This is a genomic window from Candidatus Rubrimentiphilum sp. (assembly GCA_035710515.1).
Classification (GTDB): Bacteria; Vulcanimicrobiota; Vulcanimicrobiia; order Vulcanimicrobiales; family Vulcanimicrobiaceae; genus Rubrimentiphilum.
The window spans coordinates 516,330-573,003 of sequence record DASTDE010000001.1 but is presented as its reverse complement, the minus strand read 5'-3'; the positions used below and the strand labels follow the sequence as shown (position 1 = coordinate 573,003).

At 60.0% G+C, this 56,674-nt stretch carries 58 protein-coding genes, 1 tRNA gene and 1 other RNA gene (2 of these 60 only partly in view); 26 read left to right on the top strand and 34 right to left on the bottom strand.

The genetic code is table 11. The annotated features are described in order from the left end of the window. The 8 genes from VFO29_02885 to VFO29_02850 all read right to left on the bottom strand — a co-directional run. Window positions 1-276, bottom strand: partial view of a cupredoxin domain-containing protein gene (locus tag VFO29_02885; protein ID HET9392460.1) — the 5' portion only. It extends 99 nt beyond the left edge of the window; 276 of the gene's 375 nt are visible here — the first part of the coding sequence; it begins with the start codon at window positions 274-276; the stop codon falls past the left edge of the window. 73 nt (window positions 277-349) lie between these two features. Further along, window positions 350-784: a pyridoxamine 5'-phosphate oxidase family protein gene (locus VFO29_02880; protein ID HET9392459.1), complete on the bottom strand. Its 435-nt coding sequence runs from the start codon at window positions 782-784 to the stop codon at window positions 350-352. A gap of 8 nt (window positions 785-792) precedes the next feature. Further along, window positions 793-1,146 carry a cupredoxin domain-containing protein gene (locus tag VFO29_02875; protein HET9392458.1) on the bottom strand — a complete coding sequence of 118 codons (354 nt, stop codon included), beginning with the start codon at window positions 1,144-1,146 and terminating at the stop codon, window positions 793-795. Window positions 1,147-1,208: 62 nt separating this feature from the next. Then, window positions 1,209-1,523 (bottom strand): hypothetical protein, encoded by a 315-nt coding sequence (locus VFO29_02870; protein ID HET9392457.1) that lies wholly within the window; start codon window positions 1,521-1,523, stop codon window positions 1,209-1,211. Continuing rightward, window positions 1,523-2,230 (bottom strand): response regulator transcription factor, encoded by a 708-nt coding sequence (locus VFO29_02865; protein ID HET9392456.1) that lies wholly within the window; start codon window positions 2,228-2,230, stop codon window positions 1,523-1,525. Before VFO29_02865 ends, VFO29_02870 begins: the two co-directional genes overlap by 1 nt. Then, window positions 2,227-3,840: a cbb3-type cytochrome c oxidase subunit I gene (locus VFO29_02860; protein HET9392455.1), complete on the bottom strand. Its 1,614-nt coding sequence runs from the start codon at window positions 3,838-3,840 to the stop codon at window positions 2,227-2,229. The genes VFO29_02865 and VFO29_02860 overlap by 4 nt, the downstream gene beginning before the upstream one ends. Next, window positions 3,837-4,304 (bottom strand): cytochrome c oxidase subunit II, encoded by a 468-nt coding sequence (locus tag VFO29_02855; protein ID HET9392454.1) that lies wholly within the window; start codon window positions 4,302-4,304, stop codon window positions 3,837-3,839. Before VFO29_02855 ends, VFO29_02860 begins: the two co-directional genes overlap by 4 nt. A gap of 1 nt (window position 4,305) precedes the next feature. Continuing rightward, window positions 4,306-4,437, bottom strand: coding sequence for a hypothetical protein (locus VFO29_02850; protein ID HET9392453.1), 132 nt, complete (start codon window positions 4,435-4,437; stop codon window positions 4,306-4,308). Between the two features lie 107 nt (window positions 4,438-4,544). On the opposite strand from VFO29_02850, the gene VFO29_02845 reads away from it, so the two are divergent. Together VFO29_02845 and VFO29_02840 are read left to right on the top strand one after the other, a co-directional pair. After that, complete coding sequence (locus VFO29_02845; GenBank protein HET9392452.1) at window positions 4,545-5,021, top strand: hypothetical protein; 477 nt, start codon at window positions 4,545-4,547, stop codon at window positions 5,019-5,021. 22 nt (window positions 5,022-5,043) lie between these two features. Then, window positions 5,044-5,463 carry a hypothetical protein gene (locus VFO29_02840; protein HET9392451.1) on the top strand — a complete coding sequence of 140 codons (420 nt, stop codon included), beginning with the start codon at window positions 5,044-5,046 and terminating at the stop codon, window positions 5,461-5,463. Here VFO29_02840 and VFO29_02835 read toward each other — a convergent pair. Both VFO29_02835 and VFO29_02830 read right to left on the bottom strand, forming a co-directional pair. Then, the gene (locus VFO29_02835) at window positions 5,460-5,927 is read right to left on the bottom strand and encodes a hypothetical protein (GenBank protein HET9392450.1); all 468 of its coding nucleotides are present in this window, start codon (window positions 5,925-5,927) and stop codon (window positions 5,460-5,462) included. The two genes, VFO29_02840 and VFO29_02835, sit on opposite strands and share 4 nt — an antisense overlap. Window positions 5,928-6,005: 78 nt before the next feature. Then, window positions 6,006-6,443 (bottom strand): Hsp20/alpha crystallin family protein, encoded by a 438-nt coding sequence (locus VFO29_02830; protein HET9392449.1) that lies wholly within the window; start codon window positions 6,441-6,443, stop codon window positions 6,006-6,008. Between the two features lie 337 nt (window positions 6,444-6,780). On the opposite strand from VFO29_02830, the gene VFO29_02825 reads away from it, so the two are divergent. From VFO29_02825 to VFO29_02815, 3 genes are read left to right on the top strand one after another with little or no spacing between them, the layout of a single operon-like run. After that, window positions 6,781-7,881 carry an ATP-binding protein gene (locus VFO29_02825; protein HET9392448.1) on the top strand — a complete coding sequence of 367 codons (1,101 nt, stop codon included), beginning with the start codon at window positions 6,781-6,783 and terminating at the stop codon, window positions 7,879-7,881. A gap of 4 nt (window positions 7,882-7,885) precedes the next feature. Next, entirely contained in the window at window positions 7,886-8,275 is a 390-nt protein-coding gene (locus VFO29_02820; protein HET9392447.1) for a response regulator, read from the top strand. Continuing rightward, on the top strand, window positions 8,268-8,636 hold the full coding sequence (locus VFO29_02815) for a response regulator (GenBank protein HET9392446.1): 369 nt from the start codon (window positions 8,268-8,270) through the stop codon (window positions 8,634-8,636). The genes VFO29_02820 and VFO29_02815 overlap by 8 nt, the downstream gene beginning before the upstream one ends. Here VFO29_02815 and VFO29_02810 read toward each other — a convergent pair. The 3 genes from VFO29_02810 to VFO29_02800 are packed head-to-tail and all read right to left on the bottom strand — an operon-like array spanning window position 8,633 to window position 11,410. Then, window positions 8,633-9,094 (bottom strand): universal stress protein, encoded by a 462-nt coding sequence (locus tag VFO29_02810; protein HET9392445.1) that lies wholly within the window; start codon window positions 9,092-9,094, stop codon window positions 8,633-8,635. The genes VFO29_02815 and VFO29_02810 overlap by 4 nt on opposite strands. Window positions 9,095-9,135: 41 nt before the next feature. After that, window positions 9,136-10,602: a hypothetical protein gene (locus VFO29_02805; GenBank protein ID HET9392444.1), complete on the bottom strand. Its 1,467-nt coding sequence runs from the start codon at window positions 10,600-10,602 to the stop codon at window positions 9,136-9,138. Continuing rightward, window positions 10,592-11,410: a helix-turn-helix transcriptional regulator gene (locus tag VFO29_02800; GenBank protein ID HET9392443.1), complete on the bottom strand. Its 819-nt coding sequence runs from the start codon at window positions 11,408-11,410 to the stop codon at window positions 10,592-10,594. Before VFO29_02800 ends, VFO29_02805 begins: the two co-directional genes overlap by 11 nt. Window positions 11,411-11,500: 90 nt before the next feature. On the opposite strand from VFO29_02800, the gene VFO29_02795 reads away from it, so the two are divergent. Then, window positions 11,501-12,043 (top strand): hypothetical protein, encoded by a 543-nt coding sequence (locus VFO29_02795; protein ID HET9392442.1) that lies wholly within the window; start codon window positions 11,501-11,503, stop codon window positions 12,041-12,043. Here VFO29_02795 and VFO29_02790 read toward each other — a convergent pair. Continuing rightward, window positions 12,006-13,307 (bottom strand): NAD(P)/FAD-dependent oxidoreductase, encoded by a 1,302-nt coding sequence (locus VFO29_02790; protein ID HET9392441.1) that lies wholly within the window; start codon window positions 13,305-13,307, stop codon window positions 12,006-12,008. The two genes, VFO29_02795 and VFO29_02790, sit on opposite strands and share 38 nt — an antisense overlap. Window positions 13,308-13,411: 104 nt before the next feature. On the opposite strand from VFO29_02790, the gene VFO29_02785 reads away from it, so the two are divergent. The 3 genes from VFO29_02785 (at window position 13,412) to VFO29_02775 (ending at window position 16,872) form a co-directional block, all read left to right on the top strand. Continuing rightward, a complete protein-coding gene (locus VFO29_02785) occupies window positions 13,412-14,761 on the top strand; it encodes an NAD(P)/FAD-dependent oxidoreductase (protein HET9392440.1) in 1,350 nt (449 codons plus the stop codon). Between the two features lie 394 nt (window positions 14,762-15,155). Further along, a complete protein-coding gene (locus tag VFO29_02780) occupies window positions 15,156-16,421 on the top strand; it encodes a hypothetical protein (protein ID HET9392439.1) in 1,266 nt (421 codons plus the stop codon). Between the two features lie 7 nt (window positions 16,422-16,428). Continuing rightward, window positions 16,429-16,872, top strand: coding sequence for a hypothetical protein (locus VFO29_02775; GenBank protein ID HET9392438.1), 444 nt, complete (start codon window positions 16,429-16,431; stop codon window positions 16,870-16,872). Between the two features lie 11 nt (window positions 16,873-16,883). Here the strand turns inward: VFO29_02775 and VFO29_02770 are convergent, their stop codons facing one another. Next, window positions 16,884-19,370, bottom strand: coding sequence for a zinc-dependent metalloprotease (locus tag VFO29_02770; protein HET9392437.1), 2,487 nt, complete (start codon window positions 19,368-19,370; stop codon window positions 16,884-16,886). An 82-nt stretch (window positions 19,371-19,452) separates the two neighbouring features. On the opposite strand from VFO29_02770, the gene tauD reads away from it, so the two are divergent. Continuing rightward, window positions 19,453-20,292: a taurine dioxygenase gene (tauD, locus tag VFO29_02765; protein ID HET9392436.1), complete on the top strand. Its 840-nt coding sequence runs from the start codon at window positions 19,453-19,455 to the stop codon at window positions 20,290-20,292. Window positions 20,293-20,298: 6 nt separating this feature from the next. On the opposite strand, the gene VFO29_02760 is transcribed toward tauD, so the two are convergent. Beyond that, window positions 20,299-20,976, bottom strand: coding sequence for an SDR family NAD(P)-dependent oxidoreductase (locus tag VFO29_02760; GenBank protein HET9392435.1), 678 nt, complete (start codon window positions 20,974-20,976; stop codon window positions 20,299-20,301). A gap of 75 nt (window positions 20,977-21,051) precedes the next feature. Here VFO29_02760 and VFO29_02755 point away from each other — a divergent pair, with 75 nt between their 5' ends. The 4 genes from VFO29_02755 (at window position 21,052) to VFO29_02740 (ending at window position 27,803) form a co-directional block, all read left to right on the top strand. Beyond that, window positions 21,052-21,897 carry a 5'-3' exonuclease H3TH domain-containing protein gene (locus VFO29_02755; GenBank protein HET9392434.1) on the top strand — a complete coding sequence of 282 codons (846 nt, stop codon included), beginning with the start codon at window positions 21,052-21,054 and terminating at the stop codon, window positions 21,895-21,897. 73 nt (window positions 21,898-21,970) lie between these two features. Beyond that, on the top strand, window positions 21,971-22,306 hold the full coding sequence (locus VFO29_02750) for a hypothetical protein (GenBank protein HET9392433.1): 336 nt from the start codon (window positions 21,971-21,973) through the stop codon (window positions 22,304-22,306). A gap of 101 nt (window positions 22,307-22,407) precedes the next feature. Continuing rightward, on the top strand, window positions 22,408-25,989 hold the full coding sequence (locus tag VFO29_02745; protein ID HET9392432.1) for a twitch domain-containing radical SAM protein: 3,582 nt from the start codon (window positions 22,408-22,410) through the stop codon (window positions 25,987-25,989). Further along, a complete protein-coding gene (locus VFO29_02740; protein HET9392431.1) occupies window positions 25,974-27,803 on the top strand; it encodes a glycoside hydrolase family 99-like domain-containing protein in 1,830 nt (609 codons plus the stop codon). The genes VFO29_02745 and VFO29_02740 overlap by 16 nt, the downstream gene beginning before the upstream one ends. Here VFO29_02740 and VFO29_02735 read toward each other — a convergent pair whose 3' ends face one another. Then, window positions 27,804-28,553, bottom strand: coding sequence for a TylF/MycF/NovP-related O-methyltransferase (locus VFO29_02735; protein ID HET9392430.1), 750 nt, complete (start codon window positions 28,551-28,553; stop codon window positions 27,804-27,806). 74 nt (window positions 28,554-28,627) lie between these two features. Then, entirely contained in the window at window positions 28,628-30,214 is a 1,587-nt protein-coding gene (locus VFO29_02730; GenBank protein ID HET9392429.1) for a hypothetical protein, read from the bottom strand. Window positions 30,215-30,945: 731 nt separating this feature from the next. Here VFO29_02730 and VFO29_02725 point away from each other — a divergent pair. Together VFO29_02725 and VFO29_02720 are read left to right on the top strand one after the other, a co-directional pair. Beyond that, on the top strand, window positions 30,946-32,127 hold the full coding sequence (locus tag VFO29_02725; protein HET9392428.1) for a hypothetical protein: 1,182 nt from the start codon (window positions 30,946-30,948) through the stop codon (window positions 32,125-32,127). A gap of 552 nt (window positions 32,128-32,679) precedes the next feature. Then, window positions 32,680-33,003 carry a hypothetical protein gene (locus VFO29_02720; GenBank protein HET9392427.1) on the top strand — a complete coding sequence of 108 codons (324 nt, stop codon included), beginning with the start codon at window positions 32,680-32,682 and terminating at the stop codon, window positions 33,001-33,003. A gap of 191 nt (window positions 33,004-33,194) precedes the next feature. Here the strand turns inward: VFO29_02720 and ssrA are convergent. Continuing rightward, window positions 33,195-33,549, bottom strand: a transfer-messenger RNA (tmRNA) gene (ssrA, locus tag VFO29_02715). Window positions 33,550-33,649: 100 nt separating this feature from the next. Here ssrA and VFO29_02710 point away from each other — a divergent pair. After that, complete coding sequence (locus VFO29_02710; protein ID HET9392426.1) at window positions 33,650-34,147, top strand: hypothetical protein; 498 nt, start codon at window positions 33,650-33,652, stop codon at window positions 34,145-34,147. On the opposite strand, the gene VFO29_02705 is transcribed toward VFO29_02710, so the two are convergent. Both VFO29_02705 and uvrC read right to left on the bottom strand, forming a co-directional pair. Then, on the bottom strand, window positions 34,144-34,506 hold the full coding sequence (locus VFO29_02705) for a phage holin family protein (GenBank protein HET9392425.1): 363 nt from the start codon (window positions 34,504-34,506) through the stop codon (window positions 34,144-34,146). The two genes, VFO29_02710 and VFO29_02705, sit on opposite strands and share 4 nt — an antisense overlap. An 11-nt stretch (window positions 34,507-34,517) precedes the next feature. Continuing rightward, complete coding sequence (uvrC, locus tag VFO29_02700; protein HET9392424.1) at window positions 34,518-36,599, bottom strand: excinuclease ABC subunit UvrC; 2,082 nt, start codon at window positions 36,597-36,599, stop codon at window positions 34,518-34,520. Between the two features lie 36 nt (window positions 36,600-36,635). On the opposite strand from uvrC, the gene VFO29_02695 reads away from it, so the two are divergent. Beyond that, entirely contained in the window at window positions 36,636-37,616 is a 981-nt protein-coding gene (locus VFO29_02695) for a N(4)-(beta-N-acetylglucosaminyl)-L-asparaginase (GenBank protein HET9392423.1), read from the top strand. On the opposite strand, the gene VFO29_02690 is transcribed toward VFO29_02695, so the two are convergent. The 3 genes from VFO29_02690 to VFO29_02680 form a co-directional block, all read right to left on the bottom strand. Continuing rightward, window positions 37,613-38,224, bottom strand: coding sequence for a DedA family protein (locus VFO29_02690; GenBank protein ID HET9392422.1), 612 nt, complete (start codon window positions 38,222-38,224; stop codon window positions 37,613-37,615). The two genes, VFO29_02695 and VFO29_02690, sit on opposite strands and share 4 nt — an antisense overlap. Window positions 38,225-38,233: 9 nt before the next feature. Continuing rightward, window positions 38,234-38,638 (bottom strand): Clp protease N-terminal domain-containing protein, encoded by a 405-nt coding sequence (locus VFO29_02685; GenBank protein ID HET9392421.1) that lies wholly within the window; start codon window positions 38,636-38,638, stop codon window positions 38,234-38,236. Between the two features lie 34 nt (window positions 38,639-38,672). Then, window positions 38,673-38,746, bottom strand: a tRNA-Pro gene (locus tag VFO29_02680). 100 nt (window positions 38,747-38,846) lie between these two features. Here VFO29_02680 and VFO29_02675 point away from each other — a divergent pair. Both VFO29_02675 and VFO29_02670 read left to right on the top strand, forming a co-directional pair. Next, the gene (locus VFO29_02675; protein ID HET9392420.1) at window positions 38,847-39,518 is read left to right on the top strand and encodes an NAD-binding protein; all 672 of its coding nucleotides are present in this window, start codon (window positions 38,847-38,849) and stop codon (window positions 39,516-39,518) included. Next, entirely contained in the window at window positions 39,518-39,934 is a 417-nt protein-coding gene (locus VFO29_02670) for an NAD-binding protein (GenBank protein HET9392419.1), read from the top strand. The genes VFO29_02675 and VFO29_02670 overlap by 1 nt, the downstream gene beginning before the upstream one ends. Here the strand turns inward: VFO29_02670 and VFO29_02665 are convergent. From VFO29_02665 to miaB, 10 genes are read right to left on the bottom strand one after another with little or no spacing between them, the layout of a single operon-like run. After that, window positions 39,891-40,997 (bottom strand): cation:proton antiporter, encoded by a 1,107-nt coding sequence (locus VFO29_02665; protein ID HET9392418.1) that lies wholly within the window; start codon window positions 40,995-40,997, stop codon window positions 39,891-39,893. The genes VFO29_02670 and VFO29_02665 overlap by 44 nt on opposite strands. 2 nt (window positions 40,998-40,999) lie before the next feature. Further along, window positions 41,000-42,208, bottom strand: coding sequence for a radical SAM protein (locus VFO29_02660; GenBank protein HET9392417.1), 1,209 nt, complete (start codon window positions 42,206-42,208; stop codon window positions 41,000-41,002). Further along, window positions 42,205-42,654, bottom strand: coding sequence for a GNAT family N-acetyltransferase (locus VFO29_02655; protein ID HET9392416.1), 450 nt, complete (start codon window positions 42,652-42,654; stop codon window positions 42,205-42,207). Before VFO29_02655 ends, VFO29_02660 begins: the two co-directional genes overlap by 4 nt. Then, window positions 42,638-43,420, bottom strand: coding sequence for a diaminopimelate epimerase (gene dapF / locus VFO29_02650; protein HET9392415.1), 783 nt, complete (start codon window positions 43,418-43,420; stop codon window positions 42,638-42,640). The genes VFO29_02655 and dapF overlap by 17 nt, the downstream gene beginning before the upstream one ends. A gap of 8 nt (window positions 43,421-43,428) precedes the next feature. Next, window positions 43,429-43,689 carry an RNA chaperone Hfq gene (hfq, locus tag VFO29_02645; GenBank protein HET9392414.1) on the bottom strand — a complete coding sequence of 87 codons (261 nt, stop codon included), beginning with the start codon at window positions 43,687-43,689 and terminating at the stop codon, window positions 43,429-43,431. A 10-nt stretch (window positions 43,690-43,699) separates the two neighbouring features. After that, window positions 43,700-44,599, bottom strand: a complete 900-nt coding sequence (miaA, locus tag VFO29_02640) for a tRNA (adenosine(37)-N6)-dimethylallyltransferase MiaA (protein HET9392413.1) — start codon at window positions 44,597-44,599, stop codon at window positions 43,700-43,702. Next, window positions 44,596-46,272, bottom strand: coding sequence for a DNA mismatch repair endonuclease MutL (gene mutL / locus VFO29_02635; protein HET9392412.1), 1,677 nt, complete (start codon window positions 46,270-46,272; stop codon window positions 44,596-44,598). The genes miaA and mutL overlap by 4 nt, the downstream gene beginning before the upstream one ends. Further along, complete coding sequence (locus VFO29_02630; protein ID HET9392411.1) at window positions 46,269-46,769, bottom strand: hypothetical protein; 501 nt, start codon at window positions 46,767-46,769, stop codon at window positions 46,269-46,271. The genes mutL and VFO29_02630 overlap by 4 nt, the downstream gene beginning before the upstream one ends. A 21-nt stretch (window positions 46,770-46,790) precedes the next feature. Beyond that, window positions 46,791-49,286, bottom strand: coding sequence for a DNA mismatch repair protein MutS (gene mutS / locus VFO29_02625; protein HET9392410.1), 2,496 nt, complete (start codon window positions 49,284-49,286; stop codon window positions 46,791-46,793). Window positions 49,287-49,329: 43 nt separating this feature from the next. Further along, complete coding sequence (gene miaB / locus VFO29_02620; protein ID HET9392409.1) at window positions 49,330-50,733, bottom strand: tRNA (N6-isopentenyl adenosine(37)-C2)-methylthiotransferase MiaB; 1,404 nt, start codon at window positions 50,731-50,733, stop codon at window positions 49,330-49,332. Window positions 50,734-50,795: 62 nt separating this feature from the next. Between miaB and der the strand changes: the two genes are divergently transcribed. The 6 genes from der to VFO29_02590 form a co-directional block, all read left to right on the top strand. Next, window positions 50,796-52,172 carry a ribosome biogenesis GTPase Der gene (der, locus tag VFO29_02615; protein HET9392408.1) on the top strand — a complete coding sequence of 459 codons (1,377 nt, stop codon included), beginning with the start codon at window positions 50,796-50,798 and terminating at the stop codon, window positions 52,170-52,172. Beyond that, a complete protein-coding gene (gene plsY / locus VFO29_02610) occupies window positions 52,169-52,756 on the top strand; it encodes a glycerol-3-phosphate 1-O-acyltransferase PlsY (protein HET9392407.1) in 588 nt (195 codons plus the stop codon). The genes der and plsY overlap by 4 nt, the downstream gene beginning before the upstream one ends. Before the next feature lie 43 nt (window positions 52,757-52,799). Then, the gene (efp, locus tag VFO29_02605; protein HET9392406.1) at window positions 52,800-53,357 is read left to right on the top strand and encodes an elongation factor P; all 558 of its coding nucleotides are present in this window, start codon (window positions 52,800-52,802) and stop codon (window positions 53,355-53,357) included. Between the two features lie 114 nt (window positions 53,358-53,471). Continuing rightward, window positions 53,472-54,221, top strand: a complete 750-nt coding sequence (locus VFO29_02600) for a sulfite exporter TauE/SafE family protein (protein ID HET9392405.1) — start codon at window positions 53,472-53,474, stop codon at window positions 54,219-54,221. Window positions 54,222-54,258: 37 nt separating this feature from the next. After that, entirely contained in the window at window positions 54,259-56,130 is a 1,872-nt protein-coding gene (locus VFO29_02595; GenBank protein HET9392404.1) for an EAL domain-containing protein, read from the top strand. A gap of 23 nt (window positions 56,131-56,153) precedes the next feature. Next, a protein-coding gene (locus tag VFO29_02590; protein HET9392403.1) for a hypothetical protein crosses the window boundary here: on the top strand, window positions 56,154-56,674 show its 5' portion. The gene runs 211 nt beyond the window's last position; the window shows 521 of its 732 coding nt (coding positions 1-521); the start codon lies at window positions 56,154-56,156; its stop codon lies off the right edge, out of view.

The window sequence follows — 56,674 nt, the reverse complement described above, 5'->3', positions numbered from 1 at the left end:
CGTCAGCGTAACGGATTTGCCCGGCAGCAAAATGGTTTCAGGAATGCCGAGCGCGGTCGATCCGATCGAGTGCGCGCCTTCCTTCGATGTGACGCGTAGTGTCGTCGTCTGATTGAGATGCACCGTAACGGTTCCGGGCGAGGCCGAGTCCGTGGTGAATTTCCAGTTGGAAGCGACGACGTTGATAGTCGAATCGGTCTGCGCGCTGACAAAAGTCGGAATCGCGAGCAGGCCCGATATAGCCAGGAACGTGGCCGCGTAAACAAGGTTTCTCATGCCTTCAGGTTAGCGCCCTAATGAGTAAAGGCTGAGCAAACGCAGGGAACGATTGAGAAGGTTTGGGGAAGACTCAGGACTCGAAGCGGCCGGTCTTTTCGGTGAGGCGGATGCGGTAGACGACGGCGTCGCCCTCGGAAATGCCGGGGCGATCGGGCGCCAGGGAGTGCGCCGCCGGCCGCGCCTTTTGATCCAAGAAGTGCAGCAGGAGCATCCGCATCGCTTCGCGCGCCGGTTCGCCGTGGAGTTCCTCATAGGTGCCCCAGGCAATCACGCTGCTCCAATTGGAAAACGTCTCGGCGCAATCCACCTCAAAGCAGACGTTCGGATTTTTCCGCATCATACGGACCTTCGCGCCGTTCGTGCTATGGGCGTAAACGCAGCCGCCAACATAGGCGTACGCTATAGGCACGACGTACGTGCGGCCGTCCGCGTAACAACCGATACGCCCGACCCGCTGGGCGCTCAGCAGCCGTTCGACGTCAGCGTCCGGCAACGGCAGGACCATACCGGCGCCTATCGGACGACTTTCACGACGAGCTTCATGTTGGCGTGTCCCGCGCCACACATGAGCGAACAATGAATGACGTACGTTCCGAGTTTTTTCGGCGTAAACGTTACCGACACATGGCCGTTCGGAACGATCATCGTGTTGTTAATGCCCAGCTCGGGCGATGCCAAGCCGTGCACGCCTTGACTGGAGGTTAGCTGCAAGGTCACCGGCTTGTTCACATGCACGGTAATCGTGCCGGGCGTAAATTTCCAATCGGACGCCGTGATGCTTAGGGTTGCGCTCGACGCGGCGACCGGAACCGACGCGAATACAAGCACGGCGAATAGAGGCAAGACAATACCAAAGAATCTTTTCATGCGGTCAGCATAGCCTGCCGATGAGCAAGCCACGCGAACAACTTGCGAACGCTCTGGGAAGGCTACTTCAGGTCGAGTACGACTGCGCCGGCCGCGCGCAGTGAGTCCGCAATCGAGCGTAATCGTTCAGGCGTAGTCTCAAGAACGCCATCGAGCATCGCCTCCAGATTGGCTTGGGCCACCGAGAGCGTGTTGCCCAGCTCGTGGCGTGCCTTCTTCAGCATTTGGAGATGGTTCTTTTCGCGTTCTTGCTGCAGCGTTATGAGCATTGCCAAACGGGCGGCCGCCGCATCGTCAAGGCCTTCGAGGCTGAGTTTCGCCGCGTCCCAATCCTCCGCCATGCAGAGGTCGAGTGCGAGAAGGAGCTTCTTATTCATTAGTCTTTGCGCAATTTGTAGCCGACCCCGTACACCGTGACGACATAGACGGGGTCCTCGGGATTGGGCTCGATCTTGCGCCGGAGGTTGTTGATATGACGGTCGAGCGTGCGCTCGAAGATGCTCCCGTCGTCGTGAACGAGGTCCAGCAACTGCGCGCGGGTGAGTACGTGCCCGGCATTCTGCGCGAGCACCTGAAGGATCCGGAACTCTGCCGGCGTGATCGGCACAACTGACCCCGCCACGCGCACTTCGTGAGCGCCTTCGTCGATTTCCAGGTCTTTGACTCGCAACGCCTGGCTTGTGTCTTCGGCTTCCCTGTCGACGCGGCGCATGACGGCGCGAACGCGTGCAACCACCTCTCGCGGCGAAAACGGCTTCACGATGTAGTCGTCCGCACCGAGCTCCAAACCGACTACCCGATCGACCTCGTCGCTGCGGGCGGTCAACATAATCGTCGGAATGCGATGGGATTTGACTCCGCGGCGCAATATGTCTAGCCCGCTGCCGTCGGGCAGCGTGATGTCGAGAATCATCATGTCGGGCCTTTGCCGCTCGAGTTCGGCCAATGCCGTAGCGACAGTTTGACAAACGACAACCTCAAACGATTCCTGTTGGAGGTACGCGCTCAGAACCTCACCTATCTGCGCTTCGTCGTCGACAATCAGGATGCGCTTGCCGGCGCCGGACGGGCCGCCGTTATTCACCACGTGCGCATCCCCGGCGCGGGGAAGCCTGGATTGTGCAACATCTCCAAGAGCGGGCCGGCATACGCGAGGGCAGCTGCGACCAATGCCACAAGGCCCCACCGGAAAAGCGCTTGCAGCATGGCGGGCGCACGTTCCGATCCTTCGAGCGGCTGCGCGAACTCGACGGTCATGTCTTCGCCTTTTTTGTTGGCGAGGAGCGTCCCTACTGCTACGCACGCAAAGATGACGATGCTGGTAAGCAGCACGAGTCCGCCGGCAGCAGCGGTTGCGTTATAAGCAGCCCATTCGTTCGGCGCCGATCCGAAGTAACTGATTTCCGCTGTGCGGCGCGGCGCGCCCATCAGCCCCGCGATATGCATTGAAAACGACATCAGGAGCATGCCGATAAACCACAGACGCGTCTGCCAAAGCGCCCAAGCCGGTTTCCATAACGCTCGCCCGGTAAGCTTGGGAATCATCCAGTAGGCGATGCCCAAAAACGTGAGCGCAACCGGGCCGCCGACTGTTACGTGGAAGTGGCCGACAATCCAAATCGTATTGTGGACTAGCGAGTCCATCGAATACGAGGCGTTTACCAAGCCGCCGAAGCCGCCGAGAATAAACAGCAGCATGCCGTAGGCGGGCCCGCAGAACGCCGGGTTCTTCCACGGCAGCGATTGCACGGTCTGCCAAAAACCTCGTTTGCCCAAACGCCGCGCGGCCAATTCGAACGACGCGAAGATAGCAAACGCCGTAATGAAGGATGGGATGGCCACTCCGTACGTCGTGATTGTGTGCAGCATCTTCCACGTTGCCGAAATGCCCGGCTCCATGAACTCGTGATGAATGCCGACCGGCGTAGAGAGCAAGAGCAGCATGATGAAGGTGAGCCGTGTCAGGCCGTCGCTGAAAAGGTTGCCGTTGTAGAACTTCGGGACGATATTGTACCAGCAAATATAAGCGCCCATGATCCAGAAGTAGACGAGCGGGTGGCCGAAGTACCAAAACAGCATACGCGTTAGCATGACGTTGACGCCGTGCGTCCAGCCGAATGCCCAAGGAATCAGGAGATACATCTCGCCGACGACGCCTAGCGTCGCGATCCACCACATGAGGAACGTTGCGCCCGCGGTAAATGCAGGCAGCGGTACCGGCATTCCGGGGTTGTTCTTGCGGAACCAAAGAATGTTTCCAAAGATCTCGGCCGCGATAACCCACGTGCCGATGATGAAGATCGCCGCGCCGACGTAAAACCAGGGACTTGCCTTGAGCGGTGCATAGAACGTGTAGAGCACCGTCGCGTTGCCGGCCAGAATTTCGACCGCGGCCATCAACACGCCGGCGAGCATCACCCAGTAGCCCGCCCAGCCGAGCGTCGTGTTTCGCTCGCGCGGGATCGACCGGTAGGTTACGAAGAGCGCCAGCCCCGTGATGAAAAACGTGGTAAAGACTAATGCCATCAGCACGCCGTGCATCGTGAGGATCCGGTAGTAATCGAACCATGCAGGCGCGTTAAACACAGTCGCGCGCGAGAGCCCTTGCAACGCGCCGAAGAACGCACCGACGACGATGGCGGCTGTCGCCGTGTAAATGTGCGCGATGACGACCCGGTTCTCTCGGAGGATCATCGCACCACGATCTTTGCAAACATGTTCTGGTGGCCGATGCCGCAATACTCGTGACAGATCAAGAGGTATGTCCCCTTGCTCGTAAAGACGTGCGAGTCTGAGTTCACCCAGCCCGGAACCGCCATCATGTTAATGTCCGTCTTGGGAATGAAGAAGCCGTGCACGACGTCGGGGCTCGTGACGTAAAACGTGATTTTCTTACCGACGGGGACCGTCAGCGTTTGCGGATTGAAGGCAAAAACTTCGGCGACGTAATAGGCTTCGTAGGTTCCATCCGGTAAACGGCGCAGGCCCGGATGATCGAACGGCGGTATCTGCGCAACCTTCGTGGGATCGATCGCCTGTAAGCCACTCGGCGGATTCATGTTGTCGGCGAAGGCGGCAAAGCCGATCGTCGCCAGGAAAACGAGCAGCATGACGATTCCAAATGTCATCCACCAGCGTTCGTACTTATGAACGTGCATGCTACCAGCGCGACTTCAGCAAGACGAACATCAAGAACCACAGGATCGCAAAAACAGCGCCCATCGTGAAGACGAAGGCCAGCGTTCCCGGGAGCGGTTCGTCCTGTGGCGGCCCTTTCTCTCGCGGCAGCATTGGCAAACTTTACCGAGCTCCTTGGAAGAGCGTGTGAGCGCGAGCTTCTTCGGTTCTTCCCAAAGTGGTCCTTGGCGATTCTCGCGAGCACGGCAGAATGGCTCATTATGACGACCCGCGTCTACGAACGCTACAGGACGAATTGCCCGTATGTACGTGCCCGCGAATACCTTCACGGCGCGCTGCAAGGCGTCGTCGACAATCAGCGCACGGTTACGCTCACCCTTAAAGCTGGAACGCTGGAAAAACCCGTCCTGGTCACGTACGAGCGCGGCGAAGATCCCATGCGGTTCGACGAACCGTGGCTCGTGCATTGGACTCCGAAAGACGGCGGACCTTACCCCGATTTCGACGGCGAAATCATCGTCCGTGCCGACGAGAGCTACCGTAGCGCGATACTCGAGCTGCGCGGCGAATACACACCGCCGCTAGGCACGTTCGGACAAGCCTTTGATCTGCTCGTGGGCTCCAGGATTGCTGCGGCGACCGCGCGTACGCTCCTGGAGCAAATAGCGCGGATCATGGAAACACGCTTCTGCAACGAGGAAGCTTCGAAAACACTTCTCGCCAAGCACCCCGCATAAATAGCCACGATAGGAGACCTAGATGACAAATGTCCGTCCCTACGGCACCCTAAGCACGCTGCTCTATGCATTGTCGGTACTCGAGGCGCTTGCAGGCCTGATTCTTCTTTTTGCGACAAATTGGGCGCTCTCACTCGTTCCGGCAAATCTCGCACTCGGCGACAGCGACTTTGTGATGATCTTCTTTAAAGCGATCGGGATCGTCGCTCTCGCGCTGGGGTATTTGCTCTGCGTGGCAGCACGGGATCCGGTCCGCTACCTTGCAATTATCGACACGCTTATAGCTTTGCTTGTGGCTTCGGCGATCCTGAACGTCTTCGCCTTGACGGCGATGCACCTAGGAAAATACTATCCCGCGAACTACATGCTGGTGCGCATCGTCGTTCAGTTGGTTCTCGCGGCAGCCGTTTTCGCGCTTAGACCAAAAACCGCAAAAGCTTAGTGCGGCACAACCCAAACATAAGGGGTTGAAGGCTCGCGGCCCGGCGGAACGTCCGCCGGCGCGCGCTTACCGCGAGCACCCAAACTGCGGACGAACCGGTAGATCGCCTGTTGGTCGGTGGTTCTTAGCATGCGCAGATCGTGCCAGACCATCGGCCAGCGGCCGGCGCGCGTGCGAACCATGAAAAGCCAGTCCTTCTCGGAGATCTGCGAAAACTCGATCCGCACGTTAGCGGCATAGCTCGTACCCCAGGGTCCGCGATAACCTATCTTGCTGCCGGTCATCCACTGCGATACCGGAATGCGCCCATCAGACTCGCGCCAGCCGGGCGTGTGGCAGTCGTTACAACTGCCGAAGCCGACAAGATACTTCCCACGAGCGACGAGCGGATCGACCCCGGCGCGCGCAAGCGGCGCCATAAGGATTGCAAGGGCAGCCGCTAATGCCAAACCCCAGATCTTCATGAGGAGAGCATAACATTAGGAGAGAGCCGCATAAAGCGGCTCTCTCTTGTTTGAGCGCGGCGCGAGGAAGGCCAGCCGTTAAGCGGCTTTTACTTCCACCTTCTTCGGCACGATGGATTTCATCGGCCAAAGAGTTATGGTCAGGATGCCCTTCTCGACGGTCGCGATCACTCTTTCGGGGTCGACGTCTTGCGGCAGGGCCACGGTGCGAGCGAACGATCCGAGGCGAATTTCGCGCCGGTGATAGTGCGTGAATTTCTTCTCGTCGGCGCTCGAGCGGAACCCGGAGATGACGACTGTGCTGCCCGTCACTTCGACGTTTATCTCTTTGGGTTCGAACCCGGGAACTGCCAATTCCAGAATGTATTTTCCAAATTCGTCATAGAGATTCAGCGGCGGCAGTGCATAGGCAAAGCGCGGCAGCTGAAACTCGGCGAACGGAAAGTCGTCGAACATCCGCTCAACAAGCGCTGTGAACTGGGTGTCGACATCTTTTTTTTGCTCTAACAGAGCCATTCAAGATTCTCCTCTCCGGCGTGGCGCCGGATACATTCTACTGTAGCCTTGCGCTGTGACGATCCGGAGAAAATCCTTGGAACGTTTCCTTAATTATGGAGGAGCAATCCGGCCGGCGGGCGGGCAAGCTCGACGGTGTAGCGCCATGGAAGGACGGCGTCTTCTTTGTCGTCGGATGCGACTTCTATCGTAACCCGAACGTGACGAGATTCCTCGGCGGGTTTCGAATGGCGGTGCAGCCGCTCCTCAAGGACCTCACGTTGACATGTAATCATGCTCCCAGCGTACGCCGGCGGTTGGAAGAAGCCATGAAGATTAGGCGAAGCTTACGCGCGCGATGGACAGTTTCCGCGATCTCCTTGAGTCCGCGCCGGACGCCATGGTCATCGTCGACCGGCAAGGCAAAATCGTGCTCGTAAATGCCCAAACAGAAAAACTCTTTGGATATAACCGCGAAGAGCTGCTTGGGCAAGCCGTCGAGAAACTCGTTCCCGCGCGTTTGCGTGCCAAACACGGCGGCCACCGCGACGGATTTTTCCAAGCGCCGCGCACGCGCCCGATGGGTGTTGGCCTCGACCTTTATGGTTTGAATAAGGACGGGAGTGAGTTCCCGGTCGAGATCAGCCTCAGCCCGATCGAAACCACCGAAGGTACGCTGGTTTCCAGCGCAATTCGCGACATCTCCGAGCGCAAGCACTTCGAGCGCGCGCTACAAGAAAAGAATGCCGAACTGGAAAAGGCCAGCCTCGCAAAGGATCGATTTCTCGCCGGAATGAGCCACGAGCTGCGGACGCCGCTTAATGCCATCATCGGTTTTACCGGCACGCTACTGATGCAGCTCCCGGGCCCGCTTACCGACGAGCAAAAAAAGCAGCTGCAGATCGTACAATCGAGCGCGCGTCATCTTCTCTCACTCATCAATGACATGCTCGATCTGGCAAAGATCGAATCGGGCAAGATCGAACTGCACCTGGAGCCCGTTATCGTTCAGCAAGTCATAGACGAAGTGGCAACAGGTCTGCGTTCATTCGCGGAAGAGAAAGGTCTGGCACTGGAGATTCTTGCCCCCGGGAACGATATCGTCATCACGACGGATCGGCGCGCCCTTCACCAAATTCTCCTCAATCTCACCAACAATGCCATTAAATACACGGAGAAGGGTGCGATCCGCGTGGAGCTCACGCGGAAAATATCGGGCAACGCTGCCCTTGTCGAGATAGCCATTGCCGATACCGGCATCGGCATAAGCGCGCAAGACCAGGCACGGCTTTTTGAAGCTTTTGAGCAACTCGATACCTCGAGCACGCGCCGCTTTGAAGGGACGGGGCTTGGGCTCTATTTGAGCCAACAGCTGGCGGCGCTGATCGGCGGCAGCCTGAACGTACAAAGTGAACCGCGAAAGGGGAGCACGTTTACGCTGACCGTGCCGCTTCGGTAGCGACGTGCCGGCCCGGATTCTAGTCATCGACGACAATCGCGCAAATCTGGATTTGATGGTCTATCTGCTGGAAGCGTTTGGACACACCGCGGAGGGCGTCGCCGATTCGCGTGCCGGCCTAGAGGCAGCGCGCAACAACGAGTACGACGCCATCATCACCGACATCTTGATGCCGGAGCTGGACGGCTTTGCGATTGCTCGAAGCTTAAAGGAAGGCGTGGACGCTTTCGATACGCCTGTCATCGCCGTCACGGCACTCGCAATGGCGGGCGACCGCGAGCAGATTCTGGCGGCCGGATTTAGCGGCTACATTGCCAAACCGATCGAACCCACCGCATTCGTCAAACAGATCGACGCGTTCTTGCCCGAACATCGCCGCTCGACGCATGTCTAAGATCTTGGTTGTCGATGACGAGGCCGCAAACCGCTTGCTCGTCGCCGCCGTTCTTCAACCGCACGGGCACGAGGTATTCGAAGCCGCCGACGGCACCGAGGGATTGCAGTTGGCGCACGACTTAGTGCCTGACCTTATTGTCGTCGATCTGTTCATGCCGGGAATGAGCGGCACTGAGCTCGTTAAGGCGCTGCGTGCAGATCCCGGCACGCGCGACACAAGGATCGCGCTTTATTCCGCCACGCGCCCCGATGCAGCGCTGCGCGACTTCATGCACGTCGCGCGCGTCGAGCACGTCATTCCGAAGCCGTCGGAGCCGGAGGAACTTGTGCGCATCGTCAACGATGCGCTTTCGTCCTAGGCGGCTTGCGCCGCCTTCACGCCGGTTTGGCGTACGACGAGCACCGGGATATCGGCACTACGCAATACGCTTTCAGCTACGCTCCCCAAAAACAAACGGCGCAAGCCGGTGCGGCCATGGCTTCCCATCACGATAATGTCGCCGCGATGTTTCTTGGCGACTTGAAGGATCGCATCGGTTGGATGGCCTTCGACAACCTCGGTTTTTGCCGGTACGCCTTTGACCATCAAGCGCGCGGCCGCTTCGAGCACTACCACTTCAGCTTGCGTCTGGACGGTTTTCAGCCAGCCGCTCACGAGCTCCGGCGTGGCGAAACCTAATCCCGCCGCCTGGGCAATATCGACGACCATGCACACCGTGCAGGTCGCTCCCTGTTCCTTGGCGAGCACGGCAGCGACCTCAATAGCCTTCTCGGCGCAGTCCGACCCATCGATCGGAACGATGATTTGCTTAAACATAGGAACACGGTAGCCTACGACCGGGAAGGCCTTGCGAATGATTAGGGAATGGGCCGGTATTCGAAGCGGATCGTCTGGGCGCGATAGTTCAGCGTCGTGACGAACTGCGAAAGCACGCGGGATCCGATCAGCCCGGCCTCCGTGCGGGATGAAAACTTTCCGGCTTGCGCATCCGTGAAGCGCGCCGGCACGTCGTGGAGCTCGACGCCGCCGAGTTTCAGGCTTTGGACGGTTCCCGTTCCGGCCGGATGCCGAAAGAGCAACAGCGGCGCCGGCGCACGCACGTCAAATTGCACCAGTCCCGGCACGCCGTCTATCGCCGCCGGGATGAGCGGGATGTCGTCGTCTTCCTGCAGCGTGAAGCGCTGCGTCGTGCCGGTCGGAGCGCTCGTCGAGCCCGTCATCGGCGTGAGCGTCAAGGTCTTGGCAGCATAGTCCAAGCGAACAACGAAGCGGTCCAGCAATTCCGGACCGAGCGCACCCGCAATCGGCGCAGCATTCGGATCGCGCGCGGGAAATAAATCCGTCGGATTTCCCGCATATACCGGGAGCGCGATGTTGTCTATCTCCGCACCGCCAACTTCCAGGCGTCCCACATTCGCCATTTTACCGGGCGTCAAACCGAGCCGGACCGCGGCAACAGATGTAAGCACGCCTTGCGCGCCGGGATCGAACGTAAATGCAAACGGTCCCTGGCCATTGATCCGGGCTTGAAAAACGATGACGCCCTTGTCCAGCGTAAAAGGGACTTGCGTTGACGAAGCTCCGCCGGCAATGCGTCCGTTCACCGGATCCGGCGGCCGCCGGAAATCCGCGGCCCGCACCGCGGGCAGTAGCCGATATTGCTTGATACTCTGCGCGATGACGGCCGGCTTGCCGTACCCATCCAGAAACTGCTGCGTTATGCTGTAAGGCAGAACTAAGCCGCCGGCTTTACGATAATCCGCGTAAAGTTCCGTACGCAAGGTTGTCGGGAGCTGTTGAATCGTGCGCGCAACGAGATGCGTTGCCCGATCGATCCATACCTCGACGGCACTTCCGTCGCGCGGCGTGATGCGCACAACGTCGAAGCTCGCTCCGTTCGCCGAGACGCCGGACAAGCACTCGACGCGTGCCGGGTCGTTCGGCTTCCAGAAGCCGTTGCGGGCAAGGTATGCATCGGTGACGGCACGCCGGATGGAATCCGGCGCGTTCATCGCGTGCACGCCCAGGCCTTGGTCGAGCTCCCACTTGGTGTGTCCGTCGTAGATGTACGATACGCGGCCTTGGTCGAGCGCTTCGGCAAACAGATTGCGCCCGGCCACCACGTCGCGGGCGGAGTGGACGGAGCCCACGGCGCCTGAATCCGTTATGGTGCCGTCGGCAACGATTTCTCCGACGGTGTTCCAGTGATTTCCGCCCGTGGCCGTTCGCACTTGACTAAAGATGCGCGACGCATCGCAATGAGGCGCCGGCGCATTCGCGACTTGCAACAGCAACGCGACAAGCGCAAAAGCGCTAATGGCCATCCCGGTACGCTCCCGGCGAATATCCGGTAAAGCGCTTGAACGTGCGCGTCATGTGGCTCTGATCGGTGAACCCGCCGGCCAGCGCGATGTCGCTGAGCGTATCGGTACTCGCCGTGAGACGCCGGCAAACGTATTGGATGCGCAGGTTGGTGATGAAATCGCCGATGGTTCGGCCCCGGAAGCGGCGGAACGAGCGGCACAGGTGCGCCGGATTGATGCCGATCTCGCTTGCCAGGAGCGACAAGCTGAACGATGACGCAAATGACTCGCGCAAACGCGACTCGACTGACGCCAGCCAGCGCGGTTCGCGCGCATCGTCACTCGCGGAATGGGTGACATAGCTGCACAGCTCGTAAAGCAGCGACTCGACCGTAGTCGCCGAGCCCGATTCGCGCTGCATGAATTCGCGGTGAAGCCGGAGTGCGATCCAACACGGGTCGCTGCCGTCGAGTTCGAAGAGATGCTGACGTGGCGGGTCCTCGCCCGTCAGCGCTTCCGTCCACGCATCGAGCAACTCGATGAAAAACATGCGGCATCCGTCTTCGCCGATAGCGTCGCGATGCGGCGTTTGAGCGGCGTGATAAATAAAGCTGTACGGCTGGTAGACGATGCTGAAATCGTCCGAGCTTTCTTCGTACGAGCCGTCGAGCAACAAGCTAAAGTAGGGCGCACTATGCCGGTGGACCGGAACGGCTTTTGCGCGGTAGTGACGCACCTCGGAGAGTACAGCATCCGCGATTTGCCATGAGTGGGTTTCACCCGTGAACTCTCCAGGATGAAAAACGCCGGCCGGTTTTAGGGCGTGCATATCGGCTCTAATGGTATACGCGAAGCGCCGGAGCGTCTAGTACCAGGTTTGCGAAAGGCGCGCTGGGCCGCACCCGCCAAAACACGGCGCATGCATGAAGGCCTCTCGATCTTCGCCGTTTGGTCGAACTTCTACATCATAACGGGATCGTCGGCCGCGGCGCTGACCGGCTTGATGTTCGTCGTGATCTCGCTGACCACCGGGAGCCGCATACTGCGGCAGGAGGGACAGATGAACGCGGGGTTCGCCACGTTCAGTACTCCGACGGTGGTCCATTTTTGCGCGGCGTTTTTTATTTCGGGGATAGTGAGCGCGCCGTGGTGGGGGCTGCTTCCGGCCGATATCCTGATCGGGCTCACGGGTCTCGCGGGAATCGTGTACGTGGTGCGCGCGATCTACGCGGCCCAGTGCTTGACCACGTACAAATTAGATCTCGAGGATTGGACCTGGTTCGCAGTCTTTCCATTCGTCGCGTATGGCGCGATCGTGGTAGCGGCTATCCTTCTTCCATTCCACGCACCGTGGGCGCTCTTCGTCCTCGCCGGCGCCACCATGCTGCTCATTTTCATGGGCATTCGCAACGCATGGGATATCGTCACGTACTTGGCAGCCGACCAGATTCAGAACCGGTAATCGCATCGGCGGCGCGATAGCCGCTCTCCAACGCTCCCGCGATCGTGCCCGGCTCGTCGTTTGACGTCGCCTCGCCCGCGAAGTAGAGTGTTTCTTCAATCGGAGTCGTGAGCGCGTCCCGCGCATCGCCGGCGCCGACGCGAAGATAAGCGTATGCGCCGCGCGCAAATGGATCGGCTTGCCAGTCGTGATGATACACCTCCCGCAATTCACTGCGCACATCGACTGACGGGAAGATCGCGGCACAAGCTTGTAACGCGGCCTCGATCGGGTCGAGTCCCGCTGCGGCGATCCGCTTTACCGCGCTGCCGCCGGCCCACGCGACCAGGAAGGACGCGTGTTGGGGCAAGCGCGTCCAAATTGCCGGAAACTTCCCCTGCGGCGCATAAAAAAACGCGGCGTCGCGATAGCGGCCGCCTTCGGTATGTTCCCAAAACGGCGAACGAAACGCGAGGACGACTCTGATGACGGGGCCCATTCTCATCGCGTCGATTGCCGCTCGCTTCGGCGGCGGCAGCGGAGGCGTGAACAACACGGCGTTGTCCCGCAACACGCCGATCGGCAGCGTGATGACGGCTCGCCGCGCTTGAACCTCCAACTGCCCGTCCGCGTCGGTAGCCAGAACCCGAACGTTTCCTGACGACCAGCGGATTTCATCAACCCGCGTTTGCAGTAGAATGCGGGCTTCACCAATACGCGCCAGACAAGCCATAAGTGGCGCATAGCCGTTGAGCGGGCGCAGCGTACCGCGTTCCGTCCCGCCGAGCCACTCGTTTGCGATCGCGATGACGCTGGCGTCGGACGTATCGGCGGCTTCGAAGCCTTCGACGATCATACGGACGGCGTCGAGTTGCTCTGTAGTCGCTTCATCCGGCGGCAGTGCTTTCAGAAAATCGGCAACGCTCCGATCAGGTGCGTTCGGGTCCACACGCCGCAGAAGCCGCTCAGCAGTGTCCCACAGATCGGACCGGTCTTCGAAGTCTTCGTTCCCGAACTGGAAGGCTCGGCTCGGGACATCTGCGGCCTTTTCGCCGCACTCGTGCATCAACGAAAGCGTGACGGGCGGCGTGCCATGGATAAACTCGGCTCCGAGCTCGACCGGCGCCGACTCGCGTGACGGCTGCAGCGTGTACGCGCGGCCTCCTATCCGATCGCGCGCCTCGAGAACGACGGCATCGATTCCGCGTTCATGTAACCGCCGGGCGGCTGCGAGTCCGGCGGCGCCGGCCCCGATAATTGCTACTTCTGTGTTGATGTCCGTCACCGGCTTTTCGTTCGACCACATCTCGGCGAGGCCCCGGCCGGGCGCAAGGGTGGCTTCTTCGGGCGGACGAAGCCCGCCAAAACGTTTTGGAATATGATGTAATCGTGATAGGCGCAGGGTCAGCGGGAATCGCCGCGGCTCGCGCCGTGCAGTCATCGAACCGCTCGGTGCTCGTGCTCGAAGCGATGGACCGCACCGGCGGGCGTTGTTGGACGGACACGTCGCTCGGCGTTCCCTACGAGCCCGGGGCGCAATTCATTTCGCAGGCTCAGTCGCTCAACACCGTACTCTACCCGATCGCCAAGCAACTTGGCATTGACACGGTCGACGGAGCAGTCTTTCCGCCGGTTTTCTTCGATCTTGCCACCGGAACGAAGTCATCGGACCTCGAGCAAGCCGATTTTGCCGCAACGTTTGGATTAGCGAACACTGCGCTGCTGGCTTACGGTCTCAGTATTACACTCGGGGAGCCGGATTTATCGGCGCATCAAGTGATTGCCGGAGCCGGCCTTGCAAATGCAGATTACGTAAAACTCGTAGAACAGATTTGCGTCTCGGTGGTGGACACCGGCGACCCGGCCGATCAATCGGTCGAAGATCTTTACAACTTTGGTCAATTCTCGCCGCTTCCATTCTTCTATCCACCGAATGATTCGCTATTTGTACCGAGCGGTTATGGCGCGCTCTTGTCGCGGCTTGCCGAAGGCTTGCCGATTCAGATCTCATCTCCAGTCCAGAGCATCACGTACGGTGGGAACACTGTCGGCGTTAAGACCGCGGCCGGCGCAACCTACCAGGCCAAAGCGGTTATCGTTACCGCCTCCGTAAACGTGCTGAAGGCCGGTTCGATCGCATTTTCTCCGGCATTGCCCGCGGCGTACACGACCGCGCTGTCGGGAATTACCATGGGCCATGCCTATAAGGCACTCCTAAAATTTAACGGAGAACCGTTTGTTAACGCGTCGCTCGGCGTCAAGGCCGGCAAGATGGCCAATCTCGTGCCGTTGGTAGACGGAACGACGCCGACATTTTTCGCGAACTATCTTGCCGACATGAATCCCGGCGCCGGACCGTTCCTGATGATTGCCTGCGAAGGAGAGGACGCTCTCTCATTTGAGGCGCTGGCGCCGTCAGCCGCGGGAAAGCAAATCTGTACGATGCTGGAACCAACCTTCCCCGGAATTACTGCCGCATGGACCGGAGAAATCTTGGCGAGTACGTGGCAATCGAATCCTTACACATTGGGATGCATCAGCTATGCTAAACCCGGCAAAGCTTCAGCACGGCTGGAACTCGCGAAGCCGATCAATAACCAAGTGTGGTTTGCGGGCGAAGCCTGCAGCGTCCATTCGCATAGTCAGGTGCACGGCGCGTGGGCTTCCGGAACCGATGCCGGTTTCGCGGCTCTCGCTGCAATCGGCGCGCTCTCAGCAAAGCCTGCACCGGCGCCCTAGGCACCTTATTCCTGTCCCAGACGAACGCACCGCGCGCATTCTGGCGCTCGTGCGTGCTATTCCAAAGGGCTTCGTCCAAACGTACGGCGACATCGACGCGCACGCGCCGCGTCTCGTCGGTCATGTGCTCGCAACAACGACGCAGGACATCCCGTGGCATCGCGTTGTGCGAGCCGACGGCAGCGTGACGCAAGGACGAAGACAACGCGAGCGCCTCCGCAAGGAAGGCGTGCCGTTCAAAGGCGACCGCGTCGACATACGCATTGCTCGCTGGCCGCGAGGGGCGAGGCTAATCAGTAGGCGCCGTTGATTCTTAACATTTTCGCCCCAGCGGTGGCAAGGAGCGAAATGGAATCCGGCAGAACAAAACCCGCGCAAAAAAGGGGTGCTTCCCATGAAGAAACTCTGCGTTCTTCTTATCGCAGCACTGATGTGCTCTTGTGGTTCGGCCGTGACGCCGGCCGCCGCTCCCAATCCGGATTTTGTCGACTGCGGGAGCTCGATTTGCATCATCAACGCGCCCAGTGCGCCCGCCCCATCGGCGTTCTTTGTTAAGGGTGTTGACTATGCACCGGTTGCAATCGGGAAAACGCCGACTGCAGGCGGAAGTGTGGGAAGTAATAATTCCGCCGTCTGGTCCCGCGATTTGCCGCTCATGCGCGCAATGGGCGTAAACGCCGTCCGCGTGTATGATGCGCCCGTACCGAATTTCGATTCGGGACCTGGAACGATGGACGCCTTCTTGGACGCAGCCTGGAACGGCGGGATCAATCCGATATACGTTATAGCGACTATCTTCTTTACCCGCGGCAACGTGCTGTCGAATCAAGATGCGACCAACGCCATTGCGAACCAATACCACGACTTCACCAAAAAATACGGCGGCAAACAAGCATTTATGGGTGTGACGATCAGCAACGAGCTTGGATTAGACACATTTGATGCTACCGAGTGGGGGCGTTTTAACCAGATCGCGAGAGCCGCGAAACAGGGGCTCATAGATGCCGGCGCACCGAGCGCTCTCGTAATGACTGCCGAGGCAGACGGAGTGGCGGGCGGAAAAGAGAAGTTCATCGCCGCGGCGGAAACAAACAATGCGGCAGTCGATGCGTATGGCGTCAATGTTTTCCGTGGACGAACGCTCACTACACTCCTCTCTGATATCCACTCTGCCACGAATAAACCCGTACTCATTACCGAATGGGGTGCGCCGGCATCGACGCATCTACCGGCGGGCCCGTCGTATACCTTCGGCACGGGGCCAACGGATATCGGCAGCTGTACATACTCGAATCCGGGGGCGCTTACAGACGCGAATGTATCGGAGCTGGCAGCGACCGGAAACCCAAGCATGACCGGCCTCAATGACTTGATAACGAACGTGGCAACGGCGATGTATAACGGATTCAAGTCCGGCGGCGTCGTGTCGGGTGGTTTCTACCTTGAATGGCAAGATGAGTGGTGGAAGCTCAACAATCCCAATCCGACTGTTCACACCGGCATGAGCGTCACGAATGGAGCGTTTCCGGGCTGTTTCAACGACGAGAGCTGGTATGGATTGAACGCCGTCTCGCTCGGCACTCCGCAGGGCGCGCCCGATGTCCTGACAGCTCGATCGAGTCTTCAGACTCTAAAGAACGCCTGGGCGAACGAACCTTAGGGATTTGATGAGCTATCGGCAACGGCTCGCTATTTGCGCCATCGCCGTCGCGGCCACTCTGACGCTCCTTCGCCCGGATGCTGTTACGGCCCAGTCTGCGAGCCCGATTCGCATCGATTCGTGCGATGTGAAGAAAGTCCACACCCAAATGGGCCTCGGCAACCTCTTCGTCAACGGCAAAGGCTACAATTTCTTCAACGTGACGTTCACGAATACGGGAAGCGTCACGGTAAAGCGCATCCAATTTCAGATCGAGTTCGACAAATCGCGTTACGTCGTCGGCGATGCGGGATCGTTTGCGCCCGCACAGCAGGTTACGCACCGGCTGCGCGATCACGGTAGCGACGTCCATGCCTTTGCCCGCGCCGGAGGAAGTGGCCCCACTGCATGCTCGGTGCTTGAGGCGACCTTCAGCGACGGCACGATCTGGAAGGCGCCCGCACAACCGTGAACCCGTAGGCGCTACGGTGCGGGCGGCGGGTTTGAAGCGGCGTTCGCTCGATGCACCAAATCCAGAAGATGCGCTGCCGTGATCTCATCGTGGTTTCCGCGCATCGCCTTTGCCGCGGCTGACGCGATGCGGTGAAGCTCGACGCGCGCGAGCGCGATCGCGTCGGCAGGTGTACCCTTTGCCGCCTTGTTCGCAAGGTCGCCCATTTTGTCGACGAACGCCGCTTGCAGATTGCGGCGTACCAGCGCGATATCGCGCATCGACAAATCATTGTAAATGGCCGCGTGCAGCCAATTGAAAAGATCGGCGATCGACATTGTCGGTTTTATCGCCAAGGCCGGATTCTCGTCGATGCGCGCGAGAACCACCGGATTGAAGAGATAGTCTATCGTTTGCATTTGTGCGGCATTGACGCGTTGGGTGAGCGTGTAATCGTGCCGCACCGGCGGATTGTAGGCCCACAGGGGCAGGTTGCCGTAGCCGTCCCAGCCCGTGTAGCCGTAGCCGGACCACTCCGCATACGACAGGTGCTGCAGCATCGCCGGTGAGATATTCAATGGGTTGGCGGCGAGCAAGTATTTAGCGAGCAACTCGAAAGCTTGGCGCTCTTTGATGCGATCCACCGGAACGACCGGCGGAGCAGACCCGGGATCGCCGGCGTGCGCGCGTGAGAGATACTGGCCGCCGAGGTAATGCGCGGGCATCTGCGCACATTTGAAATAGCCGCTAACCGGGGTACGCAGCGCATCCAATTCTTGCTGGTAGGACTGGCCGGACTGCGGCCAAAGCCGCGCGATCTGGGAGATGCGCGAGCGATCCAGGTTCATTTGCGTGTCGCACCAGCGCAGCTCGTTATTCGTTAACATGCCGGTGTCCACGCGCGGATCGGCCGCGTGCCCGTTCTGCCAGCTCACGTCTTCATCGGAGGCGTAACGCGTCCAGGGATTGCTCCATCCGCTTGCCCAGCGGTGCAGCGTCGGAATTTCATCGGCGGGGGTTCTTGCGCCCGGAATATTCGCGTAGCCATACTTAATCGCGTAGTAATCGTATGGACCAAGCGTCGTTTGGAAGAATTCTCCCTGGCTGATGCCGCGCGGCCAAAGGTTCAGCGGAGCGTATTCCATGACCGACGACGCGACGCCGTGCGCGCGCGTGAATTGCTCGCTCTGCAGCTGTGCTGCGGTGAACGCCTCGTGCCCGATGAAATTGTGCTGCAGCCCCTGGTTGTGCCCCATTTCGTGCACGAGTGCCGAGAAAACTGAGTCGTGGATAAATTTCGCGGGGACAGGATCGGTCGTGCGGCCGAATCGCACGGGGTCGACGGTATACTTCCAAAGCGAGTAGGGGCGCGTGCCTTCAACCGCCGAGACAATGACGCCCGTGCGAATTTCTTCTCCGGTCCGCGGATCGAAAAGCGTCTGTGAATCGGCTCCGAATCCGGGGCTGGCTTCGTTCAGCCAGCGGATCACGTTGTAACGGAAATCGTCGGGATCGAAATTTGGGTCGCTCGGCTGCGGCTGAACTTGAACCGCGTTAAGAATCCCAATCTTGGCGTACGCCTTATTCCACACCAGGCACGCATCGGTCACCGCCTGGCGGTATTGCGGCGGAATCGTGTTACTCAGCGTGATGACCATCGGGTGGCGCGCGACCGACGGGCGGTTCGGGTCGGCCGGGTCGAAATTCCAACGTATCAAATAGCGCATCAGCCGCTCGTCGCGGCGGTCGTTCGCGAAATCGAGGTAGATGTCGTTGTAAATTCCTACGCGATCGTCCGCGAAACGTGGCCGATAGTTATCGTTGGGTAACTGGACGAAATTGTAGACGACGAAAATGCGCAGCCGGCGCGCGTCGGGAGCCGTATCGATAACGTGTTTCGCATCGGTCGACCACGTTTGCGAGACGGTGATGACGTCGTTCTCGGGAAATGCTTTGACCTTATCAACATATGAAAGCGACGGATCCAATCGGTACGAGCGATCGGGCGGCAAATTCTGATCGATGATGTTTCGCAGATCGAGTTGGTCGTTGAGCAGCGAGGAGACATCGAAGACGATGTCGCCGCTGGCGGGATCCTCGGCGGCGATCGCACCGATGCCAACAACGGAGTCTGGGAAATTCGAAAGATTAGCCAGCTCGGCAGACGGGCTGCCCGGTGCCTGCGCATACCAATTGGGCCATAGAATCACTACCTGATCGCCGCGGCGTTCGAAGCGCACGAGCTCGCTCGGGATATAATCCGTATCGCCCCACCAGACCGGCTGTTGGCCAAGGCCGTTGCCGGGGACGATCGTCTCCAAGTAATCCTTGTTGAATTGATTGGGCGCAAGCTCCAAATAGGTCTTATTGCCTTTTTGCCAGATTGTGAACAAGCCGTGTTTCCCTTGCGCGCCGGCCGTGAAGGTCACGTACCCTGACGATTGCGCGCGCGCTTGCGTGCCGGCGACAAAGAGGGAGGCGGCAGCAAAAACCGCGGCCACAATGATACGGCTTTTCATCCCGGCGGTTTTCCCGCGCAGCTCCTTGTGAAACCTTCAGCTATTGGACGGGTAAGGACGCCGCGCTGTCGTAGTGACCGGTATGGCTCGTGTGCAGCTGAAGATGACACCGCTAACGCCCGCAATCGGCGCTGTTATCGAGGGCATCGATCTACGCGGACCACTCTCTGCAAGCGATATCGCGGAAATCAGCGCGGCGCTCGACGACCGTCTGGTCCTCTTCTTCTTAAACCAGTCGCTTACGCCGGTGCAACAACGCGACTTTGCGGCGCGCTTCGGACCCCTCTACCTCCATCCGTTCTATCCGGGTCATAAAGAAGCGCCGGAGGTTATGGTCTTGGAGCATGACGCGACCCGGCGTGCGAACAGCGATCGCTGGCACAACGACGTCACGTATCTGGCGACGCCGCCGAAGGCCGCGGTACTTTACGCGGAAGATATACCGCCGCTCGGCGGCGACACGCTGTGGGCGAATATGTACCTGGCGTACGAAGCGCTCTCCGACCCGATGAAGGAGCTTGTCGGCCGGCTGCGAGCGGTTCACTCCTTCGCGAAGAACTTCACGCCCGAGCGTTTTACCGCGCTTGGCATGGAAGATCGCCGCGATGAGATTTACGCGCAGCATCCGCCCGTCTCGCACCCCGTCGCGCGAACGAACCCGGCGACCGGGAGAAAGGCGCTGTTCGTCAATCAAGATTTTACTTCGCGCATCGAGGGAGTTTCGCCGCGCGAAAACGAGGCCTTATTGCGCTTTCTCTTTGAACACATGAGCGCGCCGGAGTTTCAAGTTCGCTGGCGATGGACCGCAGGTACCGTGGCGATGTGGGACAACCGCTGGACGCAGCACTGCGCGCTCGCCGACTATTTTCCGGCGCACCGCCTGGTCCGCCGCGCGACGATAATCGGCGAAGTACCGGTCTGATCGCCTCTACTTAACAGACGCACGCGTTTCGGTGCGGGACTCATAGACTTGCCAATGTTTGTCGGCAATGACCGCCGGGTCGATGCCATCGGGCGCCGCAGGTCCCTTGATCGTGCCGTGTACCATAACCTCGCCGACGAAGATCCCCTCGCCTTTCAACCGCTCCGCGAGCATCCCGGCGAGCTTGTGCTTTGCGGCGCTTGAAAGAGCGAGGCCCATCACGTGGAGGTTGACCGGGACTGCGTCCATCTCCGGCGACACCAGGCCAAACGCACCGTTCGATATCATGACAGCGCCGCCGTTTTTCTTAAGTTCCGGAATCGCTTCTTCCGTCGCGGCGATCAGGCCGAATACAGCCACATCGAATAATTTGTGCACCGATGCCTCATCGGCGGTAAGCAAGTCGCCGGCTTCCACACCTCCGTAGGCGTTCCAGTGGAGAACGTCAATCCCGAGCTGCGATTGGACGGCTTGAACCGCTGACCGAATCGATGCCGGGTCGCCCGCGTCGGCGGGAAACGCGTATGCGTCGACACCCTGCGCTTTCAGCGCTATAACTCCGGCGGCCAGGCGTTCTTGGCTTCGGCCGATGAGCGCCACCGATAATCCCTTTCCCCCGAATTTCTCCGCCACGGCGGTGGCGGTACCGGGGCCGAAGCCCACGATCATAATTGTCTTAGCCATGGAATCTACTCCTCACCCAATACTTCTCCGCGAGCAAGAGGTGGTCCGCGTCGCTGCCCGCTAAGCATCCGCGGCGTGATCGTTCATCTGATCGACGGAACCTACGAACTCTTCCGGCATTTTTACGGGTTGCGTCGCGCCACGGACAATAAGGACCGGCGATTTGGGGCCGTCCTTGGCGTACTCAACACCATCCTACACATGATCGACGACGGAGCAACGCACCTTGGCGTCGCCACCGACCATGTTATCGAATCTTTCCGCAATGGGCTCTGGAACGGATACAAAACGGGAGAGGGAATCGAGCCTGCGCTGCGCGCACAGTTTGAGCCGCTGGAAGACGGGCTGCGGGCGATGGGGATTCCGGTTTGGGCGATGGTCGAACTTGAAGCCGACGATGCGCTTGCATCGGCGGCCGCTATCGCGTCAAAGGATTCCCGCGTACGAAAAGTTTGCATCTGGACGCCCGATAAAGATCTTGCGCAATGCGTGCGCGGGGATAGTGTCGTTCAAATCGATCGCAGAAGTAACGTCGTCCGGGATGCCGATGGCGTTCGAACGAAGTTTGGCGTAGATCCCGAGCTGATTCCTGATTATCTTGCGCTCGTCGGCGACGCCTCCGATGGTTATCCAGGTATTCGGGGCATCGGTCCTAAGAACGCTGCAGCTTTGCTCACGCGCTACGGAGCGATTGAAGCATTCCCGCGGGAGGTGCTCGGCGAGCGCCAGGGACTGGCAGTGTTATTCAAAGAGTTGGCCACCCTTCGAACCGATGCCAAACTTTTCGTTGATGTCGAAGAGTTGGAGTGGCGCGGACCGACTGCGACATTCCCCGCCATGTGCGCGCAGTTCGGCGCGCCCGAGTTCGCCACGCGCGTTGAGCGTGCAGCGCTAACCGCCGCACAGAAGCGATTAGCATGAAAACAAAGCGGGCTCCAGAATAGCCTGGAGCTCAAAGGAGGCACCGATGCGAAGGTCTCTTGTTGCGGTGTGTGTGCTGGCTATTCTAACCATTTCCTTAATACTTCCAGCGGTTGCAGCACAAAACTTTACCTTTCATAATCCGACAGGCTTCAGCGTCTGGATAACGTTCTATGAAGCCGGTAGCGGAAAGAACGCAAAGACGCTCTGCCTTAAGCCACAGAGCACGGAAACGTGGTACAAATCCAGCGGCGGCAATTTTATCAAGAGCCTGAAAGGCGAAGCTCGAAAGAACAGCAACTGCCAAAACAGCGGCAGAATTTGGCACTTACGCGACAACAATGTCAAGAGCTCAGGCGATATCGACAAGACAATCAGGGAGCACTCGAACGGCGGACTGAGCTGGTAGCTCCGGGCGAGGGGAGACTTCCGGCTGGCTGAGAACAGTCTTGGGCTCTCCGGTCTTTTCGAAAAGGCCGTAGTTTACGTTACTCTATCTTCGATCGGGACGTGGGATTGTCCAACACCGTCTGCATCATCCCCTGGACCAATTTTGTCGTCCAACCCGACGGCGCAGTAACTTTTTGCTGCGAAATTCATGAACCGATGACTGTGGACGGTGGCGTCGGCCACATCGGGCGTGATTCCCTCGAAAGTTTGTGGAATGCGCCCGAAATCGTCAACGTTCGCGCCGCGATGGCGGCGGGCGAGAGGCCGGAGGCGTGCGGCGCCTGCTGGAAACGCGAGTCGGAAGGCGGCATGAGCCGGCGTCTCTTAATGAACGCCGGTTACCGCGATCACGCGGCCTACCAACTCGAGAAATTGCCCGAAGTCGGCGCGGCTACCGGATACAAGCTGGATTCCCCGCCCACTCATTTTGTCTTAGAAATGGGCAGCGTTTGCAGTTTAAAGTGCCGCAGCTGCTCCGGCTTCCTGAGCACGCGCATTGCTGCCGACCCCATCCATTCAGCATGGGTCGGCGGAGCGGACGTGTCCCGCCCGATCCGCATAAATGGTTCGGCATGGTATAAGAATACAGACGCGTTAGCGGATATGCTCGCGAAGTCTGCCGCCGAGACCGACGTGTTTCTCACGGTGATGGGTGGCGAACCGTTCCTTATTCCAAGCGTCTGGCAGTTACTAACGTCCCTCGTCGAGCGCGGAGCTTCGAAGCGCACGTACGCCGCGCTGTGCACGAACGGGCAGCAAGATCATCCGATGCTCGCCGAGCTCGCGCCGAACTTTCGCGGCTTCAATCTGACGGTTAGCGTGGACGCCTACGGTAAGGTGTACGAGTACATGCGCAACGGCGCCAGCTGGTCGCGACTGCTCGCTACGCTGGATGTTTTGCGTGAGATCCCGGGCGTGAACCTGGGCGTCGTTCCGACGTTACAAAATTACAACGCGCTTGATCTCGTCAGGCTCTTTCGTGTTCTCGACGAACGCGACACTCGCTTATGGTTCAATATTGCGAACGAACCACTGTGGCTCGCCCCTACGTGCCTGCCTCCAAGCGTTCGCCGCATCGCCGAGCGGCGTTTGCAGAACTATCTCGACAGCGAGTGCAAACCGCACAATGTAGACGTCGTACGTACGTTCCGAGATGCACTTAGCTCAACAAACGACGCGTTCGACCCAACGGCGTTTGAAAACTTTATGAAGTTCACGAATGATTTGGATGCGAGCCGGAATGAAAACATGCGCGAAGCCATTCCCGAGCTCTTCGCGCTTATACGCTCGGCGGGCATAGAATGGACGGAGGCTCGACTCCACACCACTCCCACCGGTCCCGATACTGCTCTCGCAGCCGACGAAATCCTGACGCGAGTAAACCGCAGCGTTTCGGATATGGACTACATCTTTCCGGGCTTCGAACAGTACGGAACAGGATTGTATTTTAGTTCCGCCGTCCAGGCCGTTGTGGACATCGACACCGTGTTGCGCGAGAACGGTCACGACGGACTTGTGAACAGTCGCGCAGTCGCCGACGTCGCCTCGCACTACGGCCGGATCACGCGTGCCTTGCGGGCGGCGCTTCCGGATGCCGCCGTGTATGCATGCGACATCGATCCTGGGGCCGTTCAATTCTGCGCCGACGAGTTGGGCGCGCTGCCGGTCATAATGGGCTGGCGGCCCGAAGAGGACGCGCTACCGGTAGACCTCGATGCGATCGTCTGCTTCTCACTGCTGACGCACACGACGCTCGATCACTGGCGGCGGTCGTTGAGAGCCTGGGCCCGCATGTTGCGCCCAGGCGGCGTCGCCGCATTCACCTATCTTTCGGAACGGCGTTTGCCGCTGTGGCTGGCCGGCGAGATGGCGCATTACGGCGACTACTCTGCCGAATTAAAAGATAAGGTCGTCCGCCGCGTTGGGGAAGACGGTTTCGGCTTCGCTTCCCTGACGTCGCAGTACGGCAACGAACCGCACTATGGCGTCACCTTCGCTACGGCCGATGTCGTTCGTCGTGAGATTGAAGCCGCAGGCTTGGAAGTGCTCGCGCTTCCCTTCGAGTCGCCGAATTTCGGCCAAGAGCTGGCCGTGCTTCGTAAGCCCGGGATCGTAGTCTCAACAACTCCGGCTGCTCCCAAAGTCGCCCGCGATGTTTCGCTCATCGCGCTGTACGATCCGCGTTGCTATGCCGCCGAGAACGGAGACCCGGGCGAAAGTGCGTGGATACATCTCGTGGACTCGGATCCGCCGCGACCGCTTCCAACCGCACTCGGCTTCGCGGATCCCCGCGTCGCCGAAACTCGCGAGGCGCAAGCTGAACTCGCGGCTCGGCACGGCATCGACGCGTTCGTTTATCGCTATTTTTGGGATCGGGGACCGCACTGGGACGCCCCGCTGCGAGCCATGCTGTCGAGTGGGCGGCCCCATTTCCCGTTCGCACTGATGCTTGAAATCGAATCGTCCCAACCGGTCGACGTGGAAGCTGCCATGCTGATTTTCGAGAATCTCGCGCCGGCCTTTGCGGATTCCCGCTACTTGCGAATCGAAAACCGCCTACCGATCTTCGTCGCCCACATCGAGCGCTTGGCCCAACCGCGCGCGACTGCCATAGCCTGGCGAAAGGAAGCCCAGCGCACGGGATTGGGCGACCTTCACCTTTGCACCATGAACGTTGGCTCGGACAGCGTCCCTGAAGACTACGGGTTCGATTCGTTCTTGGAGCCGCCGCCCGTACAGAACGGCGTGGCGGGAATCGCATCGTCGCTTACAGCAGCCCGGGGCGCCTATCGAACGATTCACACAGTCCGCTGCGATCGCAACGGAAGCGACTCCGAGGCGTTAGGAGCGTACGAACATTGGCTGCATGCGGCAATTGGCGCGGCGCGCAAGCATGGCGATCACGTCGTCGTTCTCGACTCCTGGAATGATTGGTCGAACGGTGCATATCTCGAGCCGGACGAGCGCACCGATCGCGCCGCGCTCGAAGCAACACGGCGCGCTACGCGCGGCCCGCTAAGCGGGCTCGTGCTCGTGCGGCGGTTGCGGGATGCACTCGCCGGCAACAACGGCGCCGATGTCACCCATACGGTTGAGGAGATAGAGCAAGTCATGGCGTCGCACGAACACAGCCGCGGCCGGTTACAAGCTGCGATCGAAGCCTCCCTTGAACAGACCGATCAGCAACAGAACGGCGTTGCACAATGGGTGCGCGTCTTGAGCCGTCACTTGCCTGCGTCAGGCGGAAAAGCAGCGATCGACTACCTCGACGGCATCGGCGGCGCTAGGCTTCACACTGTCATGGAACCGGTTGCGCTGCGCAATGCTGACACACACCTCGTGGGCTGGGCTCACGACGGCGCCACGCCTCCCGAGCTCGTCGATCTCTTCATCGCGCTGGAGTCCTGCGACGGGAAAGGGGACCGAGTCTTTCCCATTCATAAGCGGTTCTCGTGCGAACACGTCGCGGCGCAGAATCCCGGCTATCCCTTAGCCTGCGGTTTTGAAGCGCGGCTGCCGCTCGACGACGTTCCCGCCGGTTCGTATCGCATCGCGGTCATACACCGCACCCCGGACGCGACCTTCCGCGATCTCACACCTGTCGTCGTCACCCGCGCGGAGGCCGATTGTTCGAGTTCCTAACCTGGGAATCCGATCGCGCATTGCTGGGCGATTTGATCTTTCGCTTCGAGACGCCGGGCGCCAGCCCGCAGGTCCACGATGCCGATTTTGCGCTCTATAAGAATCGTCAACTCTTAGAGCAGTTTAGCCGCTTTTGGTCCTCGACGGACTTTCGTCCGCAACGCGTGTTCGAGATTGGGATTTGGGATGGCGGCAGCACGGCGCTTTGGTATGAAGCGCTCCGTCCTGAAAAGCTGGTCGCGATCGACCTGTTGGAGCGCGGTGACAGCCCGTATTTCCGCCGCTACCTGGACGACCGCAAACTGCACGAACGGATCGTCACGCGTTGGGGCGTCAACCAAGCTGACCGCGCGACCTTGCTAAAAATCGTTGACGAGGATCTCGGGGGCAAGGTTGACCTGGTCATCGACGATGGGTCTCACCTGTACGCGCCGACACGCGCGAGTTTCGAGACGCTCTTTCCGCTGTTACCGGCGGGCGGGCTCTATATCATCGAAGACTGGGCCTGGGAGCACTGGCCGGAATTTCAAGATCCCAAGAACTTTTGGGCCGGCGAAGAGTCCCTCAAACTCCTGGTCGACGATTTGGTTGCCGCGACGGGCACGTCGCGCACACTGATTCGTAGGATGGCGGTACACGAAGGCTTCGTCGTTATCGAACGCGGCGACGGTAACGAACGCGCGCAAGATTTCGCGCTCGCCGATCATATCCGCCGGCGCTCATGGCGTGCCGGCGCACCGGCCGCGCAGAACGGGAAACCGCAACGCGCCGAGGACGTGAAGCTCTTCGCCTTCTACCTTCCGCAGTTTCACCCCATCCCGGAAAACGATCGCTGGTGGGGCGAAGGCTTCACGGAGTGGACCAAAGTCGCGCGCGGCCGCAAACAGTATTCGGACCACTATCAACCACACGTTCCGGAACGCTTAGGATTTTATGATCTTCGCCTCCCGGAAACGCTCTTGCGACAAGCCGCGCTCGCGCGCAGTTACGGCGTCACTGGTTTTTGCTACTACTACTATTCATTCGGCACGAAAACGCTACTCGATCGCCCGCTTCGCGAGATGCTCACAAGCGGTGAACCCGACCTGCCGTTTTGCCTTTGCTGGGCGAACGAAAACTGGACGCGTAAATGGGATGGCGCGGAACGCGCATCCTTGATCGAGCAGCGATACGGTCCCGAACTCGACGGTGCTCTGATCGACGAAATGATTCCATACTTTCTGGACCGCCGTTATCTGCGGATCAATGGGGCGCCGGTCTTGCTCGTCTACAAAGCAACCGACATTCCCGATCCGCAAGCGGCCACTGCGCGCTGGCGAGCGGCGGCACGGCGCTGGGGCGTGCCGGACCTTCACTTAGTGGCCGCATTGACGTTCGGGCTGAAGGATCCACGGCCGCTCGGCTTCGATGCGGCAGTCGAGTTTCCGCCGCACGGTGATGCCCTCTCCGGCGATCCGTACAACGCGACAGGGGTCGATGCGAATTTCAGCGGACAAATTTTTGATTATGGCGCCACCGTCGAAATGCAGCTCGGCCTGCCGCCACGACCCTTTCGAACATATCGGACCGCGATGGCCGGCTGGGACAATACGGCGCGCCTTGCGCATCGCGCGACGGTCTATCACGGCGCAAGTCCCGAAACTTACGAGAAGTGGTTGCGCGCGCTCGTGAGCGAAGCGCGCCTTACAGACCCCGCGCATCGCCTCGTCTTCGTCAACGCTTGGAACGAATGGGCTGAAGGCGCGCATCTCGAGCCCGACCGGCGTTTCGGTACAGGTTATCTCGAAGCGACGCAGCGCGCACTCGCGCCGTAATCACCTCTTGCGCCAATAGACACCGGTCCAGTCAATCGTTTGCACGGGCTCTACGATGCCGTTCGTCTCCCGGTAGTCATCAGTCGCTGCTTTGCAAGCGGCTACGGCACCATAGTCATCGATGATCGCAAACCCTCCCGGTGACAGGCGCGGATACAGAGCAGTTAGGGCGTCCATCGTTGACTCGTAGAGATCACCGTCAAGGCGAATCACTGCGAATTCACGGGCGTCAATACTATGAAGCGTTTTGGAGAACCAACCCTCGACAAACTTCACGCGATCGTTCAACAGCTCGTACTTGCGAAAATTGGCCTTTACGTCTTCTACGGAAACGGACAGCTCGGCAAAATCAACAAAGTTGAGTCCCTCGTCGTGTGGATACTTATCGGGATTGGGTGCCGGCAAGCCGCGAAACGAATCCGCAACCCACACGACTCGATCGGAGACTCCATAGGCTGCGAGAACCGCACTCATCATGATGGTGGCGCCGCCACGCCAGACCCCCGTCTCGATCAGATCACCGGGTACGTCGTCGATCAAAACCTGTTCGACACAGCTGCGCAGTTGATGAATGCGCCGGAGTCCGATCATGGTATGCGCGACGATGGGCCAGTCGCGTCCTTCACGACGAAGGCTTTCAGCGTCGTCCAAACCGTCCGCACTCACGAATTGCAAACCTGGGTCCGGATAGATTGAATTGCAGAGAATGCGCTCCATGTTGTCGAGGTAAAGAGCGCGAAGTCGTGCCACCTCGCTGCTTGTTGCCGCAGCCGTTACCATGTCCGAGGTGTCAATCTAAGCCTCGCCGATTTCCTGCCGCTTACTCACTTGTACTCAACGTAATCCACAAGCGGAAGGCTGCGAACGTGAATTCCCGAGCGATCGATCAGCCCGCTGCAGTGAGAGAGATTGCTAATGAACCACACGCCGCTCTCCGGCGCGTGAAACAGGCGCAGATTTGGATCGAAGCACGGGACGCGATACAGGGTAGCGTCGCCTTCCTCGCTTAAACGCTCGATCGTTTGCGCGTTGTTGCTTTGAGCCCATGCCGCTCCATCCGGCGCTACTATAAACGAGCGAATATCGCCGATATACTGATTGTCAACCCCGTTTTGCGTTTCGGCAACGTGTCTTACGAACAGCCGCCTATTAAGAAACGAGTATTCTATCCACGCACCTCGCCGCGCACCTTGAATTGCAATAACTGGCGAATCGGCAAATAGATCAAACTCGTGTACAGCGCCCTTTGCATCAACGTAGCCGTAATGCAAACGGTCTCTCTCGGTAAACCACATCGCGCTCGAGCCGCGCGAAAGCGACGCAATCGGCGATTGAACCGTCAATCCTTGAACAACTCCCGCCGAAGAAATGTGCCCCAAAACGGGTTTGCCCGGCTCCGAAAACCACGCGTCATCTTCCAAACCGGCCGCGAGCAAATCCGAAGGCCCCGCGTCGACCTTCAACGATGAGCCGTCCGCCCTGAAACCGGTGACGGTAGCATTTGTCGGCGAACTCAAAAAGCACCACGCGACCGTTTGCGCGACCGTCGGAACGGGCCCACAGTCGAGTTCCGAGCCGACCTTTGACCAAACGCCTAGGTGCCGGACCCACGCACCGCGCGCATCGTACACGAACAAGTCATCGCCGGCGGCCTCAATCGATTCGAAATATGGCTTGCTAACGGGCGGGACGTCCGTGGTCGTAGTCCATCGTCCGCCAACGAAATGCAGCGCTTCTTTATTGCAACAGGGTAAGATCCAATTACCGTCGCGGGAGATCACATACCGTAACGGCGGCGCTTGATAATGGTGCTCGTATGAGCGCGTGCCTAACATTCCTATGCAGCGTGCATCGAAGCCCTCATTTTCGTCTGCAGAATAGCGCACACAATCGCTGGGTGCGTACCACGTCGCTGCGAAACCGTTGCTCGTAGGGTGTAGTCGAATGACATATCCACGCGCCCCAATCGCCAGATCGCCCTCCGCCGACATCGCTATGCTGCGCAGCGACAAGTCGCCGTTAAGCGTCCACAAGCGCTGAATCTCTCCGGCAAGCGACAGCGTAACCAGGGAGATGGTCTTATAACTAACGGCCCCGATACCATAAAACTTCCCGCGCAAGTTTACTAGTCCAACAACATTGAGCGGAAAGTCGGTGTGGCTGATCTCTTGCCAGCCGCCGTTACGCAAAGCGAATCTATGGATTCGCCACGGCGGCGAAAAAAACGGCGAACGAGCGCCGCTCTCGGCGAGCACGTCGTCGCCATAAGGCAATAAGCCATAGCTTGGTTGCCCCAACAATCGCCGGCCTACCGAACCGTCCTCGTTGTACACCCATAGGTCGCCGCCGAATTCGCCGGCATTGTAGGACGCGAACCAATAGCCGGGAACGTGCAGTGTCTCGTTCGGCACCGCAAAATGCGAGGCCGTCCAGCTCTCCTGAGGCGGCCTAAATGGTAGCCGAGGCTGTTGCAACGGATCCTTTGAAATAACGATCTTTTCGCCGCGGAAACTTGCGCGCCATGGACGCGCCTCGAAACGCGCAGCGTTCAGGTCCGCCCCGCTTGGAGGCGGGACCTGTACGAATATCGCCGCCAGAAGTACAGTCGACAGCGCCGCGATCACAACGTATTTCCCGCGCTCACAGTCACCCATGAACGTTCATTGAGAACGTCACGTGACCCGGCCAACAGATGAAAATTGAAAAATTGGGGCGGCATCATAAGAATCGACCCTTAACACAAGAATGCGTTCCTCGTAAGGTGCCACCCTTAATACAAGAATTCGAGGCCTACCGATTATTTGCGTATTTAGGTCACGGGCGTCGGTAGCCCTAGCAACGCAACGATGGGCGGGACAAAGAATCGCGATGTTGGCTCGCGCCAACATTGGCCGGACGCGAGCGTCACTTCGGGTCTGTACTCTCCGGGCGACCGCTAGGGCCCCAAACGCAGTGCGCTATCGGCGCCGACGGCGCTCCCGCCCATGCAATTCATGCTTGCCTGCACAGCAGGCTGGCTTCTAAGAAGGGGCCCCTGAGTGCCGATAAGCTCACTGAATGGCCGGCAGCACGACTAGCGCTGTCGGTTCCTAGTTTTAGAAGGGGTGTTCTAGTGTCTCATTGCTTTCGCGTATCAGCTTCGTTGCTTGCTGCAACAGCTCTAACGTTATTGGGTGGATGCGGTCAGAAATCCGCGTCAGCGGTCCCCGCGGTAACTGCGCCGCCTTCGACAGCTGGAAATGAGGTTTTTCCCGCATTCAAGTCAGAGGCAGATCAGGTCGCGGTCGAGCATTTCCTTGAGCAGTTCAAAAATAAGGGCGTACCGCAAAACTGGGTTTTTCTGACCGCGAGCAAACAATTTTACGCTTCTCGCCCCGAATTATTGCAGCAAACGGACGTTTATCAACCCGTGGATGCTTCTGGTTTGATATTAGCCAACGCCAGCGGCGAGACGATCGTGGCACCGCCGAAGATACCCCGCGGAATAAGGCCTCTAACGAACTCGTTCTCGACAACGACGGGAGCTCTTCGCGCGACAATGTTCGTGCCGGGATACAGCGCCTTTGGGGGTTACCTTTATCTGCCTAGTAAAGATTCGTTCCTTACCGTGCTGAACGGACACCCCTATGACACCGGATATATTTACTCAGGTGGCTGGGGCAGCGACGGCTTTGCGGTTGACGCGGGGCTTCAATACAGCCCGAAAAACGATAATTACAACCTCTTCTATCTGGTTCAAGGCGTGCCGGGCCTGTTCGTAGGTGCCACTGTGCCGAGCGGTTCGAACGGCTTTTTTGCCTTCTATTCCGGCACTGATGGCACGGACCTGACGGTACAGTGGGACGCTGGCATGACTCCTTCGGGCTGCAATTTATTTGATTTCATGCCCGACTGCTCGTACGTCACATCATACTTCTTCGGAATTCAATTGATTGGCACGACGGGTTGGAAGTCATTTGATCCGGGCATCCAGGTGAAGCGTGTTGTGAGTATAGCTGAGCCTCAGGGCAACAACAGTTACAACCTGGGAGACTTCTTTGGACTCTGTAAGCAGCAACACTCGAGCGCGCCATGCGACACGACACCCTTGATCGCATGGACCTCTCCGGCCAACCTTTGCGAGGGCGTCGACCCGGGTAACGGCGGTAGCGCGAACCCAAATCTTATCTGCACTACGCCCATCACGGCGAGCCTGGTGCAGCAATATTTCGACAATCCGATCAATACTCTGAATTGCGGAACGCCTGGCAACCCAGTTTGCAAGATCATTGTCAACTGGTCCGATCCATCTGATGAAACAGACGCCATTTACTTGCACCCTTGAGGCTCAATAGGCCTTGCAAGACGCCGCATTGTTATTTGGAAGGCCGGCCGCAATGTTTTTGAGTTTTGCCGTTTCAAGTGTCTTTATCAAATGATTCTGTTTAGCTCGCTCTTGTTAGCCGTTGCCATCACCTTTCCAAAACCGGTGCCGCCGGACGCCTCTCGGCTCGCGTCTGGATATCACCTAACGGCTCACCGTTGCGTCGTCGCCGACGTTGAACGACCAGCTCATTTCCTACCGCCGACAGATCCGCGCGTCCGACATGAGTATGCACTCCCCGAGGGGTACGATAGCTACGCCGCGCATTATGCTATGGATCACGGCCGGTACGGCGAGGCGATAATTGCGTTTCGTCGCGCCCTTAGCGAAACTACCTTGCGGCGATACGAAGCGGATGTGGGCTACAGGCTACCGCTGAGCGACGCGCTCTACCGAGCGCACCGAATCCACGAAGCAAAATTGGAGTGGCAAAGGATCCTGAAAGACGCGCCGTATCGGACTTCCGATTCAGCGACTTCGCTAGTCTTGAAAGGCCGTTTCCGAGACGCGCTTGTGAGGTTCGCGGTGTCGCCTCCGCGTTTTAACGCGGCCACTTTCGGCGACGATGGCTCGGCCTACAACATGCAGCGGGGGCTGAACGCGGCCGCGCAAGGCGACATCGCTGCTGCAAAAACCTTTCTCGGATACTCGGTCGAATGCGACAGCGGGTTCCAGGTTCCCCATTTAGCGTTAGGCGTTATTGCAGCCATGGAGCAGCGCTTCACGACGGCGCGGCACGAGTGGCTGGCCGTGCTTGAAGGCTGGGATCCCTCTACAGGGGCCGACATAACGACCGCACAGTACGACGCGATTCGGCTATTGTTGAAATATAGCTAGAAAGCAGCACAATGAAGCCAATTCATTGTGCTGATTTGATCATTCATTAGGATAGTGCAGAAAATTCTAGGCCGCTAGCGGTCAATCGTATTGTAGGTCTAAGAACCGGATTAGCTACGGGGGCTTAACGCAGGAATTCCTCAAGAAATCGAATTCTTGTGATGCGGCATAAAATTGTAAAATTGGAAAATTGGTGGAGCTGTCGGGGTGCTGCCCCCCGAGTCCGAAAAGCCGGACCAAAGCTTTCTCCAGGCTCAGCTTCGAATTTTCCTTACTCGAACGTACTCCTCAAAGCGTGGATTACCGTTCGCAGCAGACTCTGTTTCTTACACGATTGTAGAGTCGGTCGATCGTGCCAGCCCGAGTTCGTGACCGGAGTGCAAAGTAGTTCGGGCCGACTCTCTGCGTCCGGTGGCTAACCTAGATTAGGCAGCCAGAGCGTATTGGTTATTTGCGTTTAGAACGCTTGCGATCGTTTTAGGAGTGCTCGCAACTCCGCCTGCTTACGTTGATCGCGGATCTTCCCGTCGAACCTATTTCAGCCCCATACTGGTTGTCATCCTGAGCCCTGTCGAAGGGGCGCCGTTCAGTATAACACGGGGTGGGTAAGAGCTGGATGCAGTCCCCGGAAACGGAGGAACCAACCATGCGAACGGTCTCTGCACTGACCCTCGCGCTGCTGGCATTCGCCCCACTGACCGCCGGCGCAGCCGGCGACCCGTATTCGGCTATCGAGCAGATGCGAACCGCCTTTTCAGGCGTCCAATCCGTACAACTAGTAGAGAGATTTTCGAACGGAGCCGTGGCTACCATCCAGCTGGCGCCGTCGGCAGCACCGCGTGTCGCGGCGGCCGGCGTTTCGAACAATCAGCTGCTCCTCGATTACGCTACCCAGCCCGGCGGCGATCGCTCAACCGATGTGCGTCAACTCTTTACGGTGACGCCGCTCGGACACAAATCGCTTTATGGCATGAATGTCGAGGGTTACCGCCTTGTCGATCGGAGCGGCGTAATCGAAACCGTTTGGATCAACGCGCATGATCTCCCGGTGAGCATGCACGTTGAAGCAAACGGTCAGTCTATGGACGTGCTCTACGGCGACTACGGCAACCCGACGTATTTCGCCGCAAAGCCTAAACGTTAGGCGGCTGCCCGGCCTTCTTCAGCTGCGAACACGTGGCTGACGATGTACGATACGATCATCATGATGACCGCGCCGATCAGCGCCGGCACGAAGCCGTCAACCTTAAAGTTGGGCGTGATCCAGGTAACCAGCCAGAACATCAGCGCGTTCACGATGATGATGAACAAACCGAGCGTCACGACCGTCAGAGGCAAAGTGATCAACAGTACGATCGGGCGGATCAGCGCGTTCACGATACCGAAGATGAGCGCAGCAATGATCGGCGTCCAAAAGCTGCCGGTCATGTGAAATCCCGGCACATACTTCGCGATCAGCCAAAAAGCCAACGCGTTGATCAACAGGCGAATCAATAGTTGCATCGTCACTCCTTTTAAGGCGACTTCTCTAATGCGGCCTTCACTCGCGAGGCCAAAGCGGGCGTCATGCCTTTTACCGCCGCGATCTCGTCCACGCTGGCGCGGCGAATCGCCGCCGCGGAGCCAAAGGCAGTCAGCAAGCGCTTCTTGCGAACCGGACCGACCCCTGCCAATGCGTCGATAGCCGAACGCGTCATCTCTTTTCCTCGGCGCGTGCGGTGATAGGTGACGGCGAACCGATGTGCCTCATCGCGGATGCGCATCACAAGATGGAGGGCGGCGGAATTGGGCGGCAGCACGACCGGCTCCGATTGCCCCGGGACGTAAAGCCATTCGTTTTCCTTGGCCAAGCCGGCGACGGAGAGGCCCGTCATATCCATCTCCTCGATTACCTCCAGCACCGCGCTGAGCTGTCCTTTACCACCATCGATCAATAACAGATCGGGTTTCTTATTGAACTTCTCTTTGCGCGCAAGCTCGTCGATGAGCTTGGTACGGCCCTCGGCTTCGCTCGGGCGCCCTTCGACTGGGCGCGCATTCTGCGCGCCGCTCAGGATGACACCGTTTTCTTCTCGATTCGCTACATCGATGTCGGTCTTCGTGCGCAGATACCGCAGGCGGCGGCGCAGCGTCTCCTGCATCATCGCGAAATCGTTCGGGCCTTTGTCGTACTGAATTTTGAACTTGCGGTAGTCGCTCTTTTTCGCGCGCCCTTCTTGGAAGACGACCATCGAACTGACCGCGTTCGATCCCTGAATGTTCGAAACGTCATAACACTCGATGCGGTGCGGCGGCTCGGGAAGTTCCAGCGCGTCAGCCAGCTCGGTGAGCGCCTGTGCCTGCGCCGTTTCCTGCACTTCTTGGTGCGCGAGAAACGCTTTCAGGTTCTGCTCGGCGTTTTTCTGCGCCAGCTTCAAGTATTGCAATCGCTCGCCGCGCCGCGGCAACAGCAGGCGAACGCGCGTTCCTTTGAACTCGGTCAGCCATGCCTCGATCACGCTGGCGTCCGAAGGCGTGGCTTGCACGAGAATCTCTTTTGGAATGGCGGACGCCGAAGTACGCCGCGCGTCCGCTCTTGCTTTCGGCAGCGGCACGGGCGACTCGACGCCGCGCGCGGTGCGCACACTCGCCAGCGGCGAGACGCCCGGCGTCTGCGGCGCACTCGCCGTGCGCGCGGTGTAGAACTGCTTAAGGAACTGGCTGAAGAGTTCGGCGTCAGGTTGGTCGGCAACGCCGTCCAGAATAAAGTGCTCCTGCGCCAGCAGCTTTCCGGCGCGCACCATAAAGACTTCCATGCAGGCCTGGCCTTGCGCACGCGCGAGACCGATCAGATCCATGTCGATGCGCGAACGCCAGACGACCTTTTGCGATTCGGTAACGCGGCGCACGGCTACAATGCGGTCGCGAAGTCGCGCGGCAGCTTCGAAGTTGTACGACTCGGCGGAGGTCACCATCTCGCGCTGTAAGCGCGAAAGCAGCGACTCTTGTTTGCCCTCGAGGAACAGCACGACTTCCTCGATCATCCGATCGTATTCTTCTTCACTCTGATAACCAACACACGGCGCCAAGCAGCGTTTTATATGGTATTGCAGGCATGGACGGCGCCGCCGCCCGTCGATTGGCTCGGGGCAGGTGCGCAACGGAAAGACGAGCCGCACGAGATCGACGAGTTCACGCAGCCCATGCGCGTTTGTGTACGGCCCAAAATACCGCGCGCCGTCGTTTTTTACGACGCGCGTAAAAAGCACGCGCGGAAATGCCTCGTTCGTTACCTTTAAATATGGATAGCGCTTGTCGTCCCGCAAACTCACGTTGTAGGGTGGCTGATAACGCTTGATCAGGTTCGCCTCGAGGATGAGCGCCTCGACTTCGTTGGTTACGACGACGGTGCGCACGTCAACGACACGCTCGACCATAGCCTGCGTGCGGGCGGTGTGCGCTGCACTTTCCTGAAAGTAGGACCGGACGCGATTGCGTAGCGACACGGCCTTGCCGATGTACAGAACGTCGCCATGTTTGTCCAGCATCAAATAGACGCCGGGCGAGTCGGAAATCTGTCCTAGCGTTTCGGGGAGGGGAGCGGGCGGCGCGTTCATCGACGTAAAACTATTCCAGGCGCGAAGGAGGTTTTCATGGAGCCCGTGGATCGCCGAACCTTTCTGGGAGCTGTAGCCGGCGCGACTGCGCTCGGCTCGCTCGAGGTTGCAAGCACGCCGCTACGCGTGGGCGCGGCCACTCGCAGCGCCGTCTTCATCTCGACGTGGCCGCACGGTAAGCCCGCGAATGAACAAGCCGCGCAAGTGTACGTCAGCGGCGGTTCGCTGCTCGACGCCGTCGAGAAAGGCATTAACGTAACCGAGAACGACCCGGAGATTACGAGCGTGGGGTACGGCGGATTACCGAACGCCGAGGGTGAGGTGGAGCTCGACGCGGCGATCATGGATGGCACCCGCCACCGGGCCGGTGCGATTTGCAACTTGCATACAATAAAGAACCCGATTTCGGTTGCGCGTCAGGTTTTGGAGAAAACGCGCCATACGACGATGGCCGGCGCCGGCGCGCTGCGGTTTGCGATCGCGATGGGATTTGTTCCGCAGCAACTGCTCACGGACAAGGCCCTGGACGCATGGCTGAAATGGAAGAATACGCCGGATCACCGCACCTTCTGGATCGACGGCGAGAACCACGACACGATCGGGATGCTCGGCGCGAACGGCTCGCATGTCGTCTCGGGCTGTTCGACCAGCGGACTCGCCTGGAAGATTCCGGGACGCGTGGCAGACTCGCCGCTCGTAGGCTGCGGCGTCTTCGCAGACGACAACGCCGGCGCAGCCTCCGCAACCGGCGATGGTGACGTCATGGCAAACTACTGCACCAGCGCTCGCATCGTCTTCCAAATGGAACGCGGGCTGCACCCGCAAGAGGCCTGTGAGGAAGTGCTGCGCCAGATGGTGCGTACGAATCCCGCCACTAAACAGACGCAAGCTGCGGTGATCGCAATTACACCAAGTGGGGAGATAGGCGCGGCGGCCATGAATGCCGCAACAAAATTTCAATACGCGCTCTGGCGTAATGGTTTGAGTTCGCTGGTCGATTCGGCCGTGGTGTTTTAGGCGGTTGTTTTCTTCGAGCGGCTTCTGACGATGAAATAGATCGCCGCGGCAACGATCGCGACGGCGGCGATCACGATCGCCCAGCGCCGCAAAGCCTCGGCTACAACGCCCGCATGCGCGCCGAGCGAACTGCCGAGCAGCACGAACCCTGCGCAAAAGATCAGCGAACCGAAGAACGTCCAAAGGTAAAAAGGCACCAGCGGCATCTCCGCGATGCCGGCCGGAACGCCGACGACGCCGCGAATGAACGGCACGAACCGGCAAATGAAGACCGCGAAACTGCCCCACCGCTCAAAAAAACTGTGCGCGCGTTCGATTTCCGCGTGCCCCAGGTGCACGTACTTCCCGAATCGCTCTACAAAAGGGCGTCCGCCGTAGCGCCCGACCGCGTAGCCGATCGTTTGACCGGAGAGTTCGCCCGCGACCGCGACCGCAATCGTCAGCCAAACACTCGAAAGGTGACCGGTGGCGGCCAGTGCACCGGCGGCGGGCAAGACAAGCTCACTTCCCACCGGAGCTCCGACGTTTGCCAGCGTCATGACGACGTACAAGCCGAAATAGCCGTAGTGATCGACCAACTGAAGAAAAAACTGGGAGATCTCGTGCACGACGAGATTCTACTCGGCGGCTGGAACGGTGTTTCGCATCTTCGCGCGCCGCAGCACATCGGCCGCGCGGCTTCCACCCTCGATCTCGATCGCTTCGAGCAGATCGACGGGTTCGATCAGGCGGTCTTCAACTTTGCTCTCCGCGATGCTTACGATGTTGCGCACGCGCGGCGTTACGAGGATGCCTTCCCAACTGCGATCCTCTCCGGTGCCGAGCGAGCGGCGCATCTCGGCGTGCACTTCGGCGACATCTATTCTCTCGTTGCGTAAGCGCTCGGAAGTCGCGCCGTCGGGTTCCTGTACCAAAGCGACGAGCAGGTGCTCGACGCCGATGTAATAGTGGTTGTGGTTGCGGCACTCTTGTTCGGCCGCGCGCAGCACGCGGCCTGATGCCGGGCTAAATTTTGCGAACAACGTGCCCTTTAGCTGGTGCCCTCTTAAAAGAATTTCGGGGCGACTGGATTCGAACCAGCGGCCTCTTCGTCCCGAACGAAGCGCTCTACCAAGCTGAGCCACGCCCCGGAAATTCGTGCTCCCGTAGGTTCGGTCGGTCCCCTCCCCCTCCTGCTCGGGTGTCGAACGGGGAAACGCGCGTGCTATCCAAAAGTTTACCCCAACACCCATGAGATACCTCATCGTCGGCTGCGGCCGCGTCGGTTCGACCCTCGCGAAGCTCCTCGACGCCGACAACAACGAAGTCATCGTCGTCGACGAAGATCCGAACGCATTCAAGCGTTTGGGACAGAAATTCAAAGGCCACGTCATGGTCGGAACCGGAATCGACTACGACGTTCTCAAGCGCGCCGGCGCCGCGCAGGCCGACGGCTTCATCGCGGTCACCAACGGCGACAATCGCAACGTCATGGCGGCGCTCATCGCGCAACGCATGTTTCACATCAAGAAGATCGTGGCGCGCATCTACGACCCCACGCGCGGCATGATGTATCGCGAGTTGGGAATCGACACGGTCTGTCCAACAACTACCGGCGCGAAGATGATCCGCGACGTTTTGATGGACGCGCCATGGGATACGCTACAGTCCTTCGATTTTGGCGCTGTGACCTCGCTGAGCGCGATCGTTCCGCCAAGCGACGCCGGTAAGCGCGTCTCCGAGTTCGAAAAACCCGGCCGCATTCGCATTGCCGCCATCCGCACGAGCAAGAGTGTGCGCGTTCCCGCCAACGACACGATTCTCGCCGAAGGGGATGAAATCAACGCGATCGTTGCGCCCGAGGCGATCAGCGACTTCGCGCAGATGTTTCAAACCGCCCGCGTTCCGGAAGGCGTCGTGTAATGTTCGTCCTCATCGTCGGCGGGGGCAAGGTTGGATCGTATCTGACGCGCGCTTTGGTCGATCAAGGACACGAGGTCGTCATCGTCGAGAAATCGGAGCGCAAGGCGCGCATGCTCGAGCAATTGATCGGGCAGAACTTCGCCGTTATCGGGGACGGCTGCGATCCGCTGGTGCTCGAGCAGGCCGGCCTCAAACGCGCCGACGTCGTCATCGCCGACACGGGCGACGACGAGGACAACCTCGTGGTTTGCATCATTACGAAGAAAAACTCGACCTCACGCTGCATCGCGCGCGTCAACAATCCGCGCAACAAAATGATATTCGAATCGCTCGATCCGCAAGATCCGGTCACGGTCGTTTCGTCGACCGAGATTATCCTGGATGCGATTCATAAACAGTTGACTTCAGCCGTCTAGCAATCGTCAGCGAACCTACCAGCAGGGTCACGATCACGACCACGAAGGTCGCGTCGACGATCAGTTCGCGGTCGGCAAATGCCACCGGCACGGCGAGGGCCAGCGCCAGCGACAAGGCTCCCCGGATGCCGGCCAGCCGCACGACGGTCATCCAAGCGATGTGTAAACGCGGGCGTGCTAGGTGCAGCAAGCCGTAGACGATTGCAAAGCGCGCGAGAAAGACGGCTGCGAGAGTGAGCAGCGCAATAGGTACGGCCGGCCCCAATTGCGTCAGGTCGAGCGCCGCTCCGATCAAAAAGAACAGCGCCGCGTTGGCGACGAGCGCGATGCCTTCCCAGAATTTACCGACGAACGCCGCATTCGCCGCGCTCAGTGACCTCGTCTGAATCAAGCGAAGCGCTATCGCAAAAACGAGCACGGCGAAAATGCCCGACCAGCCGTAGCGATTGGCCAGAAAATATGAACCGTATCCTCCGGCCATCGTAAGGACCGCATACGCGGCCGGAGACGGGAACCGGCGAAGCACTAGCGCTAAGAGATACGCAATGACAACGCCGCACCCAATTCCCAGAACGGTTCCCAAAACTGCGTCCCAAGCAACATGCCAAAGCGCGGCAGCAGTTGCCGCCACAGCGGAGGCAAGCACCGCGCGATAGACGACAACGGCGGCGGCATCGTTGAGCAAGGCCTCGCTTTCCACAATGGTCGTGAGCAGCGGCGGAAGCTGCAGGCGCCGGAAAATCGCCAGCACGGCCACCGGATCCGTCGCGCTCAGAATCGCGCCAAGCAATAATGCGGAGACCCACGAGACGCCGCCCAAGTAATGAATGCAGACCGCAATGATGCCCGCAGTACAAAGCACTCCCGGAATGGCCAGCAGCGCGATCGGGCGCCACATGCGCCGCATCATCGGCGTCTCCAAGCGCCACGCGCCTTCAAAGATCAGCGCAGGCAAAAACACGTAGAGCGTCGCCGCGCCGAAAACATCCGTCAGCCGCCCCGGAAAGACGACGCCGACGATTATTCCGGCAACCAGCAGAACGGCGATCAGGGGGAGTTGCATCGTCAGTGCGTGTGGGTGAAATTGCCCACGCGAACGCCCGCCTCACGCATCTCGGCGATCGCTTCGCGCATCCCGACGACTTCGGCCGGGCGCCCCACTGTCTCGAAATACCATTCGGGATCGATGTTGAGCGTGCGCGTTTGAATCATGTCCACCCTAACCGTCCGCAAGAAAGCGCGCATCGCCTCCAGCTCGGCGACGTCGTCGGTCACGCCCGGGTGCGTCAGCAAATTGAGCGAGACGCGCAAACCGGCCGCCGACGCGATTCGTATTGACGCGAACACGTCGTTCAAGTCGTAGCCGATCGGACGATAATAGGCGGCGTAGGTTTCCGGCCTGAAGGAGTTGAGGCTCACCCGCACCGACTGCAGCCCGGCATCGATACAGCGCTGCATCGCAAGCGGCAGGCTTCCGTTGGTGTTCAGGTTTATCGTTCCGTTCGCGCGCGTGCGGCGGATGAGTTCTATCGCCTTCGCGATCGCGACCGAGCGCAAGAGTGGCTCGCCCTCGCATCCTTGCCCGAACGAAACGATACCGTCCGGTACTCGCTCGAGATGATGAATGGCGATCTGCGCCAGTTCGCGCGCGGTCATCTCTTCGGCGATGCGAGCCTGCGGCGACGGCACGCCGCTATCCGGCTCTTGCTCGGAGATGCAGCCGACGCACCGCGCGTTGCAGGTTGGCGAAACCGGCAATGCGGCTTCGCCACGTTCCAAAAATACGTTCTGCGCAGTAAAGCAGTGATACTCAAGCGAGCATTTCGAGAGTTGCCGCAGGACGCGATTCTGTTCTGCTGTCTTTAGGCGCTTCTCAACGAGATCTTCGAGCTGCCCTGGTTTAAAATCGCGGGGCTGCCAGTCTTCGCTTTCGTCAGTGCGCATCGCGGCAACGTGCAACTGCTCGCCGATCGCGCACGCGAATGTATAGCCAAACAAGGGCAACGCCGGGGCGTCCGCATCGCACTCGTACGCGGGCAACAGCAAGCGGGTATACCCGGCCGGCAGCATGACCGCGAGCGTTTGGCGCCTGTGCGCAACGCTTTCCCGAAGGCGCGGATGCCTGGCCGGCAGCACCATCGGCACGGCTCCCGGCGGCGCCGGCAGTAACTCCACATCGTCAACGCGACGGACAATCCCGCCATCCGCCAGCGGCTCGCGCTTCTCGTCGTAAAAAATGCGACCGGCCTTGTCGCAGTATGCCAGGCCGATCACAGGTTTTTTTGAAAAACGTATTCGGTTTTAATCACGTCGTAGCCGAGGCGGGCATAAAACGTGTGCGCGCGTTCCCGGATGACGTTTGAGAGCAAGCGCAGGGTCGTGCATCCGCGTTTACGCGCCCACTCTTCGGCGGCTTCGATGAGCAGCGCCCCAATGCGATTGCCGCGGAATTCGTCCTCGACGACCAAACCTTCGACGTGCGCACGGCGGCTGGCAATCAGCGTCTCATGGTGAGTAACGACTATCCAGCCGACCACGCCGGCGCGGGGGACGACCGCCACCATGATCGCGCGATCCGCCTCGCTCGAGCGCAAGATCGCCTCGACGTGCGCGAGCGGAACCTCGTAACCGAGCTGCAGGGCGAGCGTGACCAGGCGTTCGGCATCCGCCGGCAAGGCATCGCGTACGGAGACTGCTAGATCGTCAGACGGGTGCAGCATGCCGCGCCGCGATCGTCGTGTCAAAGACGCGAACCGCCGGGCCTGTCAGGAAGGCTTCGTGTTTGCCGTCCCACTCTATTCTGAGAACGCCGCCCGGAACGCGGACTTCAACCGGGCTTTTCGCCAGACCGAGATGCATGGCCGCGGCGGCGCAGGCCGCGGCGCCCGTGCCGCAAGCTTGCGTTAGTCCAACGCCGCGCTCCCAGTGCCGGACATCGAGCGTCTGGCCATCCAAGACGACGGCCAGATGCACGTTGACGCCGCTGGGAAACAGTGGCTGCAGCTGCGCGGCAACCGCAACAAGATCCAGCACGTCGAGCGCGCTTTCAAGAATGACGACGTGCGGATTGCCCACTTCCACGTAGACCGCGTTCGGAAACGGCAGAGCTTTGGGTTTTATGTGCGGCACGCCAATCTGCGCACGTACGTGATAGACATCGCCCGCAGTCAAGACTTGAGCCGGAATGATGCCCGCAATGGTTTCAATGCGGAAGCGATCGCCTTCACCGAGCTCGGAAAGGTAACGCACCACGCAGCGCAGTCCATTGCCGCACATCTCCGCCTCGGTCCCGTCGGCATTGTAGATGCGCATCCATACATCCGCTGCAGTGGAAGGCTGAATGAGAATCAATCCGTCGCAGCCGATGCCGCCGCGGCGATCGCAGATGCGGCGCGCGAAAGAGGCCGGATCTTCTATTTGACCGGATTTGCGTTCATCGATGACGGCGAAGTCGTTGAACGTGCCGTGCATCTTGGTCACGGCCACGCCGGACATTACGAGGTCGTGGCCTCGGCGGCTTCCGGCGTCGCCGCCGGACCGTCACCCGGTGTTGAAAATGGACCCTGCGGTGAAATAGTCGAGACGGCGTGCTTGTAAATCAGATGCGTCTTGCGCTCGTATTCGATCAGGATCGTGAACGGATCGAAACCTTTGACGACCCCGCGCAATTGGAAGCCGTTGACCAAATAGATCGTGACCGCAACGCCTTGCCGTCGTATTTCGGCGAGGTATGAGTCTTGCAGGCTGCCCGGCATGAAGTCCGCTTCAAACCCACGCGAGCTTTTCCCTTGCCAGCCTTTCTACGTCGCGCGCCGGAGCCGTCAGCAAATCAGGTTCGCTGCGAAACCACGTCGCCTGCCGTTTTGCGTAGCGCCGTGTGGCTCGAACGAGCAGCGCTCTCATTTCGTCTTGCGTGCACCAGCCGCTCAGAAAGGCGAGAGCTTGCGGGTAGCCCACGGCGCTGGCGGCCACCGCACTTGCGCCGATGCGCTCGGCTTCCTCCAAGAAATCTGCCGCCAGCATCGCATCCGTGCGGCGCGCGATGCGTTCTTCCAACTGTGCCTCGTCGACTTCCAGATACACCTTGAGAAATAGAATGCCGTCCGTCACCAGCGATTGTATCGGCCCTTCCCGGCGGATTGACTCCGGCGCCAGCGCGACTTCGAGCGCGCGCAAAACACGGTATGCATCTTGCGGATGAATCATCTGCGCACGATCTTTGTCGCGCAGCGCCAGCCAGCCGTGCAAAAACTCCGCATCGTGCAGCTGCGCTTCGCGAACTAGTCGCGCCCGGAGCTCTTCATCGTGTTGCGGCGCCAGCCCGACTGCGCCGGTGAGTGCTCGAATGTAAAAGCCGGTGCCGCCCGCGACGATTGCGCGCTTGCCGCGCGCCTGAATGTCGCGAATCGCCCTCACTGCGTCGGCGGCAAAACGTGCCGCCGAGTAACGCTCGTGCGGATCCAAGAACCCGACGAGATGATGCCGCACGGTTGCGAGTTGCTCGGCGGTGGGTGCCGCGGTTCCGATCGGCATGCCGCGGTAGATTTGGCGAGAGTCGGCGCTCACGATCTCGGCGTTGTACCGCTGCGCGAGCGCGATCGCAAGCTCGGTCTTCCCCGACGCGGTCGGTCCGGCGATTACCAGTACGCCGGAAGATCCGGTCATCGCTTAAACAGTCGGGCGATAGCGGCCGGATCCAAGCGCACGATCGTGGGACGGCCGTGCGGGCAGTGCATCGGATTCTCGCACCGCTGCAAGCGATCGACCAGCGTGGTCATCTCCGTCATTTCCAACCGGTCGCCGGCGCGCGTGACCGAATGGCAGGCCAGCGAGGCCCAGATGCGCTCGCGCACGTCGCGCTGTTTCGGCTCGTCGGTCAGATCGTCCAAGAACCCGGCGACATCGAAAGCTCGCGCGCCGTATCCGGCCGGTGTCGCAACGATGCGGTAGCTGTGCTCACCGAAGACGTCTATTTCGAGGCCGGTCTCGCGCAATGGATCCAGCACGCGCTCGAGCGCCCCGGCACGGTCCGCCGGCAGCTCGAATGCAAACGGCACGAGCAGCGGTTCGGCAGGCGGCGTTTGCGCGTCGGCGGCTGCCAGGATTCTTTCATAGGCGATTCGCTCGTGCGCGGCGTGCTGATCGACCAGAACCAGCGCGCTGCCGTCGGTCGCGAGTATGTAGGTGCGATCGATCTGCGCGAGCACGCGCAAACCGCTCGGTGAATCGCCTTCGGCCGAATCGCCGGACGGCGTGCGTTCGAAGAGCGTCTGCAAATGCGCCAGACTGGCGTCCATGTTTTCGGGCGCGAGTGAGGCCGTCACGGCATCGCCGAACCGTTGCGTGGCGTGATGGTGGAGCGTTGCTGCAATTGCGCGCTTGACCGTTCCGACGACCTGCTGCCCGTAACGCAAACGTACGTCGCTCTTGGTCGGATGGATGTTGGGGTCAACGTGGTCGGGAGGCAATTCGAGAAAGAGCACGCCGTACGGTTGGCGTCCGGTCATGGCAAAGGTTGAATAGCCCGCGCTCCAGGCTCCGGCCAAAAGCGTACTGCGCAAGAGCCGCCCGTTGACGAACAAGAGTTGCATGCGCCGGTCCGGGCGATCGTTTCCGGGTGAGCTGATAAACCCGGAGAGAACGCCATGCATGTCGCGCGTTACCTCGCCGTCCAGCGGAATAAGCGTCTCGGCGGCAGACTTTCCAAAAACCATCGCCAGCCGCGCGCGCTGATCGTCCACCGCCGGCATCACCCATACTTCTTTGCCGTCGTGGTGCAGCGAGAACGTGACGGCGGGGTAGGCCAACGCGAAGGTCGACAGCCAGCTCGAGACTCTCGCCAACTCTGTGGAGGCGGACTTGAGATACTCGCGCCGCACCGGGACGTTTGCGAAGAGGTCGCGCGCGCGAACGATCGTCCCGACCGGCGCGGCTGCCTTTTCAATCGCGCCGGCTTCTTCCGCATGTGCGGTTATGCGAACCCCAATCTCGCTTTGCGGTGTACGTGTCACGATCTCGAGCTGCGAAACCGCTGCGATGCTCGCCAAGCCTTCTCCGCGAAATCCCAGAGTAGCGATCGATTCAAGATCTTCAGCCTGCGAAAGTTTGCTCGTCGCGTGACGGCGCACAGCAAGCGCCAAATCCTCGGGCTCTATGCCGGAGCCATTATCAGCCACTTCAATGAGCGAGACGCCGCCATCCGTCAGCGAAACCGCCACGCGCGTTGCGCCTGCATCGACCGCGTTTTCAACCAGCTCTTTGACGACCGAGAGCGGACGCTCGATCACCTCGCCGGCCGCGATTTGTCCGACCGTTTGCGAATCGAGGACGTGGATCATCGCTCGCGTTTTCCTTCTTCCATCTCGGCGGCGAATAGGGCGATCTCGGCACGCGTTTCGCGGAGCGAATCTTCATCGGGCGCCACGAACAAATAGTACTTCCAATTGCGATAGTAGGCCTCGGAACCGGCGCGCCCAATGAGGAGTACGGTTTCCACAAATTCCTTTAACGTATCGCCATCCGAACCCATCGTGGGCGTAACGTTGTGGTCGCCCTCGCTCCTGTGCAGCCAGGAGTCGCGCAAAGCATCACAGAGATCGTGCGCCTCGTCCGCGCGCTCGCCGAAAAAAGTGAATGTTCGAGCCCCCGTATCGTAGCGAAATGGTTCGTCGCCAAAGCTGCCACCGTACAAGCTGTTAAGCGTCCATAGGAGGCTCGTCGCTTTCCAGGACTTAGCCAACACCACTCCAGCCGAAAAATACCCGTCGGGAAGCCGCCGTCGGGCCTTTTGCAGCACGGTCCAGTCTTCTGCGTACACGGGATTCTCACCGAGCAAGCATACTGGTTTCAATGGGTTCTATTGGTCCAAGAACGTGAGTTGACGTTCGGCCGGAACGATCTTCGGCAGACGCCGGCGGAGCGGCACTTGTTCTTCGACGTCGGCTTTGCCGGAGAGCGCATCGGCGATCTCTTGCGCGCGCTCGACGACCGCATCGGGTAAGCCAGCCATGCGGCCTACTTCAATGCCAAACGATCGCGACGTGCTTCCCGCCAGCACGCGATGCGAAAAGACCGGACCGCCGTCGGCGCCCGTCTTTTCGACCGCGGTAATGTGATAGTTTGCGACGAGCTTCCAATGCTCTGCGAGCGCCACGAGTTCGTGGAAATGCGTTGCAAAAAGCACCAGCGGCGCCTGTTCTTCCAATCCTAGCAAGAACTCGCAGATAGCTTGCGCGATTGCCAGCCCGTCGATGGTGCCGGTTCCCCGCCCGACTTCGTCGATCAAGAGCAGACTGCGATGCGTGCACCGCCGCAAGATGTTGGCTGCTTCCGCCATCTCGACATAGAAGGTGGACTGTCCTGAGGCCAGGTCGTCGCCGGCGCCGATCCGCGTGAAGATGCGATCGACAATACCGAGCCGCGCCGATTTGGCGGGAACGAACGACCCAATCTGCGCCATGATCGTTAGCAGCGCGGCCTGCCGCAAATAGGTGGACTTGCCGCCCATGTTTGGACCGGTCAACAAGACGAACCGGTGATCGCCTTCGCGCAGATGCAGGTCGTTGGGAACGAAGTTGGTGCGCAGGATCGCTTCCATCACCGGATGCCGGCCGGCCTCGATATCCATAACGCTCTGCTCGTCGAATTCCGGCCGCACATAGCCGCGTTCGGCCGCGCATTGCGCCAGCGAGCACAAGACATCGAGCTCGGCCAGCGCTTCTCCCGCCGCCAGCAACTCGTCGATGCGCGCCGCAATGCGATCCACGAGTTCGCCAAAAAGCCGCTCCTCGAGGCGGAGCTGGCGCGACTGCGCAGTCGAGATGGCGATCTCGAGTTCTTTGAGTTCCGGCGTGCTGTACCGCTCGCCGGTCGTGAGCGTCTGCTTACGCACGTAATCCTCGGGAACGCGGGAAGCGTAATTCTTCCCGACTTCGATCGCGTAGCCGAACGTGCTGACGTATTTGATTTTCAGCGTTTTGATGCCGGTACGCTCGCGTTCGCGTTCCTCGAGCTCTGAAAGTTTTGCACGCGCGTCGGTGCGGAGGCTTACACACTCCATGAGTTCAGCGTCGGCTTCCGGGCGCACGACGCCGCCGTCGGTCAGCTGAGCGGGCGGATCCTCGACGAGCGTGGCGTGAAGGTCGGCCAGCATCGTCTCGAAATCGCCGATCCGTCCGGCGTACGAGTGTAAAGCCGGCGGCGTGACCTGGCGCAACGGCCGCATGTTTTCCAACGTACGACGCAGCGACGCGAGATCGCGCGGCAGCGCCCGCTTGAAGCGAACCTTCTGCGAGATGCGCTCCAGATCGAAGCAGCCGCGCAAGAGCTCTTGCATCGACTCCCGGCGGACGTGCTCCGCGATCAGCGCGGCAACCGCATCCTGCCGTACAATGATGGCGCTTTGGTCGACGAGCGGAGCGAGGATCCACCGCGCGAGCAGACGCGAACCCATCGACGTGGCGCATTTGTCCAGCGTTGCGAGCAGCGTCGCCTTCGGATTTGCGCCCAGAGCTCGAATGAGTTCGAGATTCTTGCGCGTGTTCGGATCCAGCGACAGAAACGTCCGGTGACGATAAAACTGCGGCGGATTGAGCGGCGTCTTGGCTTGCCCGGCGCCGTTCGACGGATCGACACCGGAGCGGCGCACGAACTCGACCAACGCATCGAGCGCGCGATGCATGGCCAGCGCTTCATCGAGCGAGAAACCGTCGAGCGATCGCCGGTCGCGGCTTTCGACGGAGCAAAGAGCCGGCGCGGCCACGCGCACGCCCGAGCTCTCGAGCGCCGCAGCCAAACTCGCACGTAAACCCGGTGGCATATCGGCGATAATCTCCGACGGACCGATGCGACCGATCTCGGCCAGCAGCTCTTCGTATCCCGATTCGCCCGTTAGCGACGTCGCCGCACAGAGGCCGGTAGAAACGTCCGCGTATGCCAAGCCGAACGTGTCGTCGATGGCAGTGATCGCCGCCAAATAATTGTTTTGCTTGCCGTCGAGCAGCTGATCTTCGATCAACGTGCCGGGAGTAACGATGCGCACGACGTCGCGGCGCACCAGTTTGTTCGGTTGCGCAACTTCGAGCTGCTCGGCCAGCGCCACGATGAAGCGCTGCTGGACGAGGCGAGCTAAGTATTGTGACAGGGCGTGATGCGGCACGCCTGCCATCGCTATCTTTTGGCCGCTGCCTGCTTCTTTCGACGTAAGCGCAATCGAAAGCGCGGGCGCGATCGTTTCCGCATCCTCTCCATACGCTTCGTAAAAATCACCGACTCGCGAAAGCAGAATAGCTTCGGGATGACGGGCTTTCATCCCAAAATACTGCTCGAGCATCGGTGAATACCGTTCGCTCACGCTGGAACGGCGTTTCGGGACGCGCCCTGTGGATAACTTGCGATTACGCTGTGAGCAAGCTTACTAACGGAGATTCGAGCAAAACGCCTTCGCCCTCGAAGCGCTCGGCTCGCCGCATTGCCGTTCCGGAGCAGCCCCAGACGAAAGCGGTGTCGATCTTCACGTCGAGCCACGGCTCGCGCGCGTAGCGCCGTTCATCGTAGTCCGGAGGCAGCGGCACGATGACGGTTACGTTGTCCAACGTCCTGGCGGCCAGCTTCGAGCGATCCTTTTTGGATATGCCTTGGATGAGCGCGCGAACCGTTGTGCCGAGCTTGCGATCGTGGTAGGCGCGAGTCACTCGATTCTGGGCTTCTGCCAACCGTTCGAAGCGTTCGCTCGCAACCGGAGCGGGGACTTGCTCCCAATGCGCGGCGGGCGTGCCGCGGCGTTTTGAGTAGATGAACATATACGCGTTTGCGAAGATCCCGCTCGCGGCATAATCGAGCGTCGCTCGAAAATCTTCTTCCGTTTCACCCGGGAATCCGACGATAACGTCCGTCGTGATCGCCGCTCCCGGCATGTACTGCTGAATCCAGGCGACCTTTTCTTGGAACTGCGCGAGCGTGTACTTCCGGTTCATGCGCCGCAGGACCGCATCGCTCGCCGATTGCAGCGGCAAATGAATGCGCGGGTTCAGCTGCGGAATCTGTGCCAATTCGGCGATCGTCTTCTCGTTGAAATCCTTTGGGTGCGGCGAGATAAACGCCAGGCGTTCGAGTCCCGAACTCTGCGCGGCGCGACGGCACAGCTCGGCGAAATCGTCGTTGCTCACCGGATCGCGATAGGCGTTGACCGTCTGACCAACGAGCATAATCTCGCGCGCTCCTTCGTCCACGCGCTGACGCGCCTCGCCGAGGACGTCGCTCATCGGGCGATGGTCGAACCGGCCGCGCACGTGCGGGACGATGCAAAACGTGCAGTAGTACGAACAGCCGCGCTGCACCGTCACGAAACCGCGCAAGTGTGAAAACGCATCCGTAATGCAATCAGCCGCGCCGCCCACCGGCATGATCAGCGCGCGTTCCTCGCTGCGATCGGAATCGGCAAACTGTTCTCGCCAGCGCGAGATCGTGTCACCGAGCTGACGCAATTCGCTCGTTCCAAAAACCGCGTCGATATGCGGCGCACGCCGCTGCATCGAATCGCGATCCTGTTCGGCCAGACAACCCGTCACCACGAGTCTTAACGCGGGATCGGCGTCCTTGAGCATTTTCAAATGCCCAATCCGGCCGTATGCCCGGCGCTCGGCATTGTCGCGTACGGTGCACGTATTGATGATGACGACGTTGGCATCTTCCGCTTGGTCGGCCACAACGTAACCAGCCGCCGCGGCCCGATCCGCAATGTACTGCGAATCCGCCTCGTTCATTTGGCAGCCGAACGTTTCGATGTAGATGCTCGCCATCGGCTTGCGCTGTTCGCCCAGGGCCGCGGGAATACCCCGATAACGACGGAACCTTCCCACTCGTGCAGACTGACGAACAAACCGACGGCGCCATGCTTCGTCCGGCGACCGTGGCAATCGTCGGACGGCCGAACGTCGGAAAGAGTGCGCTCTTCAATCGCTTGATCGGCCAACGGATGGCAATCGTCGAAGATACGCCCGGCGTAACGCGCGACCGCTTGTATGCTTTGTGCGAATGGCGCGGGCGAACGTTTAGCCTTATCGATACCGCCGGGATCGATCCTGAGGTTGAAAAGGATCCGGACAACGCCATCGCCGCAACCCAGCGCCAAGCCGAGGCCGCGGCGCAAGAAGCGGACGCCGTGCTCTTCGTCGTTGACGCCGCGGCGGGCCGAAATCCGGTCGACGACGACGTCGCCAAAATTCTGCGCAAGGCCCGGCGCCCGGTCGTGCTGGTCTGCAACAAGGCTGAATCGCCAAGTGCACAGGCCGCAATCTACGCTGAATTCGGACCGCTCGGATTCGGCGATCCGCTCGCCGTTTCGGCCATTCACGGAGAGGGCACCGGCGATCTGCTCGATCGCATCGCGGAACTTCTGCCGCCCGATGCGCCACCCGAGGATCTGGCGGGCGAACTTTCAATCGCGATCGTCGGAAGGCCGAACGTCGGCAAGAGCTCGCTGCTCAATGCTTTGCTGGGGTCGGAACGCTCCGTCGTCTCCGACGTTCCCGGAACGACGCGCGATGCCATCGACTCGATCTTTCCGTACCAAGACCGGCGCCTGCGACTGATCGATACGGCCGGCATCCGCAGCAAACCTAAACAGCACGGCGCAATCGAGTACTACGCCGCGCTGCGCGCGCTTTCGGCAATCGCGCGCTGCGACATCGCCATCCTGCTCTTCGATACGATGCACGGAATACTCGCGCAGGAACGCCGCCTCGCCGGCTTGATTCTCGAGGAGCGCAAAGGTCTGATCCTCGCCGGCAATAAGTGGGATTTAGTGCGCGAACAAGGCGAGTACAGCCAAGGCGAACTCACCAACGTGATTCACGAGCAGCTGCCGTTTGCGCGTTTTGCGCCTGTGACGTTTCTTTCGGCCAAGACGCAGCGGCGGCTGGGAAGCTTGATGCCGGTCGTCATGAAGGTAGCGGCTAATCTCGATCGCCGCATTCCGACGCCGCAGCTGAACAACATCATCCGCGACGCCTCGCTGGCACATCCGGCGCCCGCGATCGGCGGCAAGCCGCTCAAGATCCTTTTCGGCTCGCAACCGGCAGTGCATCCACCGCTCTTCGTCTTCCATGTGAACGATCCGAAACTCGTGCAGACGTCGTACCGCCGTTTTCTGGAAAATACGATCCGTAGCAACTTCGACTTCGAAGGCGTTCCGCTGAAACTCGAATTCCGCGAACGCACCCGTGAGACGCGCGAATGACGATCGCGCTCATCGCTCTGGCGGCATTCGCAATCGGCTCGATTCCGACGGGGTACATTATCGGCCGGCTCTTCTTCCACACCGACATCCGGCAAAGCGGCAGCGGAAACATCGGCGCAATGAACGCGCTGCGCACGATCGGCAAAGCCGGCGGAGCTGCCGTGTTTGTACTCGACGCGCTCAAGGGCTTCGTCCCGCCGCTTCTCATCCTGCACTACCACTTCGCGCCGCCATGGACGGCGGCGCTCGCGGCCGCTCTTGCCGTGCTCGGACATTGCTATTCGCCTTGGCTGGGATGGAAAGGCGGCAAAGGCGTGGCCACGTCTTTCGGCGCGATCTTCGCGCTGGCGTGGCCGGCCGGAGTCGTTGCCGTCGCGGGCTGGGCGATCGGCGCGGCGATCACGCGTTATTCTTCGGTGGGCTCGATGCTCGGCAGCATTCTGGCGGCGATCGCGCTGTGGTACTTCACGCACGACCCGTGGTTCACGGCCTACGGCGTTTTTGCGGCGGCCTTCATTTTATATACGCACCGGGAAAACATTGCCCGCCTGCTTGCGGGCCGCGAAAACGCCATCAAGCTCTAGCCGATTGTAGGGCTCGGCATACCGGGCTGCGTATGGCCCGGTCATGATCTCTTCGAACGACTTGCGCAACGGCATCACGATCGTGGTGGACGGCCATCTCTGGACCGTCGTGGAGTTCCAGCACGTCAAACCCGGCAAAGGCTCCGCCTTCGTGCGCACGCGTATGAAGAACGTCAAGACCGGGGCGACCGTCGAGCGCACGTTCCGGGCAGGCGAAAAGCTGGAGCGGGCGATCGTCGACAACCGGGCGATGCAAATGCTCTACAACGACGCGGACGGCTACCATTTCATGGACCAAGAGACGTTCGAAAACGTAACGCTGCAGCGCGATCTGATTGGCGGCCCGGCGGATTTCCTGAAGGACGGCATGGTGGTCGACGTCCAGTTTCACGACGGCCTTCCGATCGGCTGCGACCTTCCCGCACACGTCGAACTGCGCATCGTCACGACCGATCCGGGATTCAAGGGCGACACCGCCACGGGAACGAGCAAGCCTGCGACGCTCGAAACCGGCGCCGTCGTCAACGTCCCACTCTTCGTCAACCCCGGCGACACGATCCGAATCGACACTCGGGACCGTCGCTATATTGGGCGCGTGTAGCCTAGCACCGTGTCAGGGCACACTCTGTCCAATATATATTTAAAGGCCACGATAGTGCCAAGGCATCAGGTCAATTTCGTTTCTTAAACATGCGCCTGAAACGAAATTGACCTGATGCTTTGGCTATTTATCGCAGGCTTGCTCGCCAGTATTCTCGGATCGATGGTCGGGTTGGGCGGCGGGTTTATTATCGTGCCGGTGCTTCGCATCTTCTACGGACTCTCGCCGCCGCTGGCGGCCGGAACGTCGCTCGCGCTGGTGATTGCGAACAGTGCGAGCGCCTCGACGTCGTATCTCTTGCAACGCCGCGTGCACCTGCGCACGGGCTGGCTAATCGCCGCCGGCGGAATTCCCGGCGGCATTCTGGGCGCGATCGCGGTCAAGCACGCCTCGCCACGCGTATTCGACTGGCTCTTCGCCGCATTTTTGCTCGCCGTTTCAGCGGATATCGTCATCAATCGCGAGCGGCGGTTGGCACATCGCACGGCCGGCGGTCAAGACAATGCGACCGGCACGCTGTTCACCGGTTTTGCGGTCGGGTTCGTCTCCAGTCTGTTCGGCGTGGGCGGCGGCGTGATTCTGATCCCTTCGCTGCTGTACTTCTCGACGCTGCCGGCGCACGTGATCGCGGCGACCTCCCAATTTGCGATCCTGCTCACGTCGCCGGTCGGTTTCCTCACTCAGCTTCTACAACACGACGTCGCGTGGAACTATGTAATCCCGCTCGTGCTGGGCGGAATCTTGGGCGGCCCCATCGGCGCGAGACTTTCTTTGCGGCTAAAATCGCCCGTTTTGATGCTCTGCGTTGCCGGGGCGCTCACCGTGGCGGCGTTCGCATTGGTCTTCCGCGACATCTTCGGGTAGGGACCGTGGGCCCAAAGGCTCAATAGAGGCGTTGCCGATGCAGCAAATCGGGACTGTTTCGGGCCGTACGGGTTCGGCCACCGAGCTTGAGCGGCTCTTTGAGATCACACGCGATGTTCTGGATGCGCCCACTTTAGATGCGGCGCTTACGTCGTTGGCCCACGGCGTTCAGGAACTCTTCGGCTGGCGTTTCGTTACGATGGTCGCGGCGGAGGAGCCCAACGGCGAACTGCGGCGCCGGGTAATGCTCGGCTTCTCTGAAGAGACCGTCAAGGAACGCCTGCATGAGAATATTGATCGCGAAGCGTTCTCGGCAATGCTGGAACACGCGGTCCGTTTTTTTGACGACTGCTATTTCTTTCCGGCCGAGCGCGAGCACGAGTGGGAACGGTCAATCTATACCGGATTCAACCCGAACGAAACCAAGCGTCAATATCCAAACCAATGGCAAGAGCGTGATGCGCTCGTTCTGACGCTGCACGATCGTGACGGCATCATGATCGGCTACATGTCGCCCGACGGCCCGCTCAACGGCGAGATTCCAACGGTGCAGACGCTGCGCGCCATGCAGGTATTCGTCAACCTGATGGGACTCGCGCTCGTCAACGCGCGTTCGCAGAGCCGCCTGCAATACGAAGCCACCCACGATCCGTTGACCGCGCTGCCGAACCGCATGGTGTTTTCGCTGCAGCTGGCCCGCACGCTCGAAGCGGCGCATCGCGGCGAAGGCGAGCCGCACAGCGTGCTCTATCTGGATCTCGACGAATTCAAATCGATCAACGACACGCTGGGCCATTTGGCCGGCGACGACGTGCTGCGAGAGACCGCCCAACGCCTGCGCATGGTCGTGGACGAGCGCGCGATGGTCGCGCGCATGGCGGGCGACGAGTTCGCCGTGCTCGTTCCGGGAACGTCAACCGCAGCGATTCAAGGCGTGCTGGACACCATCCATGAAATGCTGCGCCGGCCCTTCGCGATAGCCGGACGAACCCTGGTCATGACCGCGAGCATCGGCGTGGTCTCGGTCGATCAAGGCTACACCTCGATTGCCGAAGTCGTGCGCGACGCGGAGACGGCGATGTACCGGGCCAAGAATCAAGGACGCGATCGCAACGCCATCTTCACGCCGACGATGCACGAAGAAGCGCTGCAGCGGCTGTCGCTTCGTCTGGACCTTCGTGCTGCGATCGAAGAACGCCAGCTCGTTGTGATGTATCAGCCCATCGTCAACCTGGCGACGGGTCACATCGAATGTGTCGAGGCGCTGCTGCGCTGGAACCATCCCGGCCAAGGTTACCTCGCACCGGCTGCGTTTCTACCCCTGGCCGAAGAGCTCGGCCTCATGGAGCCCGTCGGTCGATTCGTTCTCGACACAGCCTGCCGCGATCTCGCGCGCTGGCAAAAATCCGGCTTCCCAAACTTGGGACTTAACGTCAACCTGTCGGTGCAAGAAGTCTTGCAGCCGAACCTCCCCGACTTCTTGCGCAAGCTGGTGCGCACGTACGCCATTAAACCCAAGATGCTGACGCTCGAGATCACAGAGACGTCGATCCTGCAGAGCGAACACCGCGCCGAGGGGATTCTCGAAATGCTTAAAGCCGCCGGCGTCGATCTCTGTCTCGACGACTTTGGAACGGGCTATTCCTCGCTGCAGTACATCACGTCGCTGCCAATCGATTCATTTAAGATCGATCAAAGCTTCATCGCCGCGCTCAGCGAACCAAAAGGCGAGCAGATCGTACGGCTGCTGGTCGGCTTGGGAGAAGCCTGCGGCTTGCGCGTAACGGCCGAAGGCGTGGAGACCGAGAGGCAGGCGAAAACGCTCATTTCGCTGGGCTGCAAGTCGGGACAGGGTATTTACTTTCACGCACCACTGCCCGCCGAAGATATCTCCGCCCTACTTCACTAGAACTGCACTACAGGAGACCCCACATGGCCGATTCTTCTTTTTCACCCGAAGTCGCGGCACGCTTCGAGAAGCTCGAGCGGGAGAGCCGCATGCTCAAGCGAGTGTCGCTCGTAATGACCATCGCGCTCGTCGCGGTTACGGCAATCGGCGCCGCAGCGGGCTCCGGAGCGCTGCGCGCGAGCCAGCTCAGCATCGTTGACAGCTCGGGCGTCACGCGCGTAAAGATTGATGCGGCCGGCCTTCACTTGCTCGACTCAGGCGGCAAGGAGCGGCTCTCGGCGGCATTTGACAAAAAGTCGCACGAGCCGAGTTTTAAACTCTTCGACCCCCGCGGCATCTCGCGACTCTCCGTCTATATGGTGAAATCTGACGCCTATCTGGCGCTGGAAGACGAGCGCTACACGCGCGCGATTCTCGGCTTGGTGGATGGAAAATATCCCCAACTCTGGTTCGGAGACTCGAGCGGAACGCGCCAGATGGAGCTCGGCATGACGGACGTAACGGACAGCGTGCCGTTCGTTGGGCTGAACCAGAAGAAAGTCCA

What these genes read in the sequence shown, in the direction of transcription:
- VFO29_02880 (HET9392459.1), bottom strand. Translation starts at nt 784, where the DNA reads ATGGTCCTGCCGTTGCCGGACGCTGACGTCGAACGGCTGCTGAGCGCC.
- VFO29_02875 (HET9392458.1), bottom strand. Translation starts at nt 1,146, where the DNA reads ATGAAAAGATTCTTTGGTATTGTCTTGCCTCTATTCGCCGTGCTTGTA.
- VFO29_02870 (HET9392457.1), bottom strand. Translation starts at nt 1,523, where the DNA reads ATGAATAAGAAGCTCCTTCTCGCACTCGACCTCTGCATGGCGGAGGAT.
- VFO29_02860 (HET9392455.1), bottom strand. Translation starts at nt 3,840, where the DNA reads ATGATCCTCCGAGAGAACCGGGTCGTCATCGCGCACATTTACACGGCG.
- VFO29_02855 (HET9392454.1), bottom strand. Translation starts at nt 4,304, where the DNA reads ATGCACGTTCATAAGTACGAACGCTGGTGGATGACATTTGGAATCGTC.
- VFO29_02850 (HET9392453.1), bottom strand. Translation starts at nt 4,437, where the DNA reads ATGCTGCCGCGAGAGAAAGGGCCGCCACAGGACGAACCGCTCCCGGGA.
- VFO29_02845 (HET9392452.1), top strand. Translation starts at nt 4,545, where the DNA reads ATGACGACCCGCGTCTACGAACGCTACAGGACGAATTGCCCGTATGTA.
- VFO29_02840 (HET9392451.1), top strand. Translation starts at nt 5,044, where the DNA reads ATGACAAATGTCCGTCCCTACGGCACCCTAAGCACGCTGCTCTATGCA.
- VFO29_02835 (HET9392450.1), bottom strand. Translation starts at nt 5,927, where the DNA reads ATGAAGATCTGGGGTTTGGCATTAGCGGCTGCCCTTGCAATCCTTATG.
- VFO29_02830 (HET9392449.1), bottom strand. Translation starts at nt 6,443, where the DNA reads ATGGCTCTGTTAGAGCAAAAAAAAGATGTCGACACCCAGTTCACAGCG.
- VFO29_02825 (HET9392448.1), top strand. Translation starts at nt 6,781, where the DNA reads ATGGACAGTTTCCGCGATCTCCTTGAGTCCGCGCCGGACGCCATGGTC.
- VFO29_02815 (HET9392446.1), top strand. Translation starts at nt 8,268, where the DNA reads ATGTCTAAGATCTTGGTTGTCGATGACGAGGCCGCAAACCGCTTGCTC.
- VFO29_02810 (HET9392445.1), bottom strand. Translation starts at nt 9,094, where the DNA reads ATGTTTAAGCAAATCATCGTTCCGATCGATGGGTCGGACTGCGCCGAG.
- VFO29_02805 (HET9392444.1), bottom strand. Translation starts at nt 10,602, where the DNA reads ATGGCCATTAGCGCTTTTGCGCTTGTCGCGTTGCTGTTGCAAGTCGCG.
- VFO29_02800 (HET9392443.1), bottom strand. Translation starts at nt 11,410, where the DNA reads ATGCACGCCCTAAAACCGGCCGGCGTTTTTCATCCTGGAGAGTTCACG.
- VFO29_02795 (HET9392442.1), top strand. Translation starts at nt 11,501, where the DNA reads ATGCATGAAGGCCTCTCGATCTTCGCCGTTTGGTCGAACTTCTACATC.
- VFO29_02780 (HET9392439.1), top strand. Translation starts at nt 15,156, where the DNA reads ATGAAGAAACTCTGCGTTCTTCTTATCGCAGCACTGATGTGCTCTTGT.
- VFO29_02775 (HET9392438.1), top strand. Translation starts at nt 16,429, where the DNA reads ATGAGCTATCGGCAACGGCTCGCTATTTGCGCCATCGCCGTCGCGGCC.
- VFO29_02770 (HET9392437.1), bottom strand. Translation starts at nt 19,370, where the DNA reads ATGAAAAGCCGTATCATTGTGGCCGCGGTTTTTGCTGCCGCCTCCCTC.
- tauD (HET9392436.1), top strand. Translation starts at nt 19,453, where the DNA reads ATGGCTCGTGTGCAGCTGAAGATGACACCGCTAACGCCCGCAATCGGC.
- VFO29_02760 (HET9392435.1), bottom strand. Translation starts at nt 20,976, where the DNA reads ATGGCTAAGACAATTATGATCGTGGGCTTCGGCCCCGGTACCGCCACC.
- VFO29_02710 (HET9392426.1), top strand. Translation starts at nt 33,650, where the DNA reads ATGCGAACGGTCTCTGCACTGACCCTCGCGCTGCTGGCATTCGCCCCA.
- VFO29_02705 (HET9392425.1), bottom strand. Translation starts at nt 34,506, where the DNA reads ATGCAACTATTGATTCGCCTGTTGATCAACGCGTTGGCTTTTTGGCTG.
- uvrC (HET9392424.1), bottom strand. Translation starts at nt 36,599, where the DNA reads ATGAACGCGCCGCCCGCTCCCCTCCCCGAAACGCTAGGACAGATTTCC.
- VFO29_02695 (HET9392423.1), top strand. Translation starts at nt 36,636, where the DNA reads ATGGAGCCCGTGGATCGCCGAACCTTTCTGGGAGCTGTAGCCGGCGCG.
- VFO29_02675 (HET9392420.1), top strand. Translation starts at nt 38,847, where the DNA reads ATGAGATACCTCATCGTCGGCTGCGGCCGCGTCGGTTCGACCCTCGCG.
- VFO29_02670 (HET9392419.1), top strand. Translation starts at nt 39,518, where the DNA reads ATGTTCGTCCTCATCGTCGGCGGGGGCAAGGTTGGATCGTATCTGACG.
- VFO29_02665 (HET9392418.1), bottom strand. Translation starts at nt 40,997, where the DNA reads ATGCAACTCCCCCTGATCGCCGTTCTGCTGGTTGCCGGAATAATCGTC.
- VFO29_02655 (HET9392416.1), bottom strand. Translation starts at nt 42,654, where the DNA reads ATGCTGCACCCGTCTGACGATCTAGCAGTCTCCGTACGCGATGCCTTG.
- hfq (HET9392414.1), bottom strand. Translation starts at nt 43,689, where the DNA reads ATGCCGGGCAGCCTGCAAGACTCATACCTCGCCGAAATACGACGGCAA.
- miaA (HET9392413.1), bottom strand. Translation starts at nt 44,599, where the DNA reads ATGACCGGATCTTCCGGCGTACTGGTAATCGCCGGACCGACCGCGTCG.
- mutL (HET9392412.1), bottom strand. Translation starts at nt 46,272, where the DNA reads ATGATCCACGTCCTCGATTCGCAAACGGTCGGACAAATCGCGGCCGGC.
- miaB (HET9392409.1), bottom strand. Translation starts at nt 50,733, where the DNA reads ATGGCGAGCATCTACATCGAAACGTTCGGCTGCCAAATGAACGAGGCG.
- plsY (HET9392407.1), top strand. Translation starts at nt 52,169, where the DNA reads ATGACGATCGCGCTCATCGCTCTGGCGGCATTCGCAATCGGCTCGATT.
- efp (HET9392406.1), top strand. Translation starts at nt 52,800, where the DNA reads ATGATCTCTTCGAACGACTTGCGCAACGGCATCACGATCGTGGTGGAC.
- VFO29_02600 (HET9392405.1), top strand. Translation starts at nt 53,472, where the DNA reads ATGCTTTGGCTATTTATCGCAGGCTTGCTCGCCAGTATTCTCGGATCG.
- VFO29_02595 (HET9392404.1), top strand. Translation starts at nt 54,259, where the DNA reads ATGCAGCAAATCGGGACTGTTTCGGGCCGTACGGGTTCGGCCACCGAG.